Origin of the sequence: Ornithinibacillus bavariensis (genome assembly GCF_018333235.1) — a bacterium.
Lineage (GTDB): Bacteria > Bacillota > Bacilli > Bacillales > Amphibacillaceae > Ornithinibacillus > Ornithinibacillus bavariensis.
Genome location: NZ_BORP01000002.1, coordinates 346029 through 403699 on the forward strand (window position 1 = coordinate 346029; position 57671 = coordinate 403699).

A 57671-nucleotide genomic window follows, 5' to 3' on the forward strand; every position below is an offset into this window, starting at 1 on the left:
TTCACCATCGAACAAAAAAACAATTACCTAATATTTACCACGAAAGGAAACGGGCACGGCGTTGGCATGAGCCAATACGGTGCCAATGGTATGGCCCAAGAAGGAAAGACATACGAAGAAATTATCAAGTACTACTATAAAGATGTTGAAATTAACAATATGGACGAAGCGGTACCAGCACTGGTGATGAAATAAATAGTAATTATGATAGATAACCCCCCCTAAGCTCAAAGCTTAGGGGGGTTTCCGTACGTGGAAGGGGTTATAATCTGGCATATAATTGATTGGATTTGGTAAAAAGATACGCACTCCAGGTCACCAAACTCAAATTTAAAAAGTTCCCCCTAGGAATCAATTCATATCAGCTTAAACTCTACCAAACTTTCTACAATCCATAATCATTCAATGCTAATCTGCATTACTCCATACCCGAAATCCTTAATATCCCCAAATAAACATTTAAAATGCATAAAAAAACAAAAAAAGTTATCAAAAATGTATAGTTTTTTCAAATTCTGTTCAGAATGGTTGGTGAGGTGATGAATAAATGAAAGAGGAAAACAAAGCGCCAAAAAAAGGTTGGCAAGGGATTTTCCGTAAGAAATGGTTTTTCCCAGCTGTTTACTTAACAATTGCTGCTGTTCTATTAGGAGTTGTTGTTTGGTATCAGAATTTGGATAATCAATTATCTAAAGTTGGGGATGACCAAAATTTAAGTGACAATTATACACCAAATCCACATGATCCAGACTCAGAGGCTGTAATGGGATCGCAGGAAGTAATTAAGTTTCCGGTAGCGGACCCAGAGCAAGCAGAAATCGTAACGAAATTCTTTGATTACGACGCATCTGAGGAAGATCGTGAAAGCGCACTGATCCTTCATAACAACCGCTATTATCAAAGCACAGGGGTAGATATCGTTTATCCAAGTGGAGAGTCCTTTGATGTAGTAGCAGCTTTAAGCGGACAAGTTATGGAAGTAAAAGAGGATCCGTTACTAGGTAATGTTGTTATTCTATCACATGAAAATGGGGTAGCAACCTATTATGCTAGTCTTGGAGAGGTCGGAGTAAAGCAAGGTGACGAAGTAAAGCAAGGAGACGTTATTGGTAAAGCTGGAGATAATAAGTTTGGGCAAAATATCGGAACACATTTACATTTTGAAATCAGAAAAGATGAACAGGTGTTTAACCCAGAGGAATATTTCAACCAGCCAGTAACAAAGCTTGATTCGGAGTCTGAGGATGTTTCAGAGGAGCAGGATACATCAAGTGTAAACTCAGAGGACGAAGATTCAAAGAACAAGTCTAGTGATGTGGATAAGGAAGAGGCAACGGAATCAGAATCAGATACGGAAAAGTCTAAAGAAGAATCTAATAATAAGGATAATTCAAAGGATGACTCTAAAAAGGAATCGAAAGAAGATTCGGTAGAGGATACTGATTCAACTGACTCAGACGCTTAAAAACAGACTAGAGGTCCTAGTAAGTTTTAAAACTACTACTAGGGCTTCTTTTTTTATTTACTAGGTTCTTAGGCATTCAACATATTTTTAGTACATGATTCGTCAAATATCCCATCAATTCACGGGTTAATAAAAAATATGTCGAACGAATAGGCATTGTTAACTAGGAATTATATGTTACTATTAAATTGAAAAAATTACTAGAGTAGAAACTAGTTCTATGAATCGAGATGATTTTTCCCACATCGACTGAATAAAACTTCTATATTTTTATAATGTGATTTATAACAATCCTATTCACTATTAAAATAGAGGCTTGAAAGGATGGAACCCTCAAAGATGAATTACGGAAACCCTAGTCTACTTCCAGAGTTGATGACAACCATCTCAGATAGTACCGAACTAACTATTGGACAAATTATTGTAATGCTATCACAGGAGCATACAGAGCAAGAAGTGTTAGAGCTTACCCGCAAGTATTGCTTACAGTCTACCTCAACTGAAATACAGAAAAAAGGGATGGAATTCTTATACATAAATGGATTCTATGAAGACCTTAAACTTCTGATTATTAAAAATCTACAATCACCAAATGATTCGAATCGAAAATGGGCAGAGGTTTATCAAATCGTGATGGACCGTCGTGCAAGAAGATACTCCGCAGGCCAAATGCGCACCCATCTAATTGAAATGAGAACATCAGACCCCGAGCTAAGATGCCTAATTGAACTACTAATTGTGGACACCTATTTTAACCAACTAGATTTCGGAAAAATTGCTAACTTATTAGATAAGCAGCATGAGTTATTTGATTCAATTCAGGACAACTTTATGCTTTCATCCTTTAATCTTCGGCTTTATCAGAAATTATTCATCTATTATTGGAAACGAAATGAACTAATCATGGCAAGAAAATACGCTTTTCGCGCATTAAATCAAACGAATAGTCCCGAGACAAAAGTAAATCTGCATGTCAACCTAGGACTTAGTTATACCTTTGATACGTACTATCAAGGTATGTATCACTTAAAAGAAGCACTAAAGATTGCAAAACAATACAATTTCAATAAAAGAATATACTCCATTGAAAATAACAATATTGCATTTTTATCGGCACATTTCAAACGACCAGCCAATATCGTGACAGATGATGTTAGTGAACAAGCCCATTTAGAAATCGCCAAAGGAAATAATGAAAAAGCAATTGAACTACTCGAACAAGTTGATTTATCGAGTCCATTTAAGATGTATTATATGGGCTTAGCAAAGCAGGATAAGAATTTATTATCCACGTCATGTAAGATGTTTGTTGAAAGAAGTGATTACTTCTTTAGTAGACTTCCAATGAATGCGATAAAAAACCTCAATCGTTAGTACGGAGATTCATTTTGCAATTTCGGTATGATGGGATTCAACTTTGAAATTATACTAAGAAGAAAGGAGGAATAATATGAAGAGTCTTAAGCCTTTCCTAACTTCTGTATGCTTAACTACGATAATTCTTTTTTCATTCACTCCAGTTGGTATGATGGTGCATAGGGACCCAGAATATGGGGACATCGATTAATAAATATTATGTAAAATTTACGCATAAAAAGTTGAATCCATTCATATATAACCAAAAATTCTATGTTTTGTAGGATTTTTGGTTTTTTTTTTGAGGAGTTACGATCACACGTAGAAATAAGAAATTAGACCACTAAGTATTTTTTCGAATGAACGGCATCATGTAAAAAACGAATAAAAGTTACACTAAAATAAAAAACTTCTTGTCCCATATGGGATTCAATGTTTTTTATTCATATTCCTGGCTAGTAAATAATAAAATGTTACAAACCAAGCATTCAGTTAGTCTGAGGTGAGAGCTTCCGTGGCTCTTCTTTGCTGCATCATATTTGCTTGATTACATATTGAATCGTTATCACAAACAGGATTAATCTTTTTATACATTCTCGCCTATTTTTCATATTGTTCGACATTGAATTATTGCAACAGTTACCGAATATGTAACAAAATCGAATAAACATAAATCTAATAAGCCACTGATTAACCATCTTTAATCGAAAGGATGGAAACTCGAAAATGGAATTTCGTCATTTTTCGAATCACCTAGTCTCATGAATAACACCTCAGAAATATTCAACATAGGGAGGCGAAAGGTGTGCACGATTACATCAAAGAAAGAACTATCAGGATAGGTGAACATGTTGTCGAAACGAGAAAAACTGTCCGTGTGATAGCAAAGGAATTTGGTGTTTCTAAAAGCACAGTCCATAAAGATTTAACCGAACGATTACCGGAAATAAACCCAGAGTTAGCACAAAAGGTAAAGGAAATTCTAGAATACCACAAATCCATCCGACACTTACGTGGAGGAGAAGCAACACGCAAAAAATATAAAAGCCCCGAGCAAACAACAGAAGATACAGCAATCCTAAAGTAAGTAACCCAATATCATCATCCCCTAACTTAAAGGAGGTGAATGGTAAGCGAGTACTTAATGAATGGACGTCAGAAGAAGAGAGGCTGAGAGAAAACAAAAAAATTACATTGAGCCGAAAAATGCACCCAAGAGAGGTGCATTTTTCGTTTTATGAGCTTTTTAGGTTAGACCGTTCACGGTAATTACAATTCCACCAATGAACCAAAGGCCCCCAATATCTTGGAATACCCTGAACCACGTACTCAAATTAAAACAACATGAGTTAGGAGATGGGGGCTATAATCGACATTAAAAAAATGATTAAACATAGACTTACACATTACACTAAGCTCGAACCATTTACCCTCACAATAACATGAAACAAAAATATCGTACTTTTTCCCCATAAATGAAGTTTTATGTAGAAAATTGTGGTATTATATTGTATAACTAGCATTGTGTTCTCGGACAGGTGCGGAAGAGTTGAAATGTGAGGAGGATGTTAATGTTTTCTAGGGATATTGGGATTGACCTTGGCACGGCTAATGTGTTGATTCACGTAAAGGGGAAAGGAATAGTATTAGATGAGCCATCTGTGGTAGCGATGGATCGTAATACAGGTCGCGTGCTTGAGGTTGGAGAAGCTGCACGACGTATGGTTGGTCGTACACCTGGAAATATTGAGGCAATTCGCCCGTTAAAAGATGGTGTTATTGCAGACTTCGATGTGACAGAAGCTATGTTGAAATATTTTATTAATAAAATAAATGTAAAGGGTTTTTTATCGAAGCCTAGAATGTTAATTTGTTGCCCAACCAATATTACAAAGGTAGAGCAAAAAGCTATAAAAGAAGCTGCAGAGAAATCAGGCGGAAAGAAAGTTTACTTAGAAGAAGAGCCAAAGGTTGCAGCAATTGGTGCAGGAATGGAGATTTATCAGCCAAGTGGTAACATGGTTGTGGACATTGGCGGAGGGACAACAGATGTTGCGGTTCTTTCCATGGGTGATATTGTTACCTCTGAATCAATAAAGATGGCTGGGGATAAATTTGATGTAGAGATTCTTCAATATATAAAGCGTAAATACAAGCTTCTTATTGGAGAGCGTACTGCTGAGGATATTAAAATTAATGTTGCGACTGTTTTTAAAAATGGTCGTAAGGAGGAAATGGATATTCGCGGTCGTGATATGGTGACAGGCTTACCACGTACAATTACAGTCAATTCAGATGAGATTGAAGAAGCGCTTCGCGAGCCTGTTTATATGATAGTTCAGGGTGCAAAATCAGTGCTTGAGCGTACACCACCTGAATTATCCGCTGATATAATTGATCGTGGCGTCATATTAACTGGTGGAGGTGCGTTAGTTCACGGTATTGACCAGTTATTGGCAGAGGAATTAAAGGTACCTGTATTCTTAGCTGAAGAGCCAATGCATTGTGTTGCAAAAGGTACTGGAATTATGTTGGAAAATATTGATAAAGTAGAGCGCAGAAGTATTGTATAACATGCTTTTGAAAACATTCTGTTGGCTTAGCTCGTTTCATCAGAAGAAGATTTAATTTCAGAAGATTAAAATCGAACTACAATAAAAAAGGAAGTGTGTTGTAATGCTACGTGGTTTTTATACTGCTGCAAGTGGAATGCTTACCATGCAAAGAAGACAGGAATCACTTGCTAATAACATTGCCAATGCCAACACACCTGGCTATAAAGCCGACCAGGCAACAGTACGTGCGTTTCCTGAGATGCTTTTATATCAAATGGGTTCTAAGACGGTGCCAACGAAGCAACCGAAAAACTTACCTATTCAAAATCCAATTGGTTCCATAAATACAGGTGTTTATGTTCAGGAATATGTCCCAAATTATGGACAAGGTGCTTTACGTGAAACAGATGTATCGACAGACTTGGCACTTATAGATGGCGTATTTCCAGATGAAACAGGTAGTATCTTTTTTACAGTCCAAAATGAAAATGGTGAGCCACGCTACACGAGAAATGGTAATTTTACCGTTGATGGACAAGGATACTTAGTAACAACACAAGGTTATTATGTTTTAGATCAGGCTGGAAATCCAATTCAGACAAACGGAATGGAATTTACGGTAACACCTGAGGGAATCGTTCAGGTTGACGGACAGAATATTCCACTGGGTATTGCTTATTCTGCGAATGCAAATCAGCTAGAGAAGGAAGGAAACGGACTTTTTAACGGTGATGCTGAACCCGTTCCTGGTGGGGTTACATATACAGTACAGCAAGGCTTTTTAGAGCAATCGAATGTAGATACTGTACAAACTATGACGCAAATGATGGAAGCATATCGTTCATTTGAAATGAACCAAAGAGTGCTAAAAGCATATGATGAAAGCTTAGGAAAAGCAGTAAATGAAATCGGTCGAATAGTGTGATGACCATATTCAAGGAGGTGGAGTCATGTCTAGAACGATGATTCAAGCAGCGGTTACGATGAATCAGCTACAACAAAAGCTCGATTTAATTGGAAATAACTTAGCAAATAGTCAAACAACTGGTTATAAAGCAAGACAAGCAGATTTTTCATCCTTATTATTTCAACAAATCAATAACATGACAGACCCAAGAAACGCGGAAGGCAGACTCACTCCGGACGGGATTCGTGTTGGTTCAGGTGCAAGGCTTGGTGCAATCAATCTTGATTTGTCACTTGGAACTTTAAAAGAAACAGGCAGAGACTTAGATGTTGCGCTTCTTGAGCAAAATTATTTATTCAAGATACGTGTAACAGAAAATAATGTGGAAGAAATACGTTATACAAGAGATGGGGCTTTTTATCTAAGCCCCCTTGAAAATAACCAAGTTATGCTGACTACTAAAGACGGAGATCCCGTGTTAGGGGTCGGGGACCAACCAATTATTTTTAATGATGGTTTTGATGGAATTACTATTAGTGATAATGGTCAAATCATGGTTAATCGTGGAAATTATAGTGAATATGTTGGTCAGCTTGCTGTTGTTGAGGCGGTTCGACCACGGTTATTAGAAGCAACAGGAAACAATAACTTCCGTTTACCAGATTTGAATGCACTTAATTATAACGAAGCGGACATTATTCAGGATGTACAAGCAAACGTAAAAAGTGGAACATTAGAAACCTCTAACGTAAATATGGCGAAGGAGTTAACAGATTTAATTACAACACAACGTTCCTATCAATTTAATGCTCGTACCATTTCTATGGGTGACCAAATGATGGGCTTAATCAATCAATTACGTTCATAGTACAGACAGAATATCAAAGATTGATTGACGAGAATGGACGCTTACCTTTATAGTAATAGAGAAATGAACGTAAGGAAATTAGGTGAACCAAATCATGTCCACAACAAATCAATATGAAAAAACGAAGGAAGATAATGCAACAAGAAGAAAGCGAATTAAGTTGGAATCTGAACCTAAAAGAGTTCCAGTAATACGAGAAAGTGAAAACACGGATAGTGGAAGCAAAGAACCAGCTATCCCAAAGGCTGCAAGTAGAAAAGATTCCAAAACAGAAGTATCAGATGCTAAGGAACGAAGAAGACAGAAGTCTTTAAGTGCCGAAGAAGAAATGACAGATTCACTCAAACAAGAGAGAAGACAACAGAGGAAGCAGCAGAAGGAAGAAAAACGTAAAAACAAGAAACCACGATTACGTATTATTCCTATTTGGCTACGTATTGTTTTGATTGCAGGTCTTTCCTTTATAGCGCTTTGTGTAGGACTAATGATTGGTTATGGCGGACTAGGTGATGGGGATCCAACAGATGCTTTAAAATGGGAAACCTGGCAGCATATTGTTGACTTAATATATAAAGAAAAATAATTAGAACCTGTTCCTTCGTGAGCAGGTTCTTTGTTTAAAACAAGGAATTTTACTAATTACAATTATTAGGAAAGAGAATTGGGGGTATTCAGGATGTTTTTTCTCCAAATGTCAGGCTTTCCTGGTTCTGGAAAATCAACATTAGCCAGAAAAATAGCACTGCAAACGGGAGCAGTTGTCATTGATCACGACGTTATTAAATCAGCATTATTAGAGGGGATTGCAAATAATGAATTGGATTTAAATCTTGCTGGAAAAATATCCTACCAAATCGATTGGGCATTAGTCGAATCTAACCTCGCTCATGGTAAAAGTGTCATATTAGATAGTCCGTGCCTTTATGAAATCATGATTGAAAAAGGTACGCAACTAGCAGAAAAGTATGGTGCAATGTACAAATATGTAGAGTGTTTTCTCGATGACTTTCATGAAATCAATCACCGATTAAAATCAAGGAAAAAAATGATTAGCCAGATTAGTGAAGTAAATTCCGAGGATACCTTTCAACAGGTATTATCAAGTAGTAAAAAACCAGAAAATCTCCCAGTCTACCGTGTAAAAACAAACGTTCCGCTTGAGTCATATTTACAAGGAGTCTTGAACTATATAGCAGAATAAAGTCTGCAAATTCCAATTCTCTGTTATAATGATAAAAACAATACATAAAGGGGTTTATAAAATTGGATATAAACGAAATCAAAAATATTATTCCACATCGCTACCCATTTCTATTAGTGGACAAGGTTCTCGAAATGGAGGAGGGACGACGGGTTGTTGGACTTAAAAACGTGACAATGAACGAGCCATTCTTTCAGGGGCACTTTCCTGATTACCCTGTCATGCCTGGAGTTTTAATCATCGAAGCATTAGCACAAGTAGGTGCAATAGCTGTTTTAGGTAAAGAAGAAAATCGTGGCAAAATAGGATTTTTAGCTGGAGTGGATAAATGTCGCTTCAAGCGCCAGGTGAAACCGGGTGACCAGCTTAAATTGGAAGTTGAAATCATTCGTGTCAAAGGTCCAATCGGAAAAGGAAAAGGAATTGCAACCGTTGATGGCGAATTAGCGTGTGAAGCTGAAATAACATTTGCAATTAAATAATAAAAAAGGGAATGCTACTAAGAGATTAGTGGCATTTTTTGTTGTGGGAAGGGTTAGAGAATAGGCTCGATTAATTCTTGGGTGCATTGAATGAATCAAATTGGAAGATACAATTAGCTATGGTCCATGATTTGAACAATCATCCAGATAATTTAAGATTACGGTCTACACGATGTCAAAAAGCTGGTTGAAAGGTTTAGAACGCAGTATACTAACCACGAAAAATTTCAAATTATTCCTCAAAAAATCCATGACTACAACCAAAAAACGCCAATCCAACTAATTTTTTGCAAAAAAGCTGTATCAGTTTTGTGAAAAAGGGAAAACTATTTGCGAAAACTAATTACTACAAGGAGGAAATCTCATGAAAAAGGAATTACTAATTAAATTAGGTGCCCCTATTTTGGCCTTATCGTTGGTGGCAGCTTGTGGGAATAATGATGATAATGACCCAATTGATAACGATGAGGCACCTTTAAATCAAGACAATAATGATAACAATGATCTTGATAATGATGACAATAATTTAGATGATGATCTAAATGGTAACGACAACAATAACGGTATGGACAACGGTACAGATAACGGTCTAAATAATAATGATAATAATGATTTAGACAACAATCTAAATGACAATAATAACGATAATTTAAATGACAATAATAACAACAACGATAACAATCGCTAAGAACTAGAAATACCCCTTTTCGTTAGAGAAAAGGGGTATTTCTTTTCACCAATTAAACTTGAATATCAATACTCTTTCCTAAAGAAGGGTGGGGTGCTTCACCGACGGATTTCTGAAGCATCTCTGTTAATTGAATTCCTTGCTGTTGCATGAGATTCTTCACATTTACCATAACGGCTAAACTTGCTTGCGAACGAACCTGGCTATTTGCCATTACGACTGACATTGCTGCAATGTCCATGAAATACCTCCTCTATATGTATACAATTATATTATCATACATAGCGTCAAGAAAGCAGAATAATTTTCATACCTTATCAGCCATCTATTTTTCAGTATAATAAAAGCATAAGAAGCTAAAATTAGACTGAATGACCTATTTTGTGATTTAATTTTATTGTACTATTACTAGCAAATTTTGCTAACAATAGATTCAAATGATAAAGGTATGGTGAATTGAATTTTGGACATTCCACTGATATCCATAGGAATTGTACTCATTTTGATTATTGCAAATGGTATTTTTGCCATGACAGAAATTGCAATTGTTACATCAAGAAAAGCAAGACTGCAAAGAATGGAAGAAGATGGCGATAAACGAGCAACTTTTGCATTAAAGCTTGCGGAAGAGCCAAACCAATTACTTTCTACTATTCAAATTGGGATTACATTAATTGGGGTAGTAACTGGAGCGTTTGGTGGTGCAGCTATTGCAAGTAAGTTAGCCCCACTAATAGAAAAAATCGATATACTTGCTCGATTTAGCTCACAGATTAGTATGTTTATCGTGATTGCAATAACCACGTATCTTTCTTTAATCATAGGGGAGCTCGTACCGAAACGGATTGGTATGAATAATCCAGAAAAAGTAGCACTTACCGTTGCCAAACCGATGTATTTCTTTTCGAAGATTGGTAAGCCACTTATTTGGATTTTAAGTAAATCCACTGAGCTCGTATTGAAAATTTTCGGTATAAAGCAGAGCAATGAACCCGATGTAACAGAAGAAGAAATTACCCAACTAATTGAACAAGGCGTTTTTAGTGGTGTTGTTGATAAGATTGAGCATGAAATGGTGGAGCAAATCTTCTACATGGGAGATCAGCGTCTAGGTGATATACTCACTCCTAGAACATATTTAGAGTGGATTGACCTTGAGGATCCACTTGAGGAAAATTTGGAGATTATGAGCTCAAGTAGCCACGAATCTTTCCCAGTTGGGGCGGGAAGCCTTGACAAATTCCGTGGTGTCCTGCACACAAAAGACGTTTTTAAACTTTTAATAAATAAAGAACCCATTCATTTAGAAGAATGTGTCGAGGAAGCACTGGTGTTACCTGAGGCGATGATGGCATTTCAAGCTTTAGAGAAAATTAAAGACAGTGGTAAACATCAAGCTGTTGTGATTGATGAATATGGTGGTATAGAAGGATTTGTAACACTCCATGACTTTATTGAAAACATTGTTGGTGACATGCCAGATCTTGAGGATGACCCGAAGATCATTCAGCGAGATGAGAACTCATGGCTTGCAGATGGCCTAATTTCATTGGAAACATTCAGACGTTACTTCGATATTGATGAACTAGAAGAATTAAGAAGTGAGGCCCACACCCTTGGTGGATATATCACTACCTATTTGGGTGACATTCCAAAGGCGGGCGACTTCATTGAAATAGAGAACCTAAAGCTAGAGGTAGTCGACATGGACCATGTACGGGTAGACAAAGTTATGATTACTCAAATGGAAGTGGAAAATGCCGAAGAAGATGATGAATAACTGAAAAACCTTCTGACTCTCCAATTATGGAGAGTTTTTTATTTGCTTCTACAGAGCTCAATAAAATGCAACTAAAAAACTGAATTTGAAAGTGAGGAGAAGACAGTAGCAATACAAATGCCAGGATTTCTATCCGAAGACGTTACGAAATAGTACTATTCATCCTTACTAGAGTTCACTGTTCACATATCCTATATGCTCCTTTGTAGCTTTATCTAGTTGCTTTTGGTTAATGCCTTATTATAGTGAGGAGGCATCATCGTGGAGATTCATGAAAAGGAATTATTGAAAATTAAATCACTGTAGGCAGTCTATACTTCTATAAAAAGGGTAATTATTAGAAGTACAAAGGAGGACTTGTTCAATGAAAAAGTGACTATTTCTTATTGTAATCATTGGTATGCTAGGGTGGTCCATTTTTGATTTTAACCATTCTAAAAGACATTCGACACAACCATTTGAAAAGGTAAATGAAGTGAACGTAGATAAATCTGTTCAAGAAACGAAAGCGCCAATAATTGGGCTAGATGTCGGAAACAAGGCACCTGAATTTGAGCTAAAAACCTTAACAGGAGATCATATTAATTTATCAGATTTTCGTGGGCATCGTGTCATGCTTAATTTTTGGGCAACATGATGTCCCCTTGTCGAGCTGAGATGCCAGAGATGGAAAAACTCCATCAAGAAAAGGATATTGTCATTTTAGCAATTAACTTAACTGATACAGAGATTAATATAGGTGATGTAGAAGATTTTACTCATGAATACAATTTAACTTTTCCTATCCTATTGGATCAGAACATAGATGTAGCTACTCTATATGCGATACAACCAATTCCTACCACCTATTTGATTGATTCTGCTGGTATAATCCAATATAAAGCATTTGGTGCAATGAATTATGACAAAATGGTACAGGAATACGAGGAAATGGAATAATTTTATGTGAAATCTGTGCGGTTGACATTTTACCCGTGGGGGTATAATATAAAACATGGGTTTGAATTTCTCAAGAGGAATTGATGGTAGCTTCCTGAGCACATTGTTATAGGCTCGATTTTTTTTACGCATTAAATATACCCGTATGGGTATTGAATTAAAGTAAAGGAGTGGTACATCGTGGGAAAGCGAATTTTAGTAGTTGGTGGGGTAGCAGGTGGAGCATCTGCTGCTGCTAGAGTGAGAAGAATCGATGAATATGCAGAGATAATCATGTTCGAAAAGGGACCACAGGTTTCAATTTCTAATTGTTCTTTACCTTATCATTTAAGTGGAATTGTAGAAAATAGTAAATCCTTGGTATTAATGAATCCAGATTCGTTTAAGAAGCGTTATAATATTGATGCAAGAGTTAATACCGAAGTAATAAAAATTAATCGAAAGAATAAGACGATTACAGTTAAGGATTTGGTAGCTAATAGTATCTACGAAGAGGCGTATGATAAGCTGATTCTTTCCCCTGGAGCTTCACCTATTCTTCCGAATAAGGTTGAAGGTATAAATAAACCTAACGTATTCACCGTTCGAAATGTAGAAGATATTGAACAAATAAATAATTATTTGAAAGAAAACAGCGTTGAGAATGTTGCAGTAATTGGTGGGGGATTTATAGGTATTGAAGTAGCTGAAAACCTACGCTTAGCTAAATACAATGTATCTGTTGTGGAATTTGCTAATCAGATTATGACACCATTTGACTATGATATGGTACAAATTCTTCATAAGGAATTGGTGGACCATGGTGTGAACCTAGTCGTTAATGATGGATTAGCTAAAATTGGGGACGGTTTTATTGAAACGATGTCCGGTGAAAAAATAGCTGCAAATGCAGTTGTCTTAGCAATTGGTGTTAAACCAGAAACAAGGCTAGCAGAAGAGGCTAAACTTGAAATTGGTGAAACAGGTGCGATAAAGGTGGACAGCAATTATTTAACAAGTGATCGAGACATTTATGCAATTGGCGATGCCATTGAGGTGTATCATCGTTTATTGCATAAACCAACACGTCTAGCATTAGCCGGGCCAGCTCAAAAACAAGCAAGGACTGTAGCCGATCATATATATGGCAAAACTAACAGAAATCTAGGTGTAATCGGATCATCCTCTATTCACTTATTTAATCTAAATGCGGCATCAACAGGATTAAATACAAGAACAGCTGAAGTGGCAGGATTTACCTATGATTCTATCTATATTATGCCTACAGATAAAGTGGGACTTATGCCTAATAGTAATGTCATGCATTTTAAATTAGTTTACGAAAAACCGACCGGTAAAATCCTCGGGGCACAAGCGATTGGAAAAGGCAATGTTGATAAGCGTATTGATGTTATTGCCACCATAATCATGTTGAATGGAACCTTAGAAGATCTGAAAGACTTAGAATTAACGTATTCGCCTATGCTCGGAACTGCAAAGGATGTTGTGAACCATGCAGCACTTGTTGCATTAAATCAATTACACGGACAATACAGAGAAGTAAAAGTCTCTCAAGTTCGCGAACTAGTCGAAAATGATGCTTGTATCATCGATGCCCGTGAAAAGAAGGAGTATGAAGCAGGACATTTAAAGAATGCGATTAATATCCCGTTAAGTGAATTTAGAAATAGACTGGCTGAAATTCCAACAGATAAACCAGTATATATTCACTGTCGCTCAGGACAACGAAGCTATAACATGGTAATGGCTCTTGAAAATTTAGGATATACGAATGTCTATAATATCTCTGGCTCTTATTTAGGTATTAATTTGTACGAATACTTTAATGATTTAGTGACAGGAAGAGAAAAAATTGTAACAGCTTATAACTTTAACTAATATACCCTGTTGGGTAAATGCTTTTAATTACAGGTGATGTACTTGAGTACTTATTATATAATGATTGTTGTCGGCATACTAATAAGCATTATGTTTTACAGAAGATATATTCCTGTGCTGGGTATTCCTTGTAAAAAAACTGGTCATGATAAGACAAGCACTGTAGTATTAGACATTAGGGACTATACTATTGATGACAATCAAAATCTAAGTGATATGCGAATACCATACGCCTATTTGAGACGATTTATTCAAGAAGTCCCAAATAAAAAAATACATGTGATTGCTAATGATCGTCTTGAATTAAATTTAGGAGTAAGATATTTATTAAAAAAGGGATACCACGTTGCCAGTTATCAACTAAATGACTGTCCGTGCACAGATAAGGAGTGATTAGAATGGAATATGATAAAGCGGTAATCAATCGACTTAAACGAATAGAAGGACAAATTAAAGGCGTGTTAAGTATGATCGAGAAAAACCAAGATTGTAAAGATGTGATTACTCAATTATCTGCTTCACGTAGTGCAATAGACCGTACCATTGGTTTGATAGTTAGTATGAATTTAGAGCAATGTGTTCGGGAAAACATCGAAAAGGGTGTAAACACAAAACAAGTGGTTAAAGAAGCAGTAGATTTATTAGTTAAGAGTAGATAAGTTCAGCAATTCATAAAAAAGGAAGAGTTGATGAGCTTTTCTTTTTCTACAAAATCATACCCCTGTGGGTATAAGATAAACTATTTGGAGGTATTTAACATGAAAGAAATTACAGCAAAGGAACTAGAACAAAAATTAACTGCTGGGGAAAAGCTAACAATTATTGATGTAAGAGAAGATGATGAGGTAGCAACTGGTAAAATACCTGGAGCAAAGCATATTCCCCTAGGTCAGATTCCAGAACGATTAGGAGAATTAGATAAGAATGAGCATTACTACATGGTATGTCGTTCTGGTGGTAGAAGTAGTAATGCATGTGAATTCTTAATCCAATATGGATACAATGTAACAAATATGGTAGGAGGAATGCTTGCCTGGGAAGGAGAAATGGAGTAATTACTTCTTTTCTCTAAAATCATTATAGAGGAGTTATAACATGGGTATTATCAAGTGGATTACTATTTATCATTGCATTTTTCATTAGTCGCATTATGCCAGTAAAAGGGATCACGAATATTAGTGTTCAAGAAGCAAAGGATAAATTTAAAGATAACAATGTTCAATTCATAGATGTCCGTACACCTAGTGAATATAAAGCAGATCATCGTAAACCGTTTAAAAATATCCCTCTAGCAAATCTACTGAGTAAAATAGATACACTAAATAAGGAAAAAGAAGTAGTTGTCATATGCCAAAGTGGAATAAGAAGTGCAAAAGCTGCCAAAGTCCTTAAAAAGCAAGGCTTTCAAAAGGTTTACAATGTTCGGGGTGGAATGAGTGCATGGGTATAAGAAAGGAAAACGATAATGGCAAAACAAGTAACACAAGAAGAAGTAGTCGAACGTCTTACGAATGGTGAAGAGGTAAACGTAATTGATATTCGTGAAAGCAGTGAAGTAGCATCTGGCAAAATTCCTGGTGCAAAGCATATTCCTCTTGGACAGCTCGTATTACGTCAGGATGAACTAGAGAAGGAAAAAAGGTATATAATTACTTGCCAGACCGGCAATCGCAGTAAAGCAGCTTCTGGAATTTTGGAGGCATTAGGCTATAAGGTTGAGGACATGATTGGCGGGATGAATAACTGGCAGGGTGAAACGGAATAAATAGACTTCTTAAGGGAGAGTAAGCTTGTTTCTATACAATTACAATACAGGAAGCTATACAATCACTTGAGGAAAGCATCATGGGTCTGCATAATGTGAGGAATAGGAGATAATCAGGATGAATCAAAATATAACACTCTACACAACTACGATGTGCCCAGTATGTGGCATAGTAAGAGATTTTTTAATCATTATGAACCTCACATATAAAGAAGTGAACATAGATATAAATCCAATAGCAATGATTAAATTAATTGGTATTACGAGAAAGTTATCCGTTCCCCAAACGAATATAAATGGTGAATGGGTCTTCGGCTTTGATCCAGTCTGCATGTTAGAGTTGCTGAATGGAGAAGGCTAATGAGCTACCGGTTCAGACTTTATTTTTGGCTTAAAATATACCCATAATGGTATATGGATTCATATTTTACTAATTTTGGAGGTTTACTATGGAGAAGAATATTACTGTTTACACAACAACACATTGTCCCTACTGTACCATGCTTAAAGGGTTCTTATCACAAAAAAATATTCCATTTAAAGAAGTGAATGTGGAAGAGAATCCAGAAATGATGTACAAGATTGTAAAGCAAACAGGACAAATGGGTGTTCACCAAACAGAAATTAATGATAAATGGGTTATCGGTTTTGACCCAGAGAGCATCATTGCAGCACTATAGTAATTTATGTAAAGGAAGGACGAGTATAAATCGCCCTTCCTTTTGTATGCTTAGGATTTTTTACGTAATAATTGGCTAAATTCCTGAACGTCAATGGAATATCGATTAGTATCAACCGAAGTTGGTAAAAACTCAGCTAAAATCTAGAAACCAAATTCCAACAAACGTCCCCTACAATTGTCCTCTCTGTTTCACTCCGGCACTTTTCTTAATAACTTGGTTCAGTACCTCAGAGAACATTAATCCAATAGCAATTCCACCAGCGAGAAGCATTACTTTTGCAGAGTATTGCACTGCATTGTAGTAGTCATTTTGTACAAAGCTACGCATCGCTTGGTAGGCCATTCCTCCAGGGACGAGGGGGATGATACCAGAAACGTTAAAAATGATGATGGGTGTTCTATATATTTTTGAAAAAATACGACTAAGGACGGCAACGAGCATAGCCCCGATGATGGTTGCAGGTACAGCATCCATTCCATATAGTACGAATAAATAATAGACCATCCAGCCCAATGTGCCGACAATACCACATTGAATGAGTACTCTTTTCGGTGCATTAAATAAGATGCCGAAGCCGCTTGATGCAATAAAGCTAGTGATAATTTGAGCCAAAATAGCCATGGTTACCAGTTCCCCAATCTGTTCCGTTCATCGTTTGCAATTCTTATTTTAATCAAATTACCATGGATTCGCAAATATACGTAATGTATACATCCATTTTCAAATTTTAACACTCTTTGTCTGTAGGTATAATGTTTTGATTTTGCCTCAAGATCATATTATTTTTACCGCCTATTCTCTCTACATTTTTTTACAAAACGTGGCATTATGTTATTGAATATGACACTTTGTTAAACACTATACATCGTGATTTGACAGAAAACTATTTAAAATAAGGGACCTTTATACTATAATTTTAACTAAGTAGTATCGAATTTTTTAAATATTATAAAAGGGGAGCTATCATGGCTAAGACTAATTCGACACAATCCGATACATTAGGATTATTATTTAGTAACAGTGTACATAGCAATATTAGTCAGGACGCTCAATTAGCATCAATGGTACTTAGTTATTATACGTCATTAGGACATAATCATCCTGATTTAATCATGGTCTTCTCTCCTAATGGGGATTTGCGTACTACGAATCAAATTCCAAAGGGAATTTTTACTGAAATTCATAAAGTTGCGGACTTCCAAAGGATTCTCTTGAAGAAGTCTTATGCAGAAATTGAAACGGCTTTTCAGCAAGCTCTAATTGGAAAATGTAAACAATGCATCGTTCAAATAAAATGGAAAAATCTATATTTCGAAACTACTGTTTACCCACTCAGTGGAAAAGAGAATAGGATAGTTGGTATTGTATTAATTGCAAAAGATGTCACTGAGCATAGAATACATGAAATCAATTTAAAAAATGAAAACGAGAGCTATCGATTAATATTTGACCATTTAAATATTGCGATTTGGGTCAGTGAATATAAAACAGGGAAGCTTGTTTATGCCTCGCAAGGATTATCTGATTTATATCAGTATCCACAAGAGGACTTTTACCGAGACAAGCTTGATATACGTATGGTCATTCGGTCTGTTGTACATCCAGAGGATAAGCGATATGTCCGAAAAAATGCTCTTAATATTCTTACCAATGGTGATCCGATTAATATTCGCTACCGAATAAAATGCCCGGATAGAACAGTGAAATGGGTCACGTGTAAGACTACACCGTATTACGATAAAAATGGAAAAATCACCCACATATTTGGTTTGCAAACCGATATTACAGATGAAGTGAAATTAGAGGAGCAGCTTACATTTATTGCTAATCATGATTTACTTACAGAGCTACCTAACCACCGAAGTTTAGAAGAAAAGGTAGAACATATTATGGAGTCAAAAACACCATTTGCTTTGCTGTTTTTCAATCTTGATCGTTTTTCGGTGATAAATGGTGCACTTGGTTACCAAGTAGGAGACGAAGTACTGAAAACAATTGCAAATCGTTTACGATTAATTCTTCCAGAAAGTAGCTTTATTGCTCGTCTGAAAAGTAATGATTTTGTGATTCTAATTGAGAATTATCAATCACTTGAAAATATCAAATGCATTACGGAAAACCTTTTAAATGATATTAAACAACCTCTTTCGATAAATGGCTATGAAATTAATATTACCTCAAGCTTAGGTATTAGCTTGTACCCACAGGACGGGACAACCAAGCAAAGCTTAATGGATAAGGCACACTCTGCGCTTAATCATGCGAAGAAAAGAGGTCCAAATACATATTTAATATATTCATCCTCTGAAGATGTTGCTTTTCAGCGCAAGCTTGCGATTGAAAATAGTATAATTGAAGCACTTGAAAGAGAGGAATTCGAGCTTTATTATCAGCCATTAGTGGAAACACATACTGGTCAGATACTTGGTGCTGAGGCACTTATTCGCTGGAATCATCAAAGCTGGGGACTAATATCACCAGGGGAATTTATTCCAATTGCCGAGGAGAATCAACTGATAAATGAGATTAGTGATTGGGTAATTAAAAAGGCATGCTCTCAAATTAAGGATTGGCGTGATAAAGGGCTTACTCCTATTCCAATATCCGTCAACATTTCTCCAATTCGTTTAATGAAAAAGGGCTTAACCGAGTATGTACGAACACAGCTTGAAGCCAATAATGTGCCAGCTGGTTATCTCGGTGTTGAAATTACTGAAGGCTCCTTGTTAAAGAGTGAAAAAGTAGTTATTGATACGTTATATGAGTTGAAAAGTCTTGGCGTTCGAATTGCTATAGATGACTTTGGAACGGGGTTTGCTTCTTTAAATTATTTGCGTGAGTATCATGCAGATACCTTAAAGATTGATCAAGTATTTATCCAGAGTCGAGATGGCCAGGTGGAAAAAGATAATATTATTGTGGGTTCTGTCCTACAGATGGCAAAAGGCTTGAAAATGCGTATCATTGCCGAGGGGGTAGAGGAATATGGGCAGTATCGTTTCCTTAGAAACCGTGATTGTGATATTATCCAGGGCTACTTATTCTCAAGACCTTTACCAGTACTGCAATTTGAGGCATTACTAGCAAAAGGTACCTTAGAACCAGATCCAGAAAAAGTTGAAAAAGATAGACAAAGAAGGTTACTTCATTAAGAAAGAACAGCCGTTGTCTGAAGTGCAAACACATAGAAATTATCACTTATTTAGGGCAGAAGGATTCAAATTTGAAATTACTTCTGCTATTTTTGATAGAGGGAGAAAACGTTAAAAGGAGCAGTTGTAACATGACAACAATCATTAAGCAATGTACTCATAGAGATTTATCTAAGCTTCAGGAAATTAGTATTGAAACCTTTACTGAAACATTTAGGGATCAGAACACACCGGAAAGTATAGAAGCCTATTTGGAAAGAGCATTTAATTTAGGGCAATTAGAAAAGGAGCTATCCAATACGTCATCTCAATTTTACTTTGTCTTTGTTGGTGAAGAAGTTGCTGGCTATTTAAAGGTTAATATGAACGAATCTCAGTCCGAAGAAATGGGAAATGATGTCCTTGAAATCGAAAGGATTTATATGAAGCGTAATTATCAAAAAAGGGGCCTAGGTAAGTATTTGCTTAATAAGGCGATAGATATAGCAATAAAAGAGAATAAAAAGAAAGTCTGGCTAGGTGTATGGGAAAAGAATGAAAATGCTATTGCTTTTTATAAAAAACTGGGGTTTGTCCAAACTGGTTCACACTCATTTTTTATGGGGGATGAGGAACAAACAGATTTTATTATGACTTTATCAATTTGAAAAACGCGAAGGATGGGGGAGAGGAATGTATATTCCAAGTTACTTTAAGGTCAAACAGGTTGATGAAGTTTGGGATTTTATTGAAAATAACTCATTTGGTACCGTTGTCACGACTGAAAAAGGAAAACCAATTGCCACCCATATACCGTTACAGCTGATGAATGAAGGGGATAGTTACTATATAACGGGGCATATAGCTTATGCAAATCCACAATGGAGAACAATTGAAACGGTGGAGGATGTATTGGTTATTTTCCAAGGACCACATGCTTATATATCGTCCTCCTGGTATGCAGAAGAAAATGTGCCAACATGGAATTATCAAGCTGTGCATATTTATGGCAAAGCTAGTATTTTAAAAGACGAGGAGTTAAAGCAGGACCTTACAAAGCTACTTCAAAAGTATGAAGAGCATCGCGATAACCCAGTTTTATGGGAGAATCTCTCTTCTGAGGTCTTAAGACAAACAAAGGGAGTCGTAGGGTTTAAGATTAGGATTCGAGAAATTCAAGCGGCTGATAAACTAAGTCAAAATCGTAATGAAAAGGACTATCGTAATATCGTAAATAAGCTTTATGAAGAAAATGATGTCAATTCTGTACAGATGGCGAAGCTAATGGAAAGAAAATTAAAAAATAAGCATGGTTCTAATTAAAGGAACCATGCTTATTTATTTTAATATAAAGGACTTAAAGTCTCTCCATGTGTAAAACGTATCTTATTAGGTAAAAGCCAATACAACTGCAATACCAGCTCCTATAGCAAAGGCAGTTAACAATGCTTCCACACCCTTGGATAGACCAGCTACTAAATGTCCAGCGAGCAAATCTCGAACAGCATTGGTAATATGTAATCCAGGGACCAGTGGCATAACAGCACCAATAATAATTTTATCAAGCTCATTTCCAAAGCCAATTACTACAAAAAGAACCGCCAAAATACCGATGATAAATGCGGCAACAAATTCAGAGATAAAACGAATCTCCACTAGCTTATCGAATAGGATAAAGCCCAAGAAACCAATACCACCAGCTAATAGCGCTGGGAGAAAATCAATCCAAGGACCACCAAACATAATGGTGAAACAGCCACTAGAAATCGCAGCTACCAAAACTAGCATTGTACTCGAATAAAGAATTTTTTCTCTATCAAGCTTTTTTAGTATTGTTAAAGCATCTTCAATTGCAATTTCCCCGGCAGCTATTCGCCGTGAGAGAGCGTTAACTTCTGCTATTTTATTCAAGTCAGTTGTACGTTTTTCTATCCGCATCATATTGGATGCCTCAGCTATATCAACGGAAAAATTAATCGCCGTTGGTGTTGCATAGCTCTGCGGGTTATTGACACCATATGCACGTGCTATCCGATTCATCGTGTCCTCTACACGATAAGTCTCTGCACTAGACTCAAGCATAATCTTACCTGCCTGCATACAAACCTTTGTAACTAAATTATGATTCTCCAATTGTATCCAACCTTCCGAACAAAGACATCATTCATTATTATAATAGGCTTTGGATATAGATGAAAGGAAAAATGGTTAACATTATCTTGGAGACCTATTACTCCTAAACAATACGATTGTACTAGAAATCAAAAGTGGATAAGATTTAGGAAAATACTTGTACATTTCTAATGCGAAATTTTCGATAAAATTTGCTACAGAAAATAGACTATCTATAGAAAAATCGACAAATAAACAAAAACATAAGGATAACAATGGATAAATAAGTAGGGAAAATGTCGTATTCTCATGGATAAAAGGGGATTGACATTACACATGGCAAGGTTTACACTACTTGGACTAGGTGATATAAAGAACAATAAAAGGTGCAAAGTACCACCTCTTTCCTGAAAAGAATAGATACTTAGCACCATGGATGACTAGGCTAGTAGATTGTTCATCAGGGCATTAACATAATAAGAGAAATAAATGATATCAGTGGAATCGCATTTGCTAGTGCCAAACCTATCATAGAAAATGTTGTAATAGCTTGCTTGGATTCTTCTGGAGCGCCAACGAACCGCTGCAAGAAAATGAAGAATGGTGCAAATATCAATGCAAAAATGACGATTATCCCAGGAACTAACAACTCATTCAATGATTCAACTGGTGTAAGATTCATCATGCCGAAGACAATTAGTATGATAGGAATCACTTCTGAGATAGCAACGCCGATAAAAAATTTCGTTTGAATAGAACCGATTTCACTTGGATTTTCTTTGATTTTTTCCATGTTTAGCTTAAATAAAAAAAGAATTGGAAGTACTGCCAAAATAGCAGCAGCTGCAAATAGAAATGCGGTGTTCATCGTATCTCCCCCTAGTTTCAGAAAATTTTAAATCAAACCAAGAGTATCATAGCATATATTATTAAAGTAGCTCAACTGCAAAAAGATATTTGCCAGACATTCTATACTTCGATATAATTCAAATGATGGAAATTTTATAAGGAGAAATGCTATGCTTAATTTTTTAGACTTAGGAATTGCATTTACCATAGCTTTACTTTCTTCTTTGGTGTTAACGTACCCAATAAAAAAATTAGCGAATATGATTGGAGCTGTAGACTTTCCGAATGGCCGTAAATTACATAAAAAAGTTACACCAAGATTAGGTGGACTGGCTATTTTCTTAGGTGCCTTGCTTGGTATATTGTATCTACAGCCACATGATGAACATTTACTAGAGATTATTTGTGGGGCAATCGTAATCGTTATTACTGGTGCTTTGGACGACCGTTTTACACTTCGTCCAATTCCAAAATTGACAGGTCAATTAATTGCAACGTCATTTTTAATATCTGGTGGATTAATCATTGAAAGAGTCACTTTACCATTTATTGGTCAAGTTGAATTAGGATTTTTTAGTGTTTTAGTTACTGTGCTTTGGGTGGTTGGAATTACCAATGCAATTAATTTAATTGATGGTTTGGATGGACTAGCGACAGGAGTTTCTACTATCGCATTGATTAGTCTGTTTATTATGGCAATCATCGACACTCGAATACTAGCTGCATATTTATGTATTGTCCTAATCGGTGCAAATTTAGGATTCTTATATCACAACTTTTATCCTGCTAAGATTTATATGGGAGATACTGGTTCTAACTTTCTAGGCTATATGATTGCAGTTATATCCATACTCGGTTTATTTAAAAATATCGCCTTGTTTAGCTTCATCATTCCCATAATTGTTCTAGCAGTTCCTATATTTGATACCCTATTTGCGATATTAAGACGATCGATTAATAAACAAAATATTATGGCTGCAGATAATAAGCATATCCATTATCAGCTTTTATCAGCTGGTTACAGTCATCGAAAGTCTGTTCTAATTTTATATTGTATTAGTGCTATTTTTGGAGCGCTTGCGATTATATTTTCAGAAGCATCGATTACAGCTAATTTATTTGTCATCTTTGTTTTACTCATTCTACTGCATATCCTAGCAGAAATTGCTGGACTTGTATTAGGTGGAAAACGCCCAGTAATGGACTTTTTCAAAAAGTTATTTAAGCGAAGCGGGCAAAAACAGGAGCAGCATTAAAGAAGTATATGAAAATAAAAATGGGGCTGACATAAAATATCAGCCCCGCTTTTTAATTAATTTGAGTTAAACCAATTATATAGTTGCTTGGACTCTATTGATAAAAATGGACCAAGAGTTTTGTTAAACTTGAGTACTCCATCGACCGAAGTATCAACCGTGCTGGATCTCCACAGCTGACTATCACTTGCATAATATTCGTTATCAGAGTAAACACGGTACCAATGTACGTTGCCTTCCACAGATTCTACAATCCGAAGATTTCCAACCTTATCTTCAAATTCGCCTTTGCCATCTCCCATGTTGATTTCAATTATCTTATTCCCATTTTTATCTAAATAAAAATTAACTTCTTTATTGGAGGTAGTTCTTGTTGATCCGTTCGGTGTTGCCTTAAATTTGACCTCACCAGTAAAATATGGAGGTCCTTCTGGATCAGGATTCTCCCCAGCATCTTCATCATCTACCTGCGTTGCATTAACCACTAATTTGATATTTCCTAGTAAAGATTGAAAATCAATATCGTTGTCGCTATGCGGCCAGTCTACTAAAATGCGAAACTTTTCTATATTTTTTTTAGGCTTAAATTCGGTATGTAATCCAACACTCTCCCATTTGCCATTAACTTCTTGCTGCAATGTTATCACAACAGGAGAACTATTATCTGCAGGAAAGAGTTCCCCACTAGGAGTAACCTTCACAGAATATTTAACTGGAACCTCCGTGTTGTTTTTATTAATACGGAAATTGTACAGCTCAATTGTCTCCATCCCTGGGAAAAGCTTCTGATTAAGTGATATCTCCTCGTCGCCAATTGTAGTACCATTCGAATTTACCACATCGACATCAAAGGTTGCGGCAGTAATTTTATTGTTGTCACTAGAAAACTCCTTTGAAAAGTAGGCAATCGTTCCTCCAGTTGCTAAAACGATTAAAATAGTCACAAATGTAATTAACAGAACTTTCTTTTTCAAGTAAACCCCTCCTTATTTTTGTTCTTTTTAAAGAACGTTCAACTTATTATAGAACTATATCAAGAACGAGTCAACACTATTTTGTTCTTTATGGTGAACTGAACATTCGGATTCTACTTCTCTTTACCTAATTAATCTCTTGTTATAGAGATAAAAGTAGGGCAAATTCCATTTAACCAGGACTTTTGAACCTTGTTCGTTTTCGGAAAATTATCTATTATATAAATACTAGGTTTTTAGATTGATAGATTAGTAGGGCTAGAAACTTAAGAGGGAAAGTCAAACTTAATTAGAGGAGGAAAGAGATGTTAAAAAGAATATCGATATTATCTATCATCTTTCTATTAGCATTTAGTACTGTATCCCATGCAATGACAGGAGACATCGCTGTTAATAGAGATCTTCAGAAAGGTAATCTTTCAAAAGATATTGGCGAAAAAGTCGATGCAAACGAAGTAGTGCGTGTAACGGTTGAGATGGAAGGAGACGCACCGATAGCGATTGCTACAAAGAAAAACGTTAAGTTTGGCGATTTAAGTGTGGCTGAAAAGAAAGAGCTGATAAAAGAAGCCAAGGAAAAGAAAAAGAAAGCAAAGACAGCGATGAAGGACAAGAAGATAAATGCAAAGTATCTTCATGAGTTTGATATTGTTGTAAACGGCTTTAGTGCAGAAGTGAAATACGGAGACATTGAGGAAATTAAAAAACTCCCTAATGTTAAAAAAGTAATGATCTCCAATCAATATGAAAGACCTATAGATCAACCAGACATGGTATACAGTAAGGAATTAGTTGAAGCACAGCAGGCATGGAATGATTATGGATACAAGGGCGAAGGAATGGTGATAGGAGTTATCGATTCTGGAGTTGACCATACTCATCAAGACATGGTGCTTACTGATGATACTGAAGTAGCCCTTACTGTGGATAAAGTAAATCAACTTATCACGGATGGAGGATTACCAGGGCTATACTATACAGAAAAGGTTCCTTATGGCTACAACTATATGGATAAAAACCATGAGTACACAGACAATTACCCAGGTGCAAGCTCACATGGTATGCACGTAGCAGGAACAGTAGGTGCAAATGGTGATGAAGCAAATGGAGGGATTGTTGGTATCGCTCCAGAAGCACAAATCTTAAACTTAAAAGTATTTGGTAATGATCCAGAAATGCAATATACGTATGGTGATATTTATATTGCTGCAATTGATGATGCGGTGAAGCTAGGTGCTGACGTATTAAATATGAGTCTTGGTGCATCAGCTGGATTCGTATCACAGGATGATCCAGAACAACAAGCAGTTACTCGTGCAGTTGAGAATGGTATTATGATGTCTATTTCTTCCGGTAACGCTAATATGTTCGGGGATGGATTCTTCTATCCATATGCATCGAACCCTGACTATGGTGTAAATGGTTCACCGGGAGTTGCATACGATTCCCTTCAAGTAGCATCCTTTGAGAATACATTTATGTCCATTGATAAACTTGAGTATTCAATTAATGGTGGCGAGAATGTTGCAGCCGGCTATATGTCAGCAGGCAGTGTTGCGCCAACAGTAGGGGCAACTGTTGAATTAGTAGATGCTGGCCTTGGTAAACCAGAAGATTTTGAAGGAAAAGATGTAGAAGGAAAGTTCGCGTTAATCCAGCGTGGAGAGATAGACTTCGTAACGAAAGCACTAAACGCACAAAGCGCTGGTGCAGCAGGTGCAATTGTTTATAACAATACAGATGGTATGGTAAACATGGCATCAGATCCTGCAATTGTAATCCCGCAGCTATTTTTAGCAAAAGCGGATGGAGATGCTTTAGTGGCTGCATTACGTAATAGTCAAACAGCTACCATCACATTCTCTGGCGATAAAACAGCAGTTCCAAACGCAGAGGCTGGAAAAATGAGTTCCTTCTCATCATGGGGATTAACACCGAATCTTGATTTCAAACCAGAAATTACAGCTCCTGGTGGACAAATTTATTCGACCTTAAATAATGGTGAATATGGTGTGAAAAGCGGTACATCTATGGCAGCACCACATGTATCTGGTGGTAGTGCACTAATCCTACAGCGTGTGGATGAGGCATTTAATCTAGTTGGACGTGACCGTATCGCATTAGCTAAAAAACTATTAATGAATACATCAGTTCCAGTTGAGCTTGAGGGAGTGCCTGTGTCACCACGTCGTCAAGGTGCAGGCTTAATGCAGCTTCATGCCGCATTATCTACTCCTGTTATCGTGACGGAATCAACTACAAATGAACCAAAGGTTGCCTTAAAAGAGGTTTCTGAAAATGTTGTTACCTTTACATTAACAGCGACAAACCTATCTGATGAGGCAGTGGCATATGAAGTAAGTGCAAATGCAATGTCCGATATCCCAGTAAATGCTGGTGGTTTTTATGTAAATCTACCAAATGATTATGGTTCCCTAGATCTTGAGGGGGTTGCTACGGTTAATGGTGAAGCTGTTAGCATGATCAACGTTCCAGCAAATGGCACTGTATCATTTAATGTTACCTTAGATGTAAGCGGATGGGATTCAGCCTTAAAGAATTATTATGAAAATGGCTATTGGTTAGATGGATTCGTAACACTAAAAGATCCAACAGACAATCACCCAACCTTAACCGTTCCGTATGCAGGCTTTAAGGGAGAATGGGATGCTGCACCAATCTTTGACTTACCAATGTGGGACGCGATGTCTTACTATGGTATGACTGGTGTTGTCACGTCACTAGGTGATGGAGATTATGGTTTTATTGGAGAAAATCCTTCTGAACTTGTATTCTCGCCAAATGGTGATGGAGTCCTTGATGACGCGGGGCTTATCCTATCCTTCATGAGGAATGCAAAGGAAGTATCATTTAATGTGTTAGATGCACATGGTAGACTAGTAGATACTATTTATATAGAATCCTATATTCGGAAAGATTATTATGATGGCGGTAATGGTAGCTACTATAAGCTTTCCTCTGACTGGATGTGGGATGGAAAGATTAATGGTAAGAAGGCAGCAGATGGCCAATATTACTTACAAGCTGTTGGTATAATTGACTATGAAGGTGCCGAAGCACAGTCTATTGAAATCCCGTTATTATTAGATACAACTGCTCCGAAAATTGATGCCGACATAAATCGCGGAAAACGTAAGCTAACTGTATCAGTTGATGATGGTAAAGGAAGCGGAGTTGCAGCATGGCAAGTACTAGTTGATGGAAAGGATGTAACGGGTATACTAACCGATGTAAGTGAGTACGAGCTTACTAACATCCACCCAAGTCAAGTAGTAACCGTATATGTAGAAGACTTTGCGGGCAACTATTCTGCAAAAAATGTAATGGGACCTCAAGGCAAAGCGAATGGGAAGTATAAGAATCTATTGAAAGCAAATTAATTAGTGAAAAATAATCCCCTATCGGGTTGGTACTGTCTACAAAAATCAGAGTAAAGGATCTGACTTTTGTGGGTCATCATCTTGGTAGGGGATCGTTTTTTTTGTGTGAAATAGTAGAAAAGGATTCTCTTATAAATGGAAAATTTTGTGGTTTCTATACTAAAAAATAACAATAAATAAATACCAATTATTTCCTATTGCTCCAATTTAGTTAGAAGCGTAATATTAATAATTGAAAAAAGTTAATATTACTTTTTTGGTGAATATACAAATTTTCATGGAGTAAGTTCAGCTTTTCCAATCTTCTAACTCAAGATTTAGACTGCTCTATGCGGATAAACACCATGAATTTTTGCAATATTAATACATAACAGATAGGGGCAAAAGATAAAGAGATAGTCATGCCATGCTTTTACATCGACCCAAATAATGTAAGGAAGGTTTACCCATAAAGAAAATTTAAGAAGGTGCCAACATGAAAATCAACAGAATGTTTAGGTTTAATTCCATTAAAAAGAAACTGATTACTATTTCTGTTATGTTATTAATCATTCCAATGGTCATTATAGGCTACGTTAGCTATGAGAAGAGCTCTAGAAGTTTAGATGATTTGGGTAAAACAAATTTGAAAAATAGTGTAGAACATACACTTGCAATGATTCATTCCTATCAAGATGAAGTGAAAAGTGGAACAATCTCTTTACAACAGGCACAAGAAAAAGTAAAAGTGGCTATTTTAGGAGAGAAGGATGAGAAGGGAAAACGACCAATTAATAAAGAGCTTGACCTAGGTGAAAACGGTTATATGTTCATCCTAGATAAGGAAGGGATTGAGGTTGCCCATCCTTCTATTGAAGGAGAAAATATTTGGGATAACGAGGATTCTAATGGCTATAAATATGCACAAGCCATCATCAATAAAGCGAAGGATGGTGGAGGATTTGTATATTACGAGTACCCGCTTGTAGATAATGCTGACCAACTGGAACAAAAGGTTGTATATACGGAGACGGATCCAGACTGGGGATGGGTCGTAAGTGCTAGCACGTATATGATGGATTTCAATAAGCCTGCTAAAAATATTTTGACCATCATCGTAGTAATTACGGGACTTGCATTACTAATAGGTATTACCTTGATATGGCTCTTTGCTAAGAAGATGTCAACACCTATTGAGAAGGTAACACAACATATGGAGCTTTTAGCACAGGGGGATTTATCCAATAATCCAGTTCGGGTACAATCTCAGGATGAGACAGGCAAGCTTGCAGATGCGCTGAATCGTATGCAAAGTAACCTGCAGGAAGTCATCAAGCATGTATTGGAGACATCCGAATTATTAACAGGTCAAAGTGAAGAACTTAGCCAGTCTGCCAATGAGGTTAGAACTGGATCGGAGCAAGTAGCTACCACAATGCAGGAATTGGCAACAGGAACGGAAACACAGGCAAACAGTGCAAGTGATCTTGCCTCAATCATGAATACATTTACTTCTAAAGTACAAATAGCAAGTAATAATGGTAATCAAATAAGTGATAATTCCAATGAGGTTCTTGTCATGACAAATGATGGCACAAAACTGATGGAAAACTCAACAAAACAAATGAAAAAAATTGATCAGATGGTCCAGACCGCCGTTGAAAAGGTACAAGGATTAAATAAACAGTCACAACAAATCTCAGAACTAGTTACTGTAATTAAGGAAGTTGCAGATCAAACCAATCTACTTGCTTTAAACGCAGCAATCGAAGCAGCAAGGGCGGGAGAACAGGGAAAGGGATTTGCAGTTGTGGCTGACGAAGTAAGAAAGCTAGCTGAACAAGTTTCTACATCCGTTTCGGATATTACACAGATTGTTAAGGGTATCCAACAGGAAGCAGGTATAGTTGCAGAATCACTTGAGGAAGGCTATAGAGAAGTAGAAAAAGGCACTAGCCAAATTGAAACAACAGGACAAACATTCCATAAAATTAGTCAAGCTGTAACAGAAATGGTGCAGAACGTTACCACCATCACAGAGAATCTAGCGGAATTAGCTACAAACAGTCAAACTATGAATACATCGGTAGAAGAGATTGCCTCTGTATCAGAAGAATCTGCTGCCGGTGTCGAACAAACATCAGCATCTGCACAACAAACAAGCAGTATTATGGAAGAGGTTGCAAAGAACTCAGACAGTTTAGCAAAATTGGCTGAAGATCTAAATGAGCTAGTCAAGCGATTTAAACTTAATTAGAAGGAGGAGCAATATTTCTAATAGAGATATGCCGGACTATCACAAGAAAAACCCGTGGAACTCAACCGTTTCTGCGGTTTTTTTGTGCTAGTGATAAAGCTAAACAAAGTAATAAAAGTGCTATTGTATGTCATACGTGATGAAACTCGGTAAGTAAAGTCCGTATTGGAACCGGAAAATGTACTCAGCGATGAAACTCGGTAGGCAAAGCTCATATTGGCACCCGAAAATGCTCTAAACGATGAAATTCGGTAAGTAAAGTCCGTATTGACTCCTGAAAATGTTCTAAGAGATGAAAATAAGTAGATAAAAACCTGTATTGCATTCCAAATTTACTTTCGACGTGGAAGCTTGGGAGTCAACTATTTTTTTCCATTTATAAATCAGATAAACTAGTTTTGTTCAAAAAGTTCGATACTTTCTTATGTCTTTTCTACAACAGGTACTGGTACTAGCTTATATTGAGGAGTTGCAAAAAAGTTAGCAAGTTCCATTCCTATTAAATGACTATTTTATTATTCAATTACATCAGTTAGGATTTTCATTAGAAACTTTAAATTGGAAGTACTTTTGGAACATCATCTGCTCTATGAGCTGTTTAGAGATAAACAACGTATTACCGCTTAAGCATGTGACAAAACGATTCTTTACTTTTCGGGCAAGAGTGTAAAAAAATAAAGAGAATACTAACAACAAGGTAAATAGGAAATCACTTAAACATGCTTTGAATCGTTTAAATCTGTTTTAATTTTTGTCGTCGATATCCCAGTTGTTCTTGGTAAATAAATAACCTCACAATAATCCTTAAGAAAGTCAAATTTTCCTCTCCAGTCGTCTCCCATTACAAATATATCGACATTGTGTTCTTTAACGTCCTCCACCTTTTGTTCCCAATTGTTTTCTGGTATAACCATATCCACATAGCGGACAGCTTCTATAATTGCTTTACGCTGTTCATAGGAATAGTAGGCCTCTTTCCCTTTAATGTCATTAAATTCATCGGTGGAGATGGCGACAATTAAATAATCACCTAGCTCCTTGGCTCGACGCAATATGTTAATATGACCTGTATGCAATAAATCAAACGTTCCATACGTAATCACCTTTTTCATAGTAGACCTCCATAATATTTCCCTTATTTTTAACTTAGGAAAGTAAATTAACAGGTACTTAAATTAAATAGTACGGTACAAACAAAACTGATGTGAAGTATCATCTTATATTGACTAAACTTTATAAGTGAACAATTATTACAACTATATTTGGAGTTAATAAAAATGTAGATTATTCTATAGTTTAGTTATGTCCGTTTGAAAAAATGTCAATTTCATCTAAGTGTAACACGGAAAAGCGAAGAAAAGGATTAATTGTAAAATAACCTTTTGTATTTTGAGAGATAAACCGTATTAAGCTATACTCCGTGTTTATTCTTTAATCTAATTGTAATGTGTTGTATATTAAAATTAAATATTCTAGAATTAAGATTTGTGATAAAATGTGATACAGACTTCATATCTAGGGGACTATAAAATGACGAAGAAAGTATTAATTATGACACAGAATTTTTATCCTGTGATTGGTAGCGCCGGTAATAGGATGAAAAATATATTTCAACTATTAAATAAAAATAATATTGAAACAAGAGTCTTAACCATAGAACCCTCGTATCCAAATAAAAACCTATATAAAAACAAGGAATTTTGGGATGATGAGGAACTAAATAATGAGACTAAAAACATTATTCGTGTACCTATTAAAAATAAAAAGTTCTCGAGTAGTATATTTAGTAGACTCTTTTTTTATTTGGAAATTATGGTTAGATTTATTGTAACTCTTTGGAAAATAAGAAAGGAAAAGTTTGATTATATATTAGTAAGCACACCGCCAATTTTTATTGTATTTTCTGCTTTTATAGGAAAGTTTTTGACAAAATCTAAAGTCATCCTTGAGGTACGAGACTTGTGGCCAGATAGTTTATTAGGGGTTAAAGCCTTTGACTCTCGATTAACAATTCGCTTCTTTCGTTATTTGGAAAGACGAATGTATCAGAAAGCAGATGCGATTGTTATAAATAGTAAGGGATTTGAAAAACATATAACTGATAAAATTAGACATGCTGAAAAGCCTATAGTTTATATTCCCAATGGTCCGAGAGAGAATGAGATAACAAGTAATAGAGAATTCGATCGTGAGTTTAGTGTAGTTTATACAGGAAATATAGGCTTAGCACAAGATATAGACAGGTTAAAAGCAATAGCTAAATCGCTGCATGAACATAATATTGTTTTTAATGTTATTGGGTATGGCATAAAAGCGGGAGATTTTGCTGATTATCTTGAAAAGAATAATTTAATCGGTGTAAGAGTTTATAAACCAACAACTCGTAAGAAGAGCTTAGACCTAATTAGACAAAGTAATATTGCGATAGCTTTCCTTAATGATGAGGGTGTATTTTCAACAGTGCTTCCTGGAAAAATAATTGATTACATTACCTGTAAAACTCCTGTAGTTGCAGGTGTAAAAGGTACTGCTGCAGAATTAATTAACAATAATAAAGTCGGTTTTGCATTTGAATCACGAGATGTTGATAAAATGATTCATAAAATAATAGAGCTAAAGCAGGATAGTAATAAACTAAAAGAGCTAGCTGAAAACTGTGAAAAGGTCGTAAAGCAAGAATTCCTATGGGAAACTAATATATCCAAACTAATTGGAATCATAGAAAGTAAATGAGGGAAAATAAATGAAACGAGTTGGAATGTTCGTATGGAACCATTTTACGAACGATGCAAGAGTATTAAGAGAATGCACAGCCTTATCTCAAAATGGATACGATGTAGAACTAATTTGTATTGATGATCCGAATGATCCTACCATATCACAATATGAGGAAATAAATGAACACTTTCGGGTGTATCGTATGCAACGATACCCAACTACTTTATTAATGCTTCAGGGGCTATATCGCTTTATAATAGGGAAGAGATGGCCAATTATCCCCTTCTTAGCTATTTGGGGTGTATTGGTATACTTCCTACCATGGATAACAATTGGACTTACCCTTTTCGCAGGCTTATTATTGAAAACCAAGGTTCGAGTTATTTGGATTAGAGGCGCACTAATCCTCCGTATGATAATTAAAGGTCATCGTGGAAACTATGATATTTATCATTCCAATGATTTAAATACAATGCCACAAGGATATGTCAGTGCAAAATGGCGTTTTAAGAAAAAACCATTAATATATGACTCACATGAGGTTCAAACAAGTAGAACGGGATATGATAGCCCTTGGTATAAGCGTTTTGAATTATTCTTTATTAAAAGAATGGATAGTATGATAGTGGAAAATGATACTAGGGCAAAATATAATGAAGAGCTTTATGGCTTCTATCCTCATGTTTTGCATAATTATCCTTCGCTGGAGATACAACAAACAGACGAAAAGATTGACTTACATGGTATATTAAATATTCCTGCAGATGAGAAGATTTTGCTATATCAAGGTGGTATTCAGGCTGGTAGAGGTCTAGAGAAGCTTATCGAAGCCTATCCAATGTTTAAGGAAGGCACACTTGTTTTTATAGGAGATGGAAAAATAAAGGACAGTCTAGTAAAAATGGTAGAAGAAAGAAATTTAGAGGATAAGATACGGTTCATTCCTAAAGTTCCTGTTAGAGATCTACCTAAATATACTAAGAATGCATATCTTGGATTTCAAGTTTTAAATAATATAAACTTTAACCATTGGTCTGCGTCATCAAATAAATTATTTGAATATATGATGAATGAAGTTCCAGTGGTGGCATGTAATTTTCCAGAGATTAAGCGAGCTGTGGAGGATGGGGAAGTGGGAGTAATTGTGGATCCCCATGAACCATCTGATATTGCAAGAGGGGTTAATTATTTGATAGATAATCCTGAAATGCGCGACAAATTTAGTACTAATTGCAAAAATGCTCGAATGAAGTATAATTGGGAAAGAGAGCAGAACTACTTATTAGAGGTTTACAAAAAATATTAATTTAAACACAAGAAAGAAGGAAATTGTAATGAAATTATGTACAGTTGGACTTGGATATATAGGATTACCTACTTCTATAATGTTTGCTAATTATGATGTTGATGTTGTTGGTGTAGATGTTAAAAAAGAAGCAGTAGATATGTTAAATAGTGGAAAAATCCATATTGAAGAACCTGGACTGCAGGAAGCTTTAGAAAAAGCTATTGAAAAAGGGAAGTTTAGAGCTTCTATGGAACCAGAAAAAGCGGATGCTTTTATTATTGCTGTTCCTACTCCAAATAAAGAGGATGAATATTTATCTTGTGACTTATCATTCGTGATGCAAGCTACTGAAAATATAATTCCACATTTAGAAAAAGGGAATGTAGTAATTGTTGAATCAACAATTGCACCGAGAACGATGGATGATTATGTTAAGCCAAGACTTGAAAAAGCTGGCTTTACAATTGGTGAGGATATCTTTTTAGTACATTGTCCTGAACGTGTTTTACCAGGTCAAATTATGCATGAGCTCATTCATAATAATCGAATTGTTGGTGGGATTACACCACAATGTACTGAAAAAGGTGCGGAGGTTTACGCTACCTTTGTTAAAGGTGAATTAATTAAAACAGATGCTAGAACTGCTGAAATGTCTAAGCTAATGGAAAACACTTTCCGCGATGTTAATATTGCTTTAGCAAATGAGTTAACAAAAGTATGTAACGAGCTAGGTATTAACGCGCTTGAAGTTATTGAAATGGCTAATAAGCATCCTCGTGTAAATTTACACACACCTGGTCCTGGGGTCGGTGGTCATTGCTTAGCTGTTGACCCTTACTTTATAATTGCTAAAGCGCCTGAGCAAGCAAAATTAATTAGCCTATCACGACAAATTAACAAATCAATGCCAGAATATGTTATTGAAAATGTAGAGAAGCTTTTATCAAAATATAATGGAAAGAAAATTACTGTATTTGGATTAACATATAAGGGTAATGTTGATGATATAAGAGAGAGTCCAGCGATGGATATTTATGAAGAATTGAATAAAAGACCAGAGTTTGAAGTTGTAGCATATGATCCTCATGTGAAATTAAGCTTTGTTGAACAAGATTTAGAAAAAGCTTTAACAGGCTCTGATTTAGTTTTAATATTAAGTGATCATAATGAATTTAAGAATTTAAATAGTGAATATTTTAAGAAGATGAATGTAAAACAAGTCTTTGATACAAAGAACATTGTTAAAAACCATGTTAATGAATTAATTTATGTGAACTATGGAAATTTATATAAATTTATATAAGAAATTATTTTAACAATAAAGGATGCAAAAGTATGTTAAATTCCGTAACAAAGGTTTTATTAGAACAAAGAAAGTATTGGAACTTAATGTTTAGGATGGCAATCTTTGATATTAAGGGAATGTATCAAACTCATTATCTAGGGTCTTTATGGCAGGTTATTAATCCAATTATACAAATTGCTATATACTGGTTTGTGTTTGGCTTAGGTATCAGAGGAGGGAATCCTGTAGATGGAGTCCCTTTCTTTGTATGGCTACTAGTAGGACTTATACCTTGGTTGTTCATAAGCCCTTCAATTGTACAAGGATCTAATAGCGTTCATCAACAAGTTAGTTTAGTCTCAAAAATGCAGTTTCCAGTAAGTATACTGCCAACGATAAAAATAATTAGTAACAGTTTTCAATTTATTGTAATGTTGAGCTTATTATTGATAGTATGTATTATCTATAATATAAATTTTACGATATATATCGTTCAACTCCCATATTATATTTTTTGTTTATACATTTTCTTATTTTCTTTCAATTTATTAAGTTCAACTATCGCGACTTTGATACGCGATTATCAAATGTTTTTACAATCAATGATGAGAATGCTACTTTATCTTTCTCCTGTTTTATGGGATACGAGTTCTCTTCCTGAAGCATTTCAAAATTTACTTAAACTTAACCCATTTTACTATATAATTGTTGGTTTCAGATCCTCAATATTAGGAGGGCACTGGATATATGAAAGCCCAATTGAAACATTATATTTTTGGACCTTGACTTTCGCACTGTTATATTTTGGGTCAAAAATTCATTTGAAATTTAGAAAAAACTTTATGGATTATTTGTGAGGTTAGATTATGAAAGTAAAAGTTGAAGTTAAAAATGTATATAAGTCATTCGAATTACATGCACAACAATCAGAAAAAATATTCGATCTTTTTTCTATAAAGAAAAAAAATCGAAAAGAATTTCTTGCTGTTAAAGATGTATCTTTTAAAGTATACGAAGGAGAGACTATAGGTATAGTAGGTTTAAATGGATCTGGGAAATCAACTCTTTCAAATTTATTAAGTCAAGTAATTCAACCTACTCAAGGGGAAATTGAATTGAAGGGAGTTCCTTCACTAATAGCTATATCAGCTGGACTGAATAATAATCTTACCGGGTTAGAAAACATAAAATTAAAATGTATGATGCATGGTTTAAGTAAAAGGAAGATAGAAGAAGTGACACCTAGCATAATTGAATTTGCAGATATTGGAGATTATATTGAACAACCTGTAAAGAATTATTCTAGTGGTATGAAGTCACGCTTAGGTTTTGCAATTTCAGTTCATACTGACCCTGACATATTAATAATTGATGAAGCATTATCAGTAGGTGATTCAACGTTTGCTCGTAAATGTCTGGATAAAATGGAAGAATTTAAACAGAGAGGTAAGACTATATTTTTTGTGAGTCATTCTGCGGGGCAAATGAGAACATTCTGTGACAAGGTTATTTGGATGCATTACGGTGAGTTAAAAGAGTTTGGTAGTGCTGAAGAAGTTACTACAAAATATGAAGAATTTACTGCATGGTTTAATAAGCTATCAATTGGTCAGAAGAAGGAGCACAAAAAGAAGATGCTTGCTGGACAAATGAGATTTAATCATTATTTAGAGCAAGTGAAATCAGAAAAAAAACATAGATCTCCTGTAGAGCTAATTAAAAGTGTGTTAGTTTTACTACCACTAGTTATCTCAACTGTTCTAGTATTGTTAGGTATCTAAATTTCTATAAAATGGATTATTTTAGGACGGTGTATTTAAATGGAAAAGGAATTAGAAGCTTATAAAAGGGAATTGCTTTATCAACTGGAAGTGCGAGAGAGGGAATTACAAGAGTTGCATTATCTTAGAAAGGAATACGACAAGTTGCAAAAACAATACCATGCAATATCGTCATCCAAATTAGGGAAAATAACATTTAAATACTGGGAATTTAGAAACAAATTAAAAGGTATGAAGAATAGATAGGGGGTAACCTTCCATGGATTCGCTAGAACAGAAATTATTTGATATCAAAAGAAAGAAAATATTAATTAAACAAAATAAAATAAATCAAATACCATATAAGTATATAGAAAATTCAGATTGGTTAATGAGAGTAACCGATAATATATTTTTTAATAAGAAAGATAATACTTTTATTGTAGATCAAGCTAGAGATGAAAAAACCTTCTTATCATATAAGGAGGCTAATTTTGATTATTCAATACTTCCTAATTCTAAAAGCGAATTAAATTTAAATAAAGGAACACTCAAAGTAAACTTTATTGGTGAAGTTGAAGGGGATTTGGAAGTATTTTTACAAATAGACGAGTACACTAAGAATGAACATTACCGAACCCATTTTATTAAATTAAACGAAAACAATGAAATTAATCTTGATTCTAAAATTTATAACATTAGACTCGCCATTTCTATAAAAGGGGCAGGTAAGTTTAAAATAAATGAAGCTTCAATTGATGGCTCTAATTTTTGGATAGACTCATCAATGAATATTAAAGAGAATTATTCATATATACCAGAATACAATTGGTACTATAGCAACAATGATAAAATTGTATACGACAAAGTAATAAGTGGTTTTTTTATAAGTTCAGTTGACCAAACCGAAAGCTTAATTTATGGGGGGCCTTCATTTAAAACAGAACTTGATCATGAACATAAAAATGTTGAAAACCATTATGTGGAATTTTATGGGAAAAAGGATAAAGATGTTAAAGTAGAGTTGCTGATTTTATATACTATTAATTCAACAACTAAAAAAGTAAGCATTAGTCTTAATGAAAGTAGAACTATTGAAGTACCTAAAAATGCAAACTCATATAAAATATATTTAGAAGTGCAAGGAAAGGGATTCTTTAAAATAGAAGATATTATAATATCTGGTTTTAATTATTGGCCTTCGAAAAGCGAAGATATAGAAGAAGATTTGATTTCTATTGAGAATCCAAATAATATCATTAACTTAAATCAACAAAATATAAAAAACTGGAATCAACATGGCCTCAAATTAAGCTATAATAAATGGAATCAACAATTTAAAGTTAATTTAAAAGGTAAGCAGTTTTTATCACTAAGCATTAATGAATATGAAAAATTTATCCCGGCTAAAGGGAAAATATATGAAATCTTACCTAAAGGGAAAGTTAGTGAAAAAGTTAAATTATCACTAGGAATAATTGCAAAGTTACCAGATAATAATAAAAAGGTTTACCAAATTCCTTTTAATTTTATTAAGTTTATACAGTTTCCTGAAACAATATTAGATATTGACTTTTATTTGAAGGTAGAGGGTAATGGCTATTTTTCTGGACTAACCGTTGAAATTAAAGAGAATCCTGAAGAAGTAACTAGTGAAGTAATATTAAGTTTGGAAAAAGAAGATTGGTTTACAAACTTAAATCAAGTTACTCTTAGGAATACTGAAGATAGTTTGGTTATACAATCTAAATTAGATTCTGGAGTCAATAAGTATATTTCTTATAGAGAATCTAATAATACTTTCAATATCCCTCCTACTTTGAGTATTTTAAACATTAATCCTAACAGTTCTTATGAATTTAATATTAGAGTTACTAAAGATGATACTGTACAGTTAATTCCTATGATTGTAGGATATAGTGAAGATGAAAAAATAGAAGTTCAACAAATAAAAGTAAATGCTAAAACAATAATTAAACCACACCCAGGAATTACTTCTATAAGAATAGCTCTTAGACTTGGAGGTAAGGGTGAATGTATTATCAACTCATTTACTATTAAAGAAAAGCCAATAATTACTAGTAAAGCTATTCCGTCATATGCAAATAAACTTGAAGTTGAAAAAACTCAAATTGTGGAACCGAAGCCGATAAGTGAAATTAGAATGGCTGTAATATTTGATGAGTTTACCGAATCTTGTTTTAAGCACGAGTGTAAAGTAATTAAGTTCAGTCCTGATAATTGGATGGAAGTTCTAACTAGAGAGCAACCAGATTTATTAATGGTTGAGTCCGCTTGGAAAGGGAATGATGGAACTTGGGAGAGGCGAGTTGGAAGTTACGGTGAAGAGAATAATAGGCCTTTATTTGAACTAATAGACTGGTGCAATGAAAATGGAATTCCTACAGTATTTTGGAATAAGGAAGATCCTATCCATTTTGAAAGATTTATTAATATTGCTAAACTATTTGACTATGTTTTCACTACGGATGAGAACACTGTTCCGAAGTATATTGAACGATTAGGACATACTAGGGTAGGAGCAATGCCTTTTGCAGCTCAACCGAAAATCCATAATCCAATAAAATTTGTGGATGAGAGAGAAGAAAAAGCATGTTTTGCTGGATCATACTATAGTCACCATAAAGAGCGTAGTATAGATATGGAGGCTCTTCTAGATGCTGCATCAGAATTTGGTTTAGATATATTTGACAGGAATTATGAAAAAACAAGTAAAGGGCTAATGCCAAATCATACTTTTCCAGATCGATTTAAACCCTTCATTAAGGGAAGTCTAAGATATTATGAAATTGATAAGGCATATAAGGGATATAAGGTTACAATGAACGTAAACACCGTTAAACTATCTGATACAATGTTTTCAAGAAGGGTTTATGAATCATTAGCATGTGGGACTCCAGTAGTGAGTAACTACTCTAAAGGAATAGTTAATATGTTTAATGGAATAGTTTTCAGTTCAGACAAATATGAGGAATTAAAAACATACTTTAGAGATTTGTTGAAAAATGAAGAAATATACAAAAGAATCTCTCATTTAGGAATCAGGGAGGTATTAAATAAGCACACATATAAATTAAGACTATTTAATATAGTAAGCAAACTTGGCATTTCTGTTAATGCTAGCCTTCCAGAAGTTACTGTTATAGGGATTGCTGACAATTCGGATGATTTGGAGTATCTAATTGAACAATTTAACCGTCAGTCATACAAAAATAAGAAGTTATTTATTTTAGTTGATACTTTTACAAATTATGATAAATATTATAAATTGTATAATAATGATCAAATTCAATTATATATTAAAGACTATGTGATTGATAAGTACCCTAACATTGTTGAATGGGTTGACACAGAGTTTATTAGTTTCTTTTCAAAAGATGATTTTTATGGGAAGAATTATTTGCACGATCTTGTTAATGCGACCAATTATACAAATGCTGACTTTATAGGTAAGAAGAGTTATTGCGAAAATTTAGAAGGGAAAATAGTTGTTAATCAGGAAGAGTCCGAGTATGAATTTGTAACAGAATTAGAACCTGCAAATTGTATAGTTAGAACAACTGTATTCAGTAAAGAATCTTTCCGACAATTGTATTCTAAATTACTAAAAAATGAATTGTTCACTGGTTATTATAAACAAGGTCGCCAGTTACTAAGTGTAGACAATTTTAATTACATTAAAAATGGGCGGAATTATACTGGAGACACAAATGAATTAGAAATTTAATTTTGAGGGTGTAATAATGAAAAAAAAAGTAGTTTTCGCCGGGCATGATTTAAAATTCGCTACCGGATTAATAAACGATCTTAAATTAAAACCAGATATTGAAGTGAAAATTGATAAATGGGACAGCCACGATGCACATGATGAAGAATTTAGTGAAAAATGCTTAGAATGGGCAGATGTAATATTTTGTGAGTGGGGATTAGGCAATGCTGTTTGGTACTCCAAATATAAAAAAAGTAATCAAAAGCTTTTAGTGAGAATGCATAGACAAGAATTGGAGACTTTCTATCCTAATAAATTTGTATTGGAGAATATTAATAAGATTATTGCGATTTCACCATATATATTCGAAGAATTTTATAGGAAATTTAAATTCCCCAGAAAAAAAATGCAAATGATTTTTAATTATGTTGACATGAGTAAATATACTCTTACAAAATTAGAAGGATCTCAATATAATATAGGAATGATAGGTATTTCACCTAAGCTAAAAAGGATTGATATTGCATTAGATATATTTGAGAGGTTATGGGAAAAGGATAATAGGTATAAGTTATATGCTAAAGGTAGGATGCCTAGTGAATATAACTGGATTTGGAATAATGATGAACAAAGACAATACTATGAAGAACAATTTAGTAGAATTGAGAAAAGCAATTGGGGAAAAAATGTAATATTTAGTGGATTTGGTTCCGATGTAAATGAATGGCTTGAAAATATTGGATTTATCCTTTCGACTAGTGACTATGAGAGTTTTCATTTGGCTGTTGCTGAGGGAATGGCCTCAGGGGCTTATCCTATCATTAGAAATTGGGACGGAGTCAGAACTATTTATAAGAAAGATTGGATTTTTAATTCTATTGATGATGCTGTAGATAAAATAGTAAAGTATAATGAAAATGAAGTTATGCAAAAGATAGATCAATCTCGTAGTTTGAATGAGTTTGTATCAAATAACTTCTCATTAACAAAAGCTACCAATGAAATATACAAAATAATCATGAGTTAACAAAGTAATCTTAGGAGGTGTTTAATATGAAAAAGTTTATCTTTACGAGATTTGGCATTGGTGTGTTCGATCCTAGATGGTATGATTTCAGACTGTCAATATTTGAAAGTATTACTTTTCCTTCAATAATTAATTTAAAGAGTGAGGAACTATATTGGGTAATTTTTATTGATGAAAATATACCGGTTAGAGCTAAAGAAAAGCTTGCTAATTTAATTTCTACTTACAAATCAAAAGAAAAAAAAATATTAATGAAGGAAGTAAAATTTGTATTTGAAGTACCGGGGAAAATGAAATCTTTTATTGAATCCAAAATTGATGGAGAGAAAGAAAAGTTTTTATTATCAAGAATTGATGATGATGATGCAATCAGACTTGATACAATAGAATTGGTTGAAGAAAAATGCAAAGAAAACAATAATGATGCCGAATTGGCATTAACTTTTCCAGTAGGATATGAATTTTTAGTAGCAGAAAGAAAAATTTTAAAGTGTAATAGACCATTTCTAACAATGAATACCTATTTGTATATAAATCAAGAAAAGTTAACTGATGCCTTGAGGATAGGTCATCATAGAGTAAAAGAATGGGCTCAAAAAAATGATTTACAGATTGAAGAGTTATATACAAACGGTCCAATGTATCTATACTCTAGACATAAACAATCTGATAGCAACTTCTTAGGTATAAGGAAGACTATTTTAGAGGATTCAAATGTAAAGTTTATTACTCAGAGGGTTTATCAAGATTTCAATATAGACCAGGTTAGTTTCCAAAAGTTAAGGGATAATTACAATGATTTTCCTAGTATCGGTAGAGAAAAACTATGGGATAGAAACAAAGAACAAATTCAGCTTGCTATAGAGTACTATCAAAAATTAGATGAAATAAAGAAAAAAATGATAGAAAATACTAAAAATGTATTTTGATTTAGCAAGATAAGGAGAAGAAAATGAAATTTGATATACTTGGTAGTTGTGTAACTAGAGATGCTTTTTTAAGCAAAGAAGAAATAAATAAGTATTTTGCTAGGAGTTCAATTGTTTCAATATACTCACCACCTATAAACATAGAAAAAGTAGATCTTAATTCCAGATTCCAATCTCGGATGGTAAATTATGATTTGACTAAAGAGTTTAGGAAATATGTAAGAAATTTTTCATCAGATTTCCTAATAATTGATTTAATAGATGAACGGTTTAGAATATTGAAAAATTCTGAGGGGTCCTATTTAACAAGATCTACAGAATTTTTGAAAACAGAACTACACAAGGATATTAGTTTAATCCCCCAAGAAAAAACTTTTGAATTATGGAAGGAAAAGGCAGACCTTTTTATAGAAGATCTTAAGAAGTATATTGGCGAAAATAGAGTAATTATTCATAAAGCCTTTTGGAGTTCAACTTATATCTCTAATAATTTGGAGTTAATTCCATTTGAACATAATAACCATATTGAAGCCAATAAAATATTAAATCTAATGTATGCCTATTTGGAGTATAAACTTCCTCAAGCAAAAGTTATAGAGTTACAAGATTATTTAGTCGCAGATGAATCACATAAATGGGGATTGTCAAATTTTCATTATCAACCATTATACTATGCCCAATTCAGAAAAGAACTAAAGATTCATACTGAAAGTAATAGTATTTGTTAAGACAGAATTTCATATTTCAATCTAATAAGTTTGGTAAACACCTCCAAATTAAGTTTAGTTATTAAAGATTAAAGTATATAAATATTTGGAGAACACTCATTTACTTTATTTATCTGTCCAAAATTAAAAAAGTTATTATGGATACAATGGCTTTTTGTGAAAATTAGAAAGCACAAAAACATTAGATTAGTAAATTAAAGAGAAGTGGTACTTAGATAAAGTATCACTTCTCTTTAATTTACAGACAGATGTACACTATTAAAGGAATTGAAGTCTATGTCGGAAAATGTAAAATAGTGTTTAGGTTGCATTGTTTTTGCAACAGAAAAGTTATATAATAACGTAGGATTCAATTATCTAAAGTTGAGTAGGGGAAGGAGGAGAGTTATGAATTTAAGAAAAACTATAATTGGATTACTAGCATTGTTTTTAATCGTGTCTCAATTAGCAACTCCACTGTCTGTATATGCAGACGAAGGTAATTTTGATGTTCCAGATAACGAAACAATAAACTTGTTTCTAGTCACCCAGGAACTATTATTAGACAATGGAATTAGAATTTCGGAAGGAACCTACATATACGGTGAGAGAAAAAGTGAATCTATCACAATCCAGTTTGCCGATTACAGCATAGATATTCCGAACGAATTTGTGAGATTAATAGAAAAAAGTGAAGATATACCAATTTATAGTAAATATTTAGAAGAGGAGACATCAATTAAAGTATTAAGAAAGGATACCTTGGGGTATTCAATTGAGCCATTTGAAAATCCACAGTTAATTTTTAATCTGGAAATAGATTATCCAGTTACTGTAGATGAAAATGGTTATCCGTTTATTCTCTTAGGTAATGTGAAATTTTATATTGAAGAACCAATAAGTGAAAAAGTCCCTGAAAAAAATCAGGAATTGGAAGAATCCGGTAATGATTCAGATGAATCAAATGTCTCGGAGGGTCCCTCTCAGTCTATTGAAAAACAAGATGAGAAATCATTTCAAACTGGTTCGTTGCCAGACAAAAAAGAATCTACTAGCACCACAGAAACTGATCAAGAATTTAAATTATCTAATACTGCTCAAGACACCATTGCAGACCCCTGGGAAGGAGTCAAATCTGACTATTTTAAAGTTACAGAAGATAATGTAGTTGTTTATGATAATAGAGTTGGAGGAACACTTAAAGCTGTCGGGACTCTTGAAAGGAATCAAATATATCCAAGAGTAAGTGATTATGGTAATTGGCATAGAATTCAATTCGGAGATATATATGGCTATGTTCAAAAGAATTCTACTATACCTGATAATGGTAAAAGTTTGAGAAATGAGAATAATAGCTTTAAAAATCAAGAACGGACATTTAAGACTTTACAGAATGTAATTGTATACGATAATTCTTCGGGTAGTTTAGTTCCTTTTGGACAGATTTATATGGGTGAGAATTATCCAATCGTATCTGACTACGGTATGTGGTGGCGCATAATCTACTCTGATAGAGTAGGCTATGTACGAAAAAGTGAAGTAGATATACAATTTGTAAATAGTGATAAGTACTTTAAGGCAGAAGGAAATTCTATTGTTTATGATAATCGTAATGGGACTTTAACACCTGTAGGTCAATTAATAAGTGGCCAAGTATACCCTCGAGTTAGTGATTATGGAAACTGGCATAGAATTGATTTTGGTAATTTCTATGGTTATGTAAAAAAGTCAGAAACTTCATTTGCAACTGGTACCGAAATTAAGAATATAAAAATGTCTTATGATAAATTTAGAGATTTCCTAGCTCTAGAAACAGTGACTGTATATGACAACTCATCTGGATCATTACTCCCTTTTGGAAAAATAGAAAAGGGTACAACATTTCCTATGGTTTCAGACTACGGTAATTGGTGGACCATTGTATACGCAAATCGTGTGGGATACATTAAGAAAAGTGAGGTAAAAGTAGAAGTAAAGAGTAATGATTCTTATTTTCGAGCCCTTGAAAATCTACCAATCTATGATAATAAAACAGGATCATTAGTGAAGGTTGGGGAAATAAAGGCAAATCAATCATACCGAATCTACAGTGACTATGGAAATTGGTGGAGAGTGAGATTTGGTGAATCTTTTGGTTATATTGAAAAATCTAAAAGTGGATATGCAACCAAAAATGAAATCAACAATCTAAATACCAATCTCAAAAACTCTAGAGATAAAATTGTTACTAGTGGTGTTGTGACTATATATGATAATTCTTCAGGGACGATAGTTCCTTTTGGTGAATTGGAAGCCAACACAATTTATCCGGTAGTATCTGATTATGGAAATTGGTGGAGAATTTTATTTCTAGATAGAGTAGGGTTTATAAGAAAGTCAGATGTTAAACCATATGGAATAACATATACTAATATAAACATTTCACTTACTGATGCGGCGACTAAGCAAATGAAAGCTAAACCTCAAACAGATGTTTATCTCAATGGAGATTTATATGTGAGATGGGATGCGTTTAAGAGTACTAACGGTATCGACAGTGGGGTAGTCAGTAGCGGGTGGAGAATTAGAACTGGTCCGGGTACGAATTATCAAACTGCTTATCTAACTACTAAAGATATAAATGTACGATTATTAGAAGAAGCTAGAGACAGTCAAGGTGCTAAGTGGTGGAAAATCAGTCGAGATTCCCTACCAAATTCTTTAGGAAATTGGGTAGATGCAAATTATGAAGAGGTTCTTTATAATATGAATCCTAATAACTTTGTAAATGACCCCACTCAAAAATATCAATTTCTTGATTTACGGTATTATACAGGAGTTCCAGCTTCAGAATTAGATGCTTTATTAGCTGGTAAGGGAACTTTAAATGGTACTGGGAAAATATTTGAGCGAGCAGCACAAACAGCTGGGATTAATGAACTTTACTTAGTTTCTCACGCACTATTAGAGTCGGGAAATGGCAACTCAACTTTAGCCAAAGGTGTAAAAGTAAATAATAGGACTGTTTACAATTTCTTTGGAATTGGGGCCAATGACGGTTGTGCTGTCGAGTGCGGTGCACAGAGAGCCTATAAAGAGGGCTGGTTCACGGTTGAAGCAGCAATAATTGGTGGAGCTCAATTTGCCAAGCAGAATTACATCTATTCAGGACAAAACACATTATATGCAATGCGCTGGAACCCTACAGCTTTAGTAACTGGGAATCCTACACATCAATATGCCACTGATGTAGGCTGGGCAAGAAAGCAAGTTTATTACTATGAAAGATATTATTCTAGCGGTAATTATAATTTAAGGTTTGATATACCTGTTTACAAATAGAAGAAAAAACACTTTCATCGTGACCTGTACTCTTTCAAGTAAACGGAGATAAAATAAAAAATGACTAAGTGGCAATAACTCTATAACATAGGGCTATTGCCGTTAGTCATTTTTGATATCAATTATAATTTTAAAAATAAATATACTCGTCTATTTATCTAGACAATTTTTCAAATATTATGGAATAATATTATTTACTTTTGAGTCATAAGTCCATTATCTATATAGTGTGGATAAATGTATGAAGCTTTATAACGTTGAACAAATCTCGAAAAATTTAGGCTGCAATTCCCAATAATTTTAGAAGGATAGCAGCCTGAAGGATGATATTTTATTTTTTCCTTAGTTTTTATTTACAGTCAAATTATTATTAATATTCGTTTTCTTTTTTAACTGTTACTTTGCTATTTTTCAATTCCAAATGCTTCTTCAATTCAGCCTGAACTTCAGCAAGAGATTCTTCATCCGCAATCTGATAACTAACACCATTAATCGTCTGAGAATCGGTTTTTAATACTAATTTATCGATATTACTTGATCTAAATTTAGAGTAATTAGTGAAGAAAGACAATCCTTCACTTACTTTCATATTCGTCTCTACATTGTTACCGAATTCTTCGGCTAAATCATCAATTTTGGTTATTGTTCCAACAGATAATGCTTTCTTAATAATTGCTTCTACAACTTGTTGTTGACGTTCATTTCTTCCGATGTCTCCAAGAGGGTCCTGTTTTCGCATACGTGCATAAGCTAGAGCGTATCTACCATCTAGCTCCATTTGACCTTCATAGAATTGTAGTTTTTCAGCAACGCGGTCATCACTATTTTGTTGAAAGTCAAATGGTACATCTACAGTTATACCACCTAAGATATCAACAATGTTCTTAAAAGATTCAAAGTTAACTGCTGCATAATAGTCTATTGGTATATCTAGAAAGTTCTCGACAGTATCAATAGTCATTTCTTTTCCGCCAAAAACATGAGCATGATTAATTTTATCCTGTTTGTCCTTACCAACTATATCAACTAATGTATCACGAGGAATACTTAATAATTTTAATTTTTCATCTTTCGGGTTAAAGGTTGCAACCATCAATGTATCTGTTCGACCATTTTGGCCACCGGAAGAATAATCCTCAACACCCATTATGAGAATTGAAACTGGGTCTTTACTTATAGAAACAACTTGATCTCGCTTATCTGACTTTTCTCTACCTAGGTCATTATAAGAATTACTTGCAGCTTGGAAGGTTTGTAATGCCACATAGCCCCCAATACCTATAATACCAAGAAATATAATAACAATAATAACGAAGGAAGTACGAAGTCGTTTTTTCCGTTTGACCTTTTTCCTTTCAGTTCTATGTTCTATTCGTCCCATACGGTTGTCTCCTTTTATTCAATGAATCTATATAACTAGTATATGATTAAATTCATAAACGTACAATCAACAATTAGCATATCACATAAAAGGCATGTTTACTATAATAAAATCATTACAAACTTTAGGTATTTTAGTGGTATTTGAATGAAGAATATCTAAGATTTTTTTTAAGAAAAGCTACTAAATAAGTAGTTGTACGGATTAGAGTCGTGTAATAACGAACTAGTAAAAAATAAACTCTTCACTAGTTCGTTATTCCTAAGTGAGAAAGAAGCTCTTTTTCTATTGCTTCCCTACTCCTTTCATCAACTTGGTAATACCATAGGCCATCGTCCAAGTATCCGCCAAAACCTTTTAGATGTAAAGAGGTTAGTGAGGGAGCTTTGCTTAACCCATAAGATGCAAACGACTTTATCTCTGCGAAGGATAAATTAGTTTTCATATTGCTACCAACTGCTCTGATTATGTCCCCTAATTTGAAAATGGAGGAAGTCGATGTAGCCTCTTTGAAAATAGTTCTTATCATTTCTTGCTGCCGTTTACTACGTTCTATATCATTATCATATTTTCTCGATCGAACAAGTGCTAATGCTTGTTCTCCATTTATTTTTTGATACCCTGGCATTAGATGAATGGCATTTTTATTGTCATGTGAATCTGGTTCATACAACTCAAATGGCACGTCAAAATAAATACCACCTAATGAATCAATAATTTCAATAAAAGCTTCAAAATTGAATCGCACATAATAATCAACGGGAACATTCATGAAATTCTCGACTGCTTCAATTGTAGCTTTTGGCCCTCCGTAAAAGTGGGCATGATTTATTTTGGTATGGTAGCCAAGCTCTGGTACATATACATGAGAATCTCTGGGGATACTTAATAAATTTATACTGTTGTCCTTTCTGTTAAAGGTTCCTAAAATTAACGCATCTGAGCGACTATGCTCCTTATAATTACGATCCTTACTATCATCTACTCCGATTAGTAATATGGAGACATTATCTTTTATTGGATTTACTACATTATCCCGTAAGGAGGAACGTTTATTGTCTCTTTGTACTTCTTCATAGGAGCTGTTTAAAGTGTCCTGTACTTTATCGTATAAATATATGGCATATACACTTACACTGATAAGAAAGAATAGGAGAAGAGATGAAATAAATAAGAAAATGATTTTTTTCTTAGAATAATTTCTATGTGTTTTATTTTTAAAGAGCATCCAATTTCTCCTTTTAATCTTTATTGTACTTGTTATTATGGCCTTTTTTTATTTCAATATTTCTTGTTTATTATCCTAAAAATCCAACTCAATAAATCCATTTCGTGTGAAGGATTATTGTCAATACAATATAAAGCAACATTTTTCTTAAAATAAATGGTATGATATATGATATAATGTCGAATAATGGAAACCTTTGAGATTAATAAGTAAGAGATTAATACAGAAAAAAGAAGATATAAATCAGATATATAGGAGGAAGCATATATGAAAAAACCTATAAAAGTAATGACAATCTTTGGTACACGACCTGAAGCTATAAAGATGGCTCCACTTGTATTAGAGCTGCAGAAGCGACCGGATGAGTTTGAATCTATTGTCACAGTTACTGCACAGCACCGTGAAATGCTTGACCAAGTATTAGAGATTTTTAAAGTAACGCCAGATTTTGATCTAAATATAATGAAAAAACAGCAGTCCTTAGCACAAATTACGACAAGAGCTTTAGAAGGCTTAGATGAAGTAATGAAGAAGACAAATCCGGATATTGTGCTGGTTCATGGTGATACGACGACTACATTTGTCGCGTCACTTGCAGCTTTCTATAATCAAATTGCAATTGGACATGTTGAGGCTGGTCTACGAACTTGGAATAAGTATTCCCCTTATCCAGAAGAAATGAATCGCCAACTTACAGGGATAATGGCAGACTTGCATTTTTCTCCTACTGAAAAATCTAAACAAAATCTACTTAATGAAAACAAGCCAGAAGACCGAATCTATGTGACAGGAAATACGGCTATTGATGCACTTAAGACGACAATTAGTGATTCCTATTCTAACCCAATTCTAGATGCGCTTGGAGATAAGCGATTAGTTCTTATGACAGCTCATAGAAGAGAGAACTTAGGAAGTAATATGAAGCAAATGTTTAGAGCGATTAAGCGGCTAGTAGAAAAGCATGATGACATTCAAGTTATTTATCCGGTTCACTTAAATCCAGTTGTTCAGGAGACAGCAAACGAAATCCTAGGTAACGACGAACGAATTAAATTAATCGAACCTTTAGGAGTGGTGGATTTCCATAACTTTGCTTCAAGAGCGCATTTAATTTTAACTGATTCAGGTGGAGTTCAAGAAGAGGCACCGTCTCTAGGAGTTCCGGTATTAGTACTACGTGATACAACAGAACGACCAGAGGGTATTGAAGCAGGGACATTAAAATTAGCTGGAACCGAAGAAGATACAATTTTTAATCTAGCAAATGAACTACTTTCTAATGATGAAGCTTATGAGAAAATGGCAAATGCTTCTAATCCTTATGGTGATGGACATGCTTCAGAAAGAATTGCAGATGCAATCATTGATTTTTTTGGGAAAAAGATTGATTAAATTGTAACTTATTAAAAGGGCTGCAACTGATATGCCTTATTCGATAATTTAATTGTTAAAAGAGCAAGTGGATCTACAGCAAGGTTTTGCTCGTAGATCCACTTCATTATTTTTTTGGTATTACTCTATAGCCATTCAATAATCATGAACAGTAACCACAAAAACTGTATACCATCACCAAGAGCAGATATACATTGATATGAGGTACTTATTTAAATAGTCTAGAAGATATGGATGATGAACTTTTCCTCAATCGTAAATTGTACAACACCTTCCATTCCAATTTCGGTAATAACATCTATCCATAATTACATCGTGAACAGTAAACAACATAGGAAATAGGACAAGGATATTCAAAATAGGAATACTGTTTTGTTTCTTATTCAACAATTTAGCGAGTATATAATACACGAAATGTTTTAGACTTAAAATAATCATTATCTATTAGTTCTTTGACTTGTGGTCCTTCTTGACACTTGTTAGTTATAAACTTATGATTTTAATAGGTAAATATACGTGGTATAAGTATACGGTAAAGGAAGATTTTATGTTAAGTTGGGAAGAACGGCGTTTAATGGTTAAAGTCGCCATGCTTTATTACTTTGAGGGATGGACACAGGCAGAGATTGCAACAAAATATAATGTTTCTCGCCCTGTAATTTCTAAGCTTTTAAATAACGCGAAAAAAGAAGGTATCGTTGAGATTTATATTAAAGATGAGACCTATCACACAGTAGAATTAGAACAAAAATTAATTGAAAAGTTTAATTTAAAAGAGGTTATTGTAGTTTCTACGGCTGGATTTGCTCCAGAAATGGCAAAGAGACAACTGGGGAAATCTGCTGCGTCCTACATAGCAAAGCGTACAAAGGATGTTAAAAGCCTAGGAATATCATGGGGATCGACATTGTTATCATTTGTGGAAGAATTTCCATATGAGCATAAAAAGGATGTGCATATTGTTCCTATAGTTGGCGGGATGGGGAGTGAGTATGTTCATATTCATTCCAATCAACTGGCCTTTAATCTGGCACAAAAAATGAATACGAGTTGTTCCTATTTATATGCACCAGCACTGGTAGAATCAATTGATTTAAAGGATCGACTCGTTAATACCAAAGATATTGCAAATGTTCTTGAATTAGCCCAAAATGTAGAATTGGCCGTTGTCGGCATTGGTAACCCATTTAAAGAAGCAACGATGGAGAAAATCGGGTATTTGAATGATAATGATCTAACCTCTTTAAGGAAGGCGGGAGCAGTGGGAGATATTAGTTCTCGTTTCTATGATGCAGTTGGAAATGAACTCGATCATCCTTTGAATCAACGGGTCATCGGCTTAAACTTAGATGAAATTAAAAAGATACCTGAAGTTGTCGGTATTGTGGAAGGATCATATAAATTGGAAAGTATTGAAGCAGCTCTAAATGGCGGTTATTTAGATGTTCTTATTACAGACGACCGTACAGCTCAAGAGTTACTCCAGAATCAGTCATTAAGATAAAGATAGACTCTCAGTTAAAAAAGCTGAGAGTCTTTTACATTATTTAAAAGGGTTAATGATACATTTTAGTCCGTCTTTTCGAAGGGCTGTTTGGAAGGCTTCCTCTGTATGATGTAAAGGAAAAGAATGTGTTACAAAAAAGTGAAAGTCAATTACCCCATCGTCAATCCATTTAACAGCCTCCATATGGGATTCTCTAGGAGCACCATGTGTTCCGACTACCTTTAATTGCTTATAAATAATATGATTCGTATTTAATGAGATCTCTTTTATTTGTTTCATACCAGCAAAGAATAGTATTCTTCCAGTTTTTTTAGCAATTTCTAGTGATTCTTGCTGAACGGATGGTGCGGGGGCAGTAATTATAACAACTTCTGCACCATACCCATTTGTCATCTCTAGAACTTTGTTAACTGTATTACTTTCTAATGGATCAATAACAAAATCAGCCCCTGCTTCTGTCGCCATCTTTTGCCTTGGCTTTGAACGTTGAACGGCGATAACCTTTTTGGCGCCTAATTTCTTGGCTGCTGCAATATACATACAGCCGATTGCCCCAGCACCATAAACTACTACCGTATCACCATCACGTATCTCTACTTCCTTTAATCCACTTAATACACAGGAAAATGGTTCGGATAGACTCGCTATTTCATAAGATGTTGTATCTGCTATTTTTTGAATGGAGCCATATTCAATAAAATTCCTCGGTAGAACAACATATTCAGCAAAGCCACCGTCGATTTGATATCCAATCGATTCTCCTTTAATGCAAAGATGCCCTTCGTTTTTTTGGCAGAATAAGCATTCACCACAAGGTATATGGGCACCTAAAGTGACACGGTCTCCAATGGAAAAATGGTTAACATACTTTCCAAGGGCAACGATTTCTCCAGCAATTTCATGGCCAATTACCCTAGGAAAGTCAACTCGATTGTCCCCGTTTTGATAGATTCGTAGATCAGATCCACATACTCCAATCGCATGAACCTTCAGCAAAATCTCATGATGAGAAATAGCTGGTATTTCTCTTTCCTGAAGTATTAACTGTTCTTTCCCAGTAAGAGCAACCACATTCATGATATTACCCCCTAATCCCTTTTAGTTACTCCCTCTTTAAATGACAATGCTTTATTTATCAAATACTGCATAAAACGTTTTTCCTCTAATGTTTTTTCCTCTGTCCAATTTAAAATTGTTGCCAACTCAGTAGTTACGACATCAAGGGTTCGTTTTACTTTTTCCAAATCGAACAATAAGTAGCTCGTTCTTCGATCATAAAAGTCGGATAATGAACTCACCATTTCATGATTTACCGTATAAGTTAATTCTCCCACTATATTACGTTGTTCTTTATCAGTTATATGTTGAAAACTGCTAATCGTAGCTAGTAGTATTTCTGTGTTGGAGCCATACCGGAATACGTAACGATTAATCTCTTCGTCTGTCAATCCAAGATTCTGATATTGTCGACTTAAAGTGTCAACGTAATTTAGTAGATCCCTTTCCGAGTAAAAATGGGAACCAGTTAGCTTAAGTTGGTCCGTTTTGGATGGAGTTTGTGCTTGATTGTTTTTTTTCTGAATGTATTGCATAACACGTTCAGCCATTTTTCGATAACCTGTTAACTTCCCACCTGCAATTGTTATAAGTCCAGAATCTGATTCAAAGATTTCGTCATGTCTAGATAACTCTGCAGGAGACTTACCATTCTCACCAATTAAAGGTCGTATCCCAGCCCAACTTGAAAGAATATCATCAACACTTAGCTGAATGCTAGGAAACATGTCCTTTAAGCACCCTAATAAATAATTTACTTCTGACAAATTAACTTGAATATCATCCATATCTTCTTCATATAAAGATTCAGTTGATCCTACATAAGTACGATTCCCAACAGGAATAACTGCTATCATTCTTCCTTTATGCTGAAAATAAATAGAGGATTGAACAGGTAAGGCTTCTCGGTCAAAAACGATGTGAATCCCTTTTGCTAAAATCATATACTTACCAGAAATTGGCCGGTCCTTTTTTCGGACAATATCTACCCATGGACCTGCAGCATTAACAATATGTTTTCCATAAATAGAAAAAGTTGTCCCATTAATATGATCTTTCACTAGAATGCCAGATAGCTTGCCTTCTTCACTCTTTAAAAATTCAGTCATCTCGGCGTAATTAATGATAACTGCTCCTTTTGCGGATGCTGTTTTGGCCACTTCCATTGTAAGACGGCTGTCATCCGTTCTATACTCAACATAAACACCACTTCCTTTGACGGTATTCTCATTAAAAAGTGGTTCATTTTGTAACGTTTTCTTTTTACCGTATATTTTATGACGTTCGTCTTTTTTAACACCTGCTAGTCGATCATAAAGTGTTAGTCCTACCTTTAAGGTAAAAAGATTATAGGATTCCTTTTTGATTAATGGAAAATTCATTTTTATTGGGTAGACTAGATGAAGCGCATTATTATATACTATTTCTCTTTCAGAGCCTGTCTCCTTAACAACAGAAAAGTCATAGTTTTGTAGATATTTTAATCCACCATGTATCAACTTGCCTGATCGACTACTAGTTCCAGATGCGAAGTCCTTTCTATCTACCATAGCAACCTTTAGTCCACGACTAATTGCATCCAAAGCTATCCCGCTCCCTGTAATTCCACCTCCAATCACAATTACATCAAAAACTTCTTCTCTTAAACAGCTAATAGTTTGTTCTCGTTCTAAAATTGAAAAAGATGAGGATTGTTTCATCAGAAGATTCTCCTTTACGAAGGTGTTTTACATATGTTCATCAAGTGAACAATTGGTAATTTTAATTGAATTATAACTTTAGTATGATTCATAGTCAAGGAAGGGCTTACATGTATGTCTTTAGTAATATTGTAAGCTGTAAAATAGAGAGAGGTTTATTTGAAAGGAGTTCCAATTATTTGATTATATGATATTATGTTTTGTATCCAAACATATGAAAGCAGGTGAACGAGAATGGACATTCATGAAAGACGACTTTTATTAAAAGTTGCTAAACTTTACTATTTGGAAGGTTGGACTCAAAGCGAAATAGCGAAGAAGGTAAATAAGTCGAGGCCGATAATATCGAAGTTTTTGAAGCAAGCTAGGGAGGAAAAGATAGTTGAGATTTATATTAAGGATGAAACTATTCATACTGTCACATTAGAAAGATTGATAGAGAATAAATACGGATTAAAGGAAGTTATTGTGGTGTCTTCAGCTGGAGATGGGCCAGAAATGGTGATGCGCAAGCTAGGTAAAGCAGCTGCTGATTATATTACGAAAAAACTAGATCAGATTAAATCCCTGGGAATATCTTGGGGAAAGTCCGTACATTCCGTTATAGAAGCAATTGATTTTCATGAGAAAAGTCATATCCATGTTACACCATTGATTGGAGGGATGGGACAAAATCATGTCTATTACCATTCAAATCATCTTACAATGCAAATGGCCCAAAAATTGAATACTTCTTCCTCTTACCTGTATGCCCCAGCGATCGTAGAAAGTGTTGATTTAAGAAATCAAATTATTAAATCAAAAGACATAAGCGATGTACTGAATAAAGGAAAATCAGTTGACATGGCTATTGTTGGAATAGGAAGTCCAAGCTACAATGCGACAATGAACGAGTTGGGTTATGTTACAGAAGAGGAGCAAGCAAGCTTAGTGGAATACGGGGCTATTGGCGACATTAATTCGACCTTCTATAATGATGATGGAATTGCGGTGAATCATTCGTTAAATGATAGAACAATTGGAATAAACTTAAGTGAATTAAGAGATATACCAGAGGTACTAGCAGTTGTTAATGGCATTCACAAGGTAGAAGGATTGGATGTAGCATTACGTCATAACTACTTATCAACCATTGTTTTAGATGATATAACAGCAAGAGCACTTACACTAATTAAATAGATTACAAGAATAAGTATTGACAACTTTTTGAAAGCGCTTTATTATTGTTTTAACAAATGTACCAACAAGTTACTTATGTAAAGAGGGATGTTATGTGGGGTAAATTTATTATAATTTTTGCTTTAATCTGGGGATTACAGTTTCTTTTAACGCAACTCCAAGTAAAACAATATCAATCCCAAATTAAAGAGTTTACAAAAAGAAAGTCTGGTTATTTAGGAACGGGATATTACAAAAAAAGATTAGGAACAGGAGCATTGGTTTTATTAGTTTGCGATGAACAGCTAGAAATAGTTGAAGCAAAGATAATGAAGGGAATTACTGTATTTGCTAGATTCAGAGATAAAAAAGAACTTATTGGAAAGAGCTTATTGCAAAGTAAGGATTCTGAATATTTGACCAATATGGAAAGAAATGCTCTGGTCGGTGCGGTACAAATGATTGAAAAAGAAATAAACAAAAGGAAGGGGAATGAAGCATGGATTTCTTAATTTCGATTGCGGAAGGATTTATAGGTATGTTCCAAGAAGGCGGAGAAACATTTATGGGACTAGTTACTGGAATTATTCCTATGCTAGTCGTATTAATTACAGCCGTCAATGCTCTAGTAAGATTTATTGGAGAAGAAAGAGTTAATAGATTTGCTCAAAAATGTACAAAATACTTTGTTCTTCGTTATACTATTTTCCCGTTCTTGGCGGTTTTCTTCTTAACAAATCCGATGTGCTATACTTTTGGGCGGTTCTTGCCAGAAAAGCAAAAACCAGCGTTTTACGATTCAGCAGTTTCCTTTGTACATCCAATAACAGGATTATTTCCACATGCAAATCCAGCTGAATTATTTGTTTGGATGGGTGTGGCTGCAGGAATTACCGAACTAGGACTTTCGCTTGGTCCTTTAGCAATGCGATTTATGATTGTTGGTATTATTGTAATT

Annotated in this window: 54 protein-coding genes (2 of these 54 cut by a window edge); 44 read left to right on the top strand and 10 right to left on the bottom strand. The window is 34.7% G+C overall.

Going from position 1 to position 57671, the window contains the following annotated elements; all coding sequences use genetic code 11:
• From spoIID to KI338_RS07525, 11 genes are all read left to right on the top strand, one after another.
• Positions 1-195, top strand: partial view of a stage II sporulation protein D gene (spoIID, locus tag KI338_RS07475; RefSeq protein WP_212920382.1) — the 3' end only. Its footprint begins 903 nt before the window's first position; 195 of the gene's 1098 nt are visible here — the last part of the coding sequence; the start codon falls outside the window, past its left edge; it ends in the stop codon at positions 193-195.
• Between the two features lie 352 nt (positions 196-547).
• Positions 548-1465, top strand: a complete 918-nt coding sequence (gene spoIIQ / locus KI338_RS07480) for a stage II sporulation protein SpoIIQ (protein WP_212920383.1) — start codon at positions 548-550, stop codon at positions 1463-1465.
• 339 nt (positions 1466-1804) lie between these two features.
• Positions 1805-2839 carry an AimR family lysis-lysogeny pheromone receptor gene (locus tag KI338_RS07485; protein WP_212920384.1) on the top strand — a complete coding sequence of 345 codons (1035 nt, stop codon included), beginning with the start codon at positions 1805-1807 and terminating at the stop codon, positions 2837-2839.
• Between the two features lie 787 nt (positions 2840-3626).
• Positions 3627-3908, top strand: a complete 282-nt coding sequence (gene spoIIID / locus KI338_RS07490) for a sporulation transcriptional regulator SpoIIID (RefSeq protein WP_212920385.1) — start codon at positions 3627-3629, stop codon at positions 3906-3908.
• Between the two features lie 484 nt (positions 3909-4392).
• Positions 4393-5394, top strand: a complete 1002-nt coding sequence (locus tag KI338_RS07495; RefSeq protein ID WP_212920386.1) for a rod shape-determining protein — start codon at positions 4393-4395, stop codon at positions 5392-5394.
• A 103-nt stretch (positions 5395-5497) separates the two neighbouring features.
• Positions 5498-6301 (top strand): flagellar hook-basal body protein, encoded by an 804-nt coding sequence (locus KI338_RS07500; RefSeq protein ID WP_212920387.1) that lies wholly within the window; start codon positions 5498-5500, stop codon positions 6299-6301.
• A 25-nt stretch (positions 6302-6326) separates the two neighbouring features.
• Positions 6327-7151 carry a flagellar hook-basal body protein gene (locus tag KI338_RS07505; protein ID WP_212920388.1) on the top strand — a complete coding sequence of 275 codons (825 nt, stop codon included), beginning with the start codon at positions 6327-6329 and terminating at the stop codon, positions 7149-7151.
• Positions 7152-7245: 94 nt separating this feature from the next.
• Positions 7246-7734: a DNA-directed RNA polymerase subunit beta gene (locus KI338_RS17730; protein ID WP_244853450.1), complete on the top strand. Its 489-nt coding sequence runs from the start codon at positions 7246-7248 to the stop codon at positions 7732-7734.
• Between the two features lie 93 nt (positions 7735-7827).
• Complete coding sequence (locus tag KI338_RS07515) at positions 7828-8352, top strand: P-loop nucleotide/nucleoside kinase family protein (protein ID WP_212920389.1); 525 nt, start codon at positions 7828-7830, stop codon at positions 8350-8352.
• A 62-nt stretch (positions 8353-8414) separates the two neighbouring features.
• Positions 8415-8834: a 3-hydroxyacyl-ACP dehydratase FabZ gene (gene fabZ / locus KI338_RS07520; protein ID WP_212920390.1), complete on the top strand. Its 420-nt coding sequence runs from the start codon at positions 8415-8417 to the stop codon at positions 8832-8834.
• Between the two features lie 364 nt (positions 8835-9198).
• Entirely contained in the window at positions 9199-9522 is a 324-nt protein-coding gene (locus KI338_RS07525) for a hypothetical protein (protein WP_212920391.1), read from the top strand.
• A 52-nt stretch (positions 9523-9574) separates the two neighbouring features.
• Here the strand turns inward: KI338_RS07525 and KI338_RS07530 are convergent, their stop codons facing one another.
• Positions 9575-9763, bottom strand: coding sequence for a YjfB family protein (locus tag KI338_RS07530; protein WP_212920392.1), 189 nt, complete (start codon positions 9761-9763; stop codon positions 9575-9577).
• A 222-nt stretch (positions 9764-9985) separates the two neighbouring features.
• Here KI338_RS07530 and KI338_RS07535 point away from each other — a divergent pair, with 222 nt between their 5' ends.
• The 11 genes from KI338_RS07535 (at position 9986) to KI338_RS07580 (ending at position 16564) form a co-directional block, all read left to right on the top strand.
• Positions 9986-11302 (top strand): hemolysin family protein, encoded by a 1317-nt coding sequence (locus KI338_RS07535; RefSeq protein ID WP_212920393.1) that lies wholly within the window; start codon positions 9986-9988, stop codon positions 11300-11302.
• A 475-nt stretch (positions 11303-11777) separates the two neighbouring features.
• Positions 11778-11939, top strand: a complete 162-nt coding sequence (locus tag KI338_RS17880) for a redoxin domain-containing protein (protein WP_306345302.1) — start codon at positions 11778-11780, stop codon at positions 11937-11939.
• Between the two features lie 29 nt (positions 11940-11968).
• Positions 11969-12241: a peroxiredoxin family protein gene (locus KI338_RS17885; protein WP_306345303.1), complete on the top strand. Its 273-nt coding sequence runs from the start codon at positions 11969-11971 to the stop codon at positions 12239-12241.
• A 180-nt stretch (positions 12242-12421) separates the two neighbouring features.
• Positions 12422-14119, top strand: a complete 1698-nt coding sequence (locus KI338_RS07545) for an FAD-dependent oxidoreductase (RefSeq protein WP_212920394.1) — start codon at positions 12422-12424, stop codon at positions 14117-14119.
• 114 nt (positions 14120-14233) lie between these two features.
• Entirely contained in the window at positions 14234-14512 is a 279-nt protein-coding gene (locus tag KI338_RS07550; protein ID WP_244853452.1) for a sulfurtransferase, read from the top strand.
• Positions 14513-14517: 5 nt separating this feature from the next.
• Positions 14518-14778, top strand: coding sequence for a metal-sensitive transcriptional regulator (locus tag KI338_RS07555; RefSeq protein WP_212920395.1), 261 nt, complete (start codon positions 14518-14520; stop codon positions 14776-14778).
• A gap of 99 nt (positions 14779-14877) precedes the next feature.
• Positions 14878-15174, top strand: a complete 297-nt coding sequence (locus KI338_RS07560) for a rhodanese-like domain-containing protein (protein ID WP_212920396.1) — start codon at positions 14878-14880, stop codon at positions 15172-15174.
• Positions 15175-15269: 95 nt separating this feature from the next.
• Positions 15270-15569 carry a rhodanese-like domain-containing protein gene (locus KI338_RS07565; protein WP_212920397.1) on the top strand — a complete coding sequence of 100 codons (300 nt, stop codon included), beginning with the start codon at positions 15270-15272 and terminating at the stop codon, positions 15567-15569.
• 15 nt (positions 15570-15584) lie between these two features.
• Complete coding sequence (locus KI338_RS07570; protein WP_212920398.1) at positions 15585-15884, top strand: rhodanese-like domain-containing protein; 300 nt, start codon at positions 15585-15587, stop codon at positions 15882-15884.
• A gap of 118 nt (positions 15885-16002) precedes the next feature.
• Positions 16003-16245 carry a glutaredoxin family protein gene (locus tag KI338_RS07575; protein ID WP_212920399.1) on the top strand — a complete coding sequence of 81 codons (243 nt, stop codon included), beginning with the start codon at positions 16003-16005 and terminating at the stop codon, positions 16243-16245.
• Between the two features lie 88 nt (positions 16246-16333).
• Entirely contained in the window at positions 16334-16564 is a 231-nt protein-coding gene (locus KI338_RS07580) for a glutaredoxin family protein (protein ID WP_212920400.1), read from the top strand.
• Between the two features lie 171 nt (positions 16565-16735).
• Here the strand turns inward: KI338_RS07580 and KI338_RS07585 are convergent, their stop codons facing one another.
• Positions 16736-17188, bottom strand: coding sequence for a threonine/serine exporter family protein (locus KI338_RS07585; RefSeq protein ID WP_212920401.1), 453 nt, complete (start codon positions 17186-17188; stop codon positions 16736-16738).
• 344 nt (positions 17189-17532) lie between these two features.
• Here KI338_RS07585 and KI338_RS07590 point away from each other — a divergent pair, with 344 nt between their 5' ends.
• The 3 genes from KI338_RS07590 (at position 17533) to KI338_RS07600 (ending at position 21021) form a co-directional block, all read left to right on the top strand.
• Positions 17533-19719, top strand: a complete 2187-nt coding sequence (locus KI338_RS07590) for a sensor domain-containing protein (RefSeq protein ID WP_212920402.1) — start codon at positions 17533-17535, stop codon at positions 19717-19719.
• A gap of 131 nt (positions 19720-19850) precedes the next feature.
• Positions 19851-20366 (top strand): spermidine/spermine N(1)-acetyltransferase, encoded by a 516-nt coding sequence (gene paiA, locus KI338_RS07595; protein WP_212920403.1) that lies wholly within the window; start codon positions 19851-19853, stop codon positions 20364-20366.
• 25 nt (positions 20367-20391) lie between these two features.
• Entirely contained in the window at positions 20392-21021 is a 630-nt protein-coding gene (locus KI338_RS07600; protein WP_212920404.1) for an FMN-binding negative transcriptional regulator, read from the top strand.
• A 66-nt stretch (positions 21022-21087) separates the two neighbouring features.
• On the opposite strand, the gene KI338_RS07605 is transcribed toward KI338_RS07600, so the two are convergent.
• The gene (locus tag KI338_RS07605; RefSeq protein WP_373306332.1) at positions 21088-21831 is read right to left on the bottom strand and encodes a threonine/serine exporter family protein; all 744 of its coding nucleotides are present in this window, start codon (positions 21829-21831) and stop codon (positions 21088-21090) included.
• A gap of 439 nt (positions 21832-22270) precedes the next feature.
• Positions 22271-22678 (bottom strand): hypothetical protein, encoded by a 408-nt coding sequence (locus KI338_RS07610; protein ID WP_212920405.1) that lies wholly within the window; start codon positions 22676-22678, stop codon positions 22271-22273.
• 151 nt (positions 22679-22829) lie between these two features.
• Between KI338_RS07610 and KI338_RS07615 the strand changes: the two genes are divergently transcribed.
• Positions 22830-23915 carry a glycosyltransferase family 4 protein gene (locus KI338_RS07615; protein WP_212920406.1) on the top strand — a complete coding sequence of 362 codons (1086 nt, stop codon included), beginning with the start codon at positions 22830-22832 and terminating at the stop codon, positions 23913-23915.
• A 56-nt stretch (positions 23916-23971) separates the two neighbouring features.
• Here KI338_RS07615 and KI338_RS07620 read toward each other — a convergent pair whose 3' ends face one another.
• On the bottom strand, positions 23972-24889 hold the full coding sequence (locus KI338_RS07620) for a hypothetical protein (protein WP_212920407.1): 918 nt from the start codon (positions 24887-24889) through the stop codon (positions 23972-23974).
• 305 nt (positions 24890-25194) lie between these two features.
• Here KI338_RS07620 and KI338_RS07625 point away from each other — a divergent pair, with 305 nt between their 5' ends.
• Both KI338_RS07625 and KI338_RS07630 read left to right on the top strand, forming a co-directional pair.
• Positions 25195-28290 carry a S8 family serine peptidase gene (locus tag KI338_RS07625; RefSeq protein WP_212920408.1) on the top strand — a complete coding sequence of 1032 codons (3096 nt, stop codon included), beginning with the start codon at positions 25195-25197 and terminating at the stop codon, positions 28288-28290.
• 475 nt (positions 28291-28765) lie between these two features.
• Positions 28766-30526, top strand: coding sequence for a methyl-accepting chemotaxis protein (locus KI338_RS07630; RefSeq protein WP_212920409.1), 1761 nt, complete (start codon positions 28766-28768; stop codon positions 30524-30526).
• Positions 30527-31239: 713 nt separating this feature from the next.
• Here KI338_RS07630 and tagD read toward each other — a convergent pair.
• Positions 31240-31638 carry a glycerol-3-phosphate cytidylyltransferase gene (gene tagD, locus KI338_RS07635; protein WP_212920410.1) on the bottom strand — a complete coding sequence of 133 codons (399 nt, stop codon included), beginning with the start codon at positions 31636-31638 and terminating at the stop codon, positions 31240-31242.
• Positions 31639-32056: 418 nt separating this feature from the next.
• On the opposite strand from tagD, the gene KI338_RS07640 reads away from it, so the two are divergent.
• The 11 genes from KI338_RS07640 to KI338_RS07690 all read left to right on the top strand — a co-directional run bounded on the left by KI338_RS07640 (position 32057) and on the right by KI338_RS07690 (position 47291).
• Positions 32057-33259, top strand: coding sequence for a glycosyltransferase family 4 protein (locus KI338_RS07640; protein WP_212920411.1), 1203 nt, complete (start codon positions 32057-32059; stop codon positions 33257-33259).
• A gap of 10 nt (positions 33260-33269) precedes the next feature.
• Positions 33270-34550 (top strand): glycosyltransferase, encoded by a 1281-nt coding sequence (locus KI338_RS07645; protein WP_244853455.1) that lies wholly within the window; start codon positions 33270-33272, stop codon positions 34548-34550.
• A 28-nt stretch (positions 34551-34578) separates the two neighbouring features.
• Positions 34579-35835, top strand: a complete 1257-nt coding sequence (locus KI338_RS07650; protein ID WP_212920412.1) for a nucleotide sugar dehydrogenase — start codon at positions 34579-34581, stop codon at positions 35833-35835.
• A 32-nt stretch (positions 35836-35867) separates the two neighbouring features.
• On the top strand, positions 35868-36674 hold the full coding sequence (locus KI338_RS07655; protein WP_212920413.1) for an ABC transporter permease: 807 nt from the start codon (positions 35868-35870) through the stop codon (positions 36672-36674).
• Positions 36675-36683: 9 nt separating this feature from the next.
• Positions 36684-37598, top strand: coding sequence for an ABC transporter ATP-binding protein (locus KI338_RS07660; RefSeq protein WP_212920414.1), 915 nt, complete (start codon positions 36684-36686; stop codon positions 37596-37598).
• 39 nt (positions 37599-37637) lie between these two features.
• Positions 37638-37844, top strand: coding sequence for a hypothetical protein (locus KI338_RS07665; RefSeq protein ID WP_212920415.1), 207 nt, complete (start codon positions 37638-37640; stop codon positions 37842-37844).
• A gap of 13 nt (positions 37845-37857) precedes the next feature.
• Positions 37858-41325 carry a CgeB family protein gene (locus tag KI338_RS07670; protein ID WP_212920416.1) on the top strand — a complete coding sequence of 1156 codons (3468 nt, stop codon included), beginning with the start codon at positions 37858-37860 and terminating at the stop codon, positions 41323-41325.
• 16 nt (positions 41326-41341) lie between these two features.
• Positions 41342-42334: a glycosyltransferase gene (locus KI338_RS07675; RefSeq protein WP_244853457.1), complete on the top strand. Its 993-nt coding sequence runs from the start codon at positions 41342-41344 to the stop codon at positions 42332-42334.
• Between the two features lie 26 nt (positions 42335-42360).
• On the top strand, positions 42361-43263 hold the full coding sequence (locus KI338_RS07680; RefSeq protein ID WP_212920417.1) for a glycosyltransferase: 903 nt from the start codon (positions 42361-42363) through the stop codon (positions 43261-43263).
• Positions 43264-43286: 23 nt separating this feature from the next.
• Positions 43287-43991 carry a DUF6270 domain-containing protein gene (locus KI338_RS07685; protein ID WP_212920418.1) on the top strand — a complete coding sequence of 235 codons (705 nt, stop codon included), beginning with the start codon at positions 43287-43289 and terminating at the stop codon, positions 43989-43991.
• Between the two features lie 387 nt (positions 43992-44378).
• Positions 44379-47291, top strand: a complete 2913-nt coding sequence (locus KI338_RS07690) for a glucosaminidase domain-containing protein (RefSeq protein WP_212920419.1) — start codon at positions 44379-44381, stop codon at positions 47289-47291.
• A 370-nt stretch (positions 47292-47661) separates the two neighbouring features.
• Here KI338_RS07690 and KI338_RS07695 read toward each other — a convergent pair whose 3' ends face one another.
• The gene (locus KI338_RS07695; protein ID WP_212920420.1) at positions 47662-48672 is read right to left on the bottom strand and encodes an LCP family protein; all 1011 of its coding nucleotides are present in this window, start codon (positions 48670-48672) and stop codon (positions 47662-47664) included.
• Positions 48673-48919: 247 nt separating this feature from the next.
• A complete protein-coding gene (locus tag KI338_RS07700) occupies positions 48920-49900 on the bottom strand; it encodes an LCP family protein (protein ID WP_212920421.1) in 981 nt (326 codons plus the stop codon).
• A 267-nt stretch (positions 49901-50167) separates the two neighbouring features.
• Between KI338_RS07700 and wecB the strand changes: the two genes are divergently transcribed.
• Positions 50168-51292: a non-hydrolyzing UDP-N-acetylglucosamine 2-epimerase gene (gene wecB, locus KI338_RS07705; RefSeq protein ID WP_212920422.1), complete on the top strand. Its 1125-nt coding sequence runs from the start codon at positions 50168-50170 to the stop codon at positions 51290-51292.
• Positions 51293-51839: 547 nt separating this feature from the next.
• On the top strand, positions 51840-52796 hold the full coding sequence (locus KI338_RS07710) for a sugar-binding transcriptional regulator (RefSeq protein WP_212920423.1): 957 nt from the start codon (positions 51840-51842) through the stop codon (positions 52794-52796).
• 39 nt (positions 52797-52835) lie between these two features.
• On the opposite strand, the gene KI338_RS07715 is transcribed toward KI338_RS07710, so the two are convergent.
• Both KI338_RS07715 and KI338_RS07720 read right to left on the bottom strand, forming a co-directional pair.
• Positions 52836-53876: an alcohol dehydrogenase catalytic domain-containing protein gene (locus KI338_RS07715; RefSeq protein WP_212920424.1), complete on the bottom strand. Its 1041-nt coding sequence runs from the start codon at positions 53874-53876 to the stop codon at positions 52836-52838.
• 11 nt (positions 53877-53887) lie between these two features.
• Positions 53888-55555 carry a glycerol-3-phosphate dehydrogenase/oxidase gene (locus tag KI338_RS07720; RefSeq protein ID WP_212920425.1) on the bottom strand — a complete coding sequence of 556 codons (1668 nt, stop codon included), beginning with the start codon at positions 55553-55555 and terminating at the stop codon, positions 53888-53890.
• Between the two features lie 234 nt (positions 55556-55789).
• Between KI338_RS07720 and KI338_RS07725 the strand changes: the two genes are divergently transcribed.
• From KI338_RS07725 to srlA, 3 genes are all read left to right on the top strand, one after another.
• Positions 55790-56734: a sugar-binding transcriptional regulator gene (locus tag KI338_RS07725; protein ID WP_212920426.1), complete on the top strand. Its 945-nt coding sequence runs from the start codon at positions 55790-55792 to the stop codon at positions 56732-56734.
• A gap of 92 nt (positions 56735-56826) precedes the next feature.
• Positions 56827-57225, top strand: coding sequence for a transcriptional regulator GutM (locus KI338_RS07730; RefSeq protein WP_212920427.1), 399 nt, complete (start codon positions 56827-56829; stop codon positions 57223-57225).
• On the top strand, positions 57213-57671 hold the 5' portion of the coding sequence (srlA, locus tag KI338_RS07735; RefSeq protein ID WP_212920428.1) for a PTS glucitol/sorbitol transporter subunit IIC. It continues 72 nt past the right edge of the window; only the first 459 of its 531 coding nucleotides appear in the window; the start codon lies at positions 57213-57215; its stop codon lies off the right edge, out of view. The genes KI338_RS07730 and srlA overlap by 13 nt, the downstream gene beginning before the upstream one ends.

Bases quoted from the DNA above. Each gene is read 5' to 3' on its own strand.
- spoIIQ (WP_212920383.1), top strand. From the start codon at position 548: ATGAAAGAGGAAAACAAAGCGCCAAAAAAAGGTTGGCAAGGGATTTTC.
- KI338_RS07485 (WP_212920384.1), top strand. From the start codon at position 1,805: ATGAATTACGGAAACCCTAGTCTACTTCCAGAGTTGATGACAACCATC.
- KI338_RS07495 (WP_212920386.1), top strand. From the start codon at position 4,393: ATGTTTTCTAGGGATATTGGGATTGACCTTGGCACGGCTAATGTGTTG.
- KI338_RS07500 (WP_212920387.1), top strand. From the start codon at position 5,498: ATGCTACGTGGTTTTTATACTGCTGCAAGTGGAATGCTTACCATGCAA.
- KI338_RS07505 (WP_212920388.1), top strand. From the start codon at position 6,327: ATGTCTAGAACGATGATTCAAGCAGCGGTTACGATGAATCAGCTACAA.
- KI338_RS17730 (WP_244853450.1), top strand. From the start codon at position 7,246: ATGTCCACAACAAATCAATATGAAAAAACGAAGGAAGATAATGCAACA.
- KI338_RS07515 (WP_212920389.1), top strand. From the start codon at position 7,828: ATGTTTTTTCTCCAAATGTCAGGCTTTCCTGGTTCTGGAAAATCAACA.
- KI338_RS07525 (WP_212920391.1), top strand. From the start codon at position 9,199: ATGAAAAAGGAATTACTAATTAAATTAGGTGCCCCTATTTTGGCCTTA.
- KI338_RS07530 (WP_212920392.1), bottom strand. From the start codon at position 9,763: ATGGACATTGCAGCAATGTCAGTCGTAATGGCAAATAGCCAGGTTCGT.
- KI338_RS17885 (WP_306345303.1), top strand. From the start codon at position 11,969: ATGGAAAAACTCCATCAAGAAAAGGATATTGTCATTTTAGCAATTAAC.
- KI338_RS07555 (WP_212920395.1), top strand. From the start codon at position 14,518: ATGGAATATGATAAAGCGGTAATCAATCGACTTAAACGAATAGAAGGA.
- KI338_RS07560 (WP_212920396.1), top strand. From the start codon at position 14,878: ATGAAAGAAATTACAGCAAAGGAACTAGAACAAAAATTAACTGCTGGG.
- KI338_RS07565 (WP_212920397.1), top strand. From the start codon at position 15,270: ATGCCAGTAAAAGGGATCACGAATATTAGTGTTCAAGAAGCAAAGGAT.
- KI338_RS07570 (WP_212920398.1), top strand. From the start codon at position 15,585: ATGGCAAAACAAGTAACACAAGAAGAAGTAGTCGAACGTCTTACGAAT.
- KI338_RS07575 (WP_212920399.1), top strand. From the start codon at position 16,003: ATGAATCAAAATATAACACTCTACACAACTACGATGTGCCCAGTATGT.
- KI338_RS07580 (WP_212920400.1), top strand. From the start codon at position 16,334: ATGGAGAAGAATATTACTGTTTACACAACAACACATTGTCCCTACTGT.
- KI338_RS07585 (WP_212920401.1), bottom strand. From the start codon at position 17,188: ATGGCTATTTTGGCTCAAATTATCACTAGCTTTATTGCATCAAGCGGC.
- KI338_RS07590 (WP_212920402.1), top strand. From the start codon at position 17,533: ATGGCTAAGACTAATTCGACACAATCCGATACATTAGGATTATTATTT.
- paiA (WP_212920403.1), top strand. From the start codon at position 19,851: ATGACAACAATCATTAAGCAATGTACTCATAGAGATTTATCTAAGCTT.
- KI338_RS07600 (WP_212920404.1), top strand. From the start codon at position 20,392: ATGTATATTCCAAGTTACTTTAAGGTCAAACAGGTTGATGAAGTTTGG.
- KI338_RS07610 (WP_212920405.1), bottom strand. From the start codon at position 22,678: ATGAACACCGCATTTCTATTTGCAGCTGCTGCTATTTTGGCAGTACTT.
- KI338_RS07615 (WP_212920406.1), top strand. From the start codon at position 22,830: ATGCTTAATTTTTTAGACTTAGGAATTGCATTTACCATAGCTTTACTT.
- KI338_RS07625 (WP_212920408.1), top strand. From the start codon at position 25,195: ATGTTAAAAAGAATATCGATATTATCTATCATCTTTCTATTAGCATTT.
- KI338_RS07630 (WP_212920409.1), top strand. From the start codon at position 28,766: ATGAAAATCAACAGAATGTTTAGGTTTAATTCCATTAAAAAGAAACTG.
- tagD (WP_212920410.1), bottom strand. From the start codon at position 31,638: ATGAAAAAGGTGATTACGTATGGAACGTTTGATTTATTGCATACAGGT.
- KI338_RS07640 (WP_212920411.1), top strand. From the start codon at position 32,057: ATGACGAAGAAAGTATTAATTATGACACAGAATTTTTATCCTGTGATT.
- KI338_RS07645 (WP_244853455.1), top strand. From the start codon at position 33,270: ATGAAACGAGTTGGAATGTTCGTATGGAACCATTTTACGAACGATGCA.
- KI338_RS07650 (WP_212920412.1), top strand. From the start codon at position 34,579: ATGAAATTATGTACAGTTGGACTTGGATATATAGGATTACCTACTTCT.
- KI338_RS07655 (WP_212920413.1), top strand. From the start codon at position 35,868: ATGTTAAATTCCGTAACAAAGGTTTTATTAGAACAAAGAAAGTATTGG.
- KI338_RS07660 (WP_212920414.1), top strand. From the start codon at position 36,684: ATGAAAGTAAAAGTTGAAGTTAAAAATGTATATAAGTCATTCGAATTA.
- KI338_RS07665 (WP_212920415.1), top strand. From the start codon at position 37,638: ATGGAAAAGGAATTAGAAGCTTATAAAAGGGAATTGCTTTATCAACTG.
- KI338_RS07670 (WP_212920416.1), top strand. From the start codon at position 37,858: ATGGATTCGCTAGAACAGAAATTATTTGATATCAAAAGAAAGAAAATA.
- KI338_RS07675 (WP_244853457.1), top strand. From the start codon at position 41,342: ATGAAAAAAAAAGTAGTTTTCGCCGGGCATGATTTAAAATTCGCTACC.
- KI338_RS07680 (WP_212920417.1), top strand. From the start codon at position 42,361: ATGAAAAAGTTTATCTTTACGAGATTTGGCATTGGTGTGTTCGATCCT.
- KI338_RS07685 (WP_212920418.1), top strand. From the start codon at position 43,287: ATGAAATTTGATATACTTGGTAGTTGTGTAACTAGAGATGCTTTTTTA.
- KI338_RS07690 (WP_212920419.1), top strand. From the start codon at position 44,379: ATGAATTTAAGAAAAACTATAATTGGATTACTAGCATTGTTTTTAATC.
- KI338_RS07695 (WP_212920420.1), bottom strand. From the start codon at position 48,672: ATGGGACGAATAGAACATAGAACTGAAAGGAAAAAGGTCAAACGGAAA.
- KI338_RS07700 (WP_212920421.1), bottom strand. From the start codon at position 49,900: ATGCTCTTTAAAAATAAAACACATAGAAATTATTCTAAGAAAAAAATC.
- wecB (WP_212920422.1), top strand. From the start codon at position 50,168: ATGAAAAAACCTATAAAAGTAATGACAATCTTTGGTACACGACCTGAA.
- KI338_RS07710 (WP_212920423.1), top strand. From the start codon at position 51,840: ATGTTAAGTTGGGAAGAACGGCGTTTAATGGTTAAAGTCGCCATGCTT.
- KI338_RS07715 (WP_212920424.1), bottom strand. From the start codon at position 53,876: ATGAATGTGGTTGCTCTTACTGGGAAAGAACAGTTAATACTTCAGGAA.
- KI338_RS07720 (WP_212920425.1), bottom strand. From the start codon at position 55,555: ATGAAACAATCCTCATCTTTTTCAATTTTAGAACGAGAACAAACTATT.
- KI338_RS07725 (WP_212920426.1), top strand. From the start codon at position 55,790: ATGGACATTCATGAAAGACGACTTTTATTAAAAGTTGCTAAACTTTAC.
- KI338_RS07730 (WP_212920427.1), top strand. From the start codon at position 56,827: ATGTGGGGTAAATTTATTATAATTTTTGCTTTAATCTGGGGATTACAG.